The sequence below is a fragment of the Thermobifida sp. genome, assembly GCF_017577275.1.
Classification (GTDB): domain Bacteria; phylum Actinomycetota; class Actinomycetes; order Streptosporangiales; family Streptosporangiaceae; genus Thermobifida; species Thermobifida fusca.
The window spans coordinates 1-57,671 of sequence record NZ_PITY01000034.1 but is presented as its reverse complement, the minus strand read 5'-3'; the positions used below and the strand labels follow the sequence as shown (position 1 = coordinate 57,671).

At 64.2% G+C, this 57,671-nt stretch carries 41 protein-coding genes, 1 pseudogene and 2 CRISPR repeat arrays (1 of these 44 running past the window's edge); of the genes and pseudogenes, 27 read left to right on the top strand and 15 right to left on the bottom strand.

Annotated features, from left to right (window positions below; translation table 11 throughout):
- Nucleotides 1–795, top strand: part of the annotated coding region (locus tag CW348_RS15410; RefSeq protein WP_287464154.1) for a glycoside hydrolase family 3 protein (this coding region is incomplete at its 5' end). 328 nt of the annotated region lie to the left of the window's left edge; 795 of its 1,123 annotated nt are in view.
- A 49-nt stretch (nucleotides 796–844) separates the two neighbouring features.
- Here CW348_RS15410 and CW348_RS15405 read toward each other — a convergent pair.
- Both CW348_RS15405 and CW348_RS15400 read right to left on the bottom strand, forming a co-directional pair.
- Nucleotides 845–1,429, bottom strand: coding sequence for a hypothetical protein (locus tag CW348_RS15405; RefSeq protein WP_011292032.1), 585 nt, complete (start codon nucleotides 1,427–1,429; stop codon nucleotides 845–847).
- Between the two features lie 251 nt (nucleotides 1,430–1,680).
- Nucleotides 1,681–2,934, bottom strand: a complete 1,254-nt coding sequence (locus CW348_RS15400) for an ROK family transcriptional regulator (RefSeq protein ID WP_011292031.1) — start codon at nucleotides 2,932–2,934, stop codon at nucleotides 1,681–1,683.
- Nucleotides 2,935–3,087: 153 nt separating this feature from the next.
- Between CW348_RS15400 and xylB the strand changes: the two genes are divergently transcribed.
- The 17 genes and pseudogenes from xylB to cas2e all read left to right on the top strand — a co-directional run bounded on the left by xylB (nucleotide 3,088) and on the right by cas2e (nucleotide 25,116).
- Nucleotides 3,088–4,482 carry a xylulokinase gene (gene xylB / locus CW348_RS15395; RefSeq protein ID WP_104613067.1) on the top strand — a complete coding sequence of 465 codons (1,395 nt, stop codon included), beginning with the start codon at nucleotides 3,088–3,090 and terminating at the stop codon, nucleotides 4,480–4,482.
- A 28-nt stretch (nucleotides 4,483–4,510) separates the two neighbouring features.
- Nucleotides 4,511–5,668, top strand: a complete 1,158-nt coding sequence (gene xylA, locus CW348_RS15390; protein WP_011292029.1) for a xylose isomerase — start codon at nucleotides 4,511–4,513, stop codon at nucleotides 5,666–5,668.
- 838 nt (nucleotides 5,669–6,506) lie between these two features.
- Nucleotides 6,507–7,076, top strand: a complete 570-nt coding sequence (locus tag CW348_RS15385; protein ID WP_038043725.1) for a DUF4352 domain-containing protein — start codon at nucleotides 6,507–6,509, stop codon at nucleotides 7,074–7,076.
- 177 nt (nucleotides 7,077–7,253) lie between these two features.
- On the top strand, nucleotides 7,254–8,519 hold the full coding sequence (locus CW348_RS15380; protein WP_338114584.1) for a hypothetical protein: 1,266 nt from the start codon (nucleotides 7,254–7,256) through the stop codon (nucleotides 8,517–8,519).
- Nucleotides 8,509–10,176: a type I-E CRISPR-associated protein Cse1/CasA gene (gene casA / locus CW348_RS15375; protein WP_011292026.1), complete on the top strand. Its 1,668-nt coding sequence runs from the start codon at nucleotides 8,509–8,511 to the stop codon at nucleotides 10,174–10,176. Before CW348_RS15380 ends, casA (CW348_RS15375) begins: the two co-directional genes overlap by 11 nt.
- On the top strand, nucleotides 10,173–10,817 hold the full coding sequence (gene casB, locus CW348_RS15370; protein ID WP_011292025.1) for a type I-E CRISPR-associated protein Cse2/CasB: 645 nt from the start codon (nucleotides 10,173–10,175) through the stop codon (nucleotides 10,815–10,817). The genes casA (CW348_RS15375) and casB (CW348_RS15370) overlap by 4 nt, the downstream gene beginning before the upstream one ends.
- Nucleotides 10,814–12,007: a type I-E CRISPR-associated protein Cas7/Cse4/CasC gene (gene cas7e, locus CW348_RS15365; RefSeq protein WP_011292024.1), complete on the top strand. Its 1,194-nt coding sequence runs from the start codon at nucleotides 10,814–10,816 to the stop codon at nucleotides 12,005–12,007. Before casB (CW348_RS15370) ends, cas7e (CW348_RS15365) begins: the two co-directional genes overlap by 4 nt.
- The gene (gene cas5e / locus CW348_RS15360; RefSeq protein ID WP_016188723.1) at nucleotides 12,004–12,741 is read left to right on the top strand and encodes a type I-E CRISPR-associated protein Cas5/CasD; all 738 of its coding nucleotides are present in this window, start codon (nucleotides 12,004–12,006) and stop codon (nucleotides 12,739–12,741) included. The genes cas7e (CW348_RS15365) and cas5e (CW348_RS15360) overlap by 4 nt, the downstream gene beginning before the upstream one ends.
- Nucleotides 12,716–13,411: pseudogene (cas6e, locus tag CW348_RS15355) on the top strand (type I-E CRISPR-associated protein Cas6/Cse3/CasE). The gene cas5e (CW348_RS15360) and the pseudogene cas6e (CW348_RS15355) overlap by 26 nt, the downstream one beginning before the upstream one ends.
- 226 nt (nucleotides 13,412–13,637) lie before the next feature.
- A CRISPR array of direct repeats spans nucleotides 13,638–15,259; the repeat unit is 29 nt; unit sequence CGGTCCATCCCCACGTGCGTGGGGCTCTC.
- 163 nt (nucleotides 15,260–15,422) lie between these two features.
- Nucleotides 15,423–18,257, top strand: a complete 2,835-nt coding sequence (locus tag CW348_RS15345) for a CRISPR-associated helicase/endonuclease Cas3 (protein WP_104613119.1) — start codon at nucleotides 15,423–15,425, stop codon at nucleotides 18,255–18,257.
- Between the two features lie 644 nt (nucleotides 18,258–18,901).
- Nucleotides 18,902–20,491, top strand: coding sequence for a type I-E CRISPR-associated protein Cse1/CasA (gene casA, locus CW348_RS15340; protein ID WP_255266138.1), 1,590 nt, complete (start codon nucleotides 18,902–18,904; stop codon nucleotides 20,489–20,491).
- Nucleotides 20,488–21,222 (top strand): type I-E CRISPR-associated protein Cse2/CasB, encoded by a 735-nt coding sequence (casB, locus tag CW348_RS15335; protein ID WP_061783659.1) that lies wholly within the window; start codon nucleotides 20,488–20,490, stop codon nucleotides 21,220–21,222. Before casA (CW348_RS15340) ends, casB (CW348_RS15335) begins: the two co-directional genes overlap by 4 nt.
- The gene (gene cas7e / locus CW348_RS15330) at nucleotides 21,219–22,340 is read left to right on the top strand and encodes a type I-E CRISPR-associated protein Cas7/Cse4/CasC (protein ID WP_061783658.1); all 1,122 of its coding nucleotides are present in this window, start codon (nucleotides 21,219–21,221) and stop codon (nucleotides 22,338–22,340) included. Before casB (CW348_RS15335) ends, cas7e (CW348_RS15330) begins: the two co-directional genes overlap by 4 nt.
- Nucleotides 22,337–23,101, top strand: a complete 765-nt coding sequence (cas5e, locus tag CW348_RS15325; RefSeq protein WP_104613120.1) for a type I-E CRISPR-associated protein Cas5/CasD — start codon at nucleotides 22,337–22,339, stop codon at nucleotides 23,099–23,101. The genes cas7e (CW348_RS15330) and cas5e (CW348_RS15325) overlap by 4 nt, the downstream gene beginning before the upstream one ends.
- Nucleotides 23,101–23,796: a type I-E CRISPR-associated protein Cas6/Cse3/CasE gene (cas6e, locus tag CW348_RS15320; protein ID WP_258076935.1), complete on the top strand. Its 696-nt coding sequence runs from the start codon at nucleotides 23,101–23,103 to the stop codon at nucleotides 23,794–23,796. The genes cas5e (CW348_RS15325) and cas6e (CW348_RS15320) overlap by 1 nt, the downstream gene beginning before the upstream one ends.
- Complete coding sequence (gene cas1e / locus CW348_RS15315) at nucleotides 23,789–24,787, top strand: type I-E CRISPR-associated endonuclease Cas1e (RefSeq protein WP_061783655.1); 999 nt, start codon at nucleotides 23,789–23,791, stop codon at nucleotides 24,785–24,787. The genes cas6e (CW348_RS15320) and cas1e overlap by 8 nt, the downstream gene beginning before the upstream one ends.
- Complete coding sequence (gene cas2e / locus CW348_RS15310; RefSeq protein ID WP_016188717.1) at nucleotides 24,787–25,116, top strand: type I-E CRISPR-associated endoribonuclease Cas2e; 330 nt, start codon at nucleotides 24,787–24,789, stop codon at nucleotides 25,114–25,116. Before cas1e ends, cas2e begins: the two co-directional genes overlap by 1 nt.
- A gap of 39 nt (nucleotides 25,117–25,155) precedes the next feature.
- Nucleotides 25,156–26,160: a CRISPR direct-repeat array (repeat unit 28 nt; unit sequence GTGAGCCCCACGCACGTGGGGATGGACC).
- A 745-nt stretch (nucleotides 26,161–26,905) separates the two neighbouring features.
- On the opposite strand, the gene cmr1 is transcribed toward cas2e, so the two are convergent.
- The 7 genes from cmr1 to CW348_RS15275 form a co-directional block, all read right to left on the bottom strand.
- Complete coding sequence (cmr1, locus tag CW348_RS15305) at nucleotides 26,906–28,141, bottom strand: type III-B CRISPR module RAMP protein Cmr1 (RefSeq protein ID WP_061783654.1); 1,236 nt, start codon at nucleotides 28,139–28,141, stop codon at nucleotides 26,906–26,908.
- Nucleotides 28,142–28,500: 359 nt separating this feature from the next.
- Nucleotides 28,501–29,388: a type III-B CRISPR module RAMP protein Cmr6 gene (gene cmr6 / locus CW348_RS15300; protein WP_255266137.1), complete on the bottom strand. Its 888-nt coding sequence runs from the start codon at nucleotides 29,386–29,388 to the stop codon at nucleotides 28,501–28,503.
- 110 nt (nucleotides 29,389–29,498) lie between these two features.
- A complete protein-coding gene (locus CW348_RS15295) occupies nucleotides 29,499–29,978 on the bottom strand; it encodes a type III-B CRISPR module-associated protein Cmr5 (protein ID WP_011292012.1) in 480 nt (159 codons plus the stop codon).
- The gene (cmr4, locus tag CW348_RS15290; protein ID WP_011292011.1) at nucleotides 29,971–30,873 is read right to left on the bottom strand and encodes a type III-B CRISPR module RAMP protein Cmr4; all 903 of its coding nucleotides are present in this window, start codon (nucleotides 30,871–30,873) and stop codon (nucleotides 29,971–29,973) included. Before cmr4 ends, CW348_RS15295 begins: the two co-directional genes overlap by 8 nt.
- A complete protein-coding gene (locus CW348_RS15285; RefSeq protein WP_104613127.1) occupies nucleotides 30,870–32,018 on the bottom strand; it encodes a type III-B CRISPR module-associated protein Cmr3 in 1,149 nt (382 codons plus the stop codon). The genes cmr4 and CW348_RS15285 overlap by 4 nt, the downstream gene beginning before the upstream one ends.
- Nucleotides 32,015–33,778 carry a type III-B CRISPR-associated protein Cas10/Cmr2 gene (cas10, locus tag CW348_RS15280; protein ID WP_227481034.1) on the bottom strand — a complete coding sequence of 588 codons (1,764 nt, stop codon included), beginning with the start codon at nucleotides 33,776–33,778 and terminating at the stop codon, nucleotides 32,015–32,017. Before cas10 ends, CW348_RS15285 begins: the two co-directional genes overlap by 4 nt.
- A 1,199-nt stretch (nucleotides 33,779–34,977) precedes the next feature.
- Complete coding sequence (locus tag CW348_RS15275; protein WP_016188714.1) at nucleotides 34,978–36,285, bottom strand: SUKH-4 family immunity protein; 1,308 nt, start codon at nucleotides 36,283–36,285, stop codon at nucleotides 34,978–34,980.
- A gap of 246 nt (nucleotides 36,286–36,531) precedes the next feature.
- Here CW348_RS15275 and CW348_RS15270 point away from each other — a divergent pair, with 246 nt between their 5' ends.
- The 4 genes from CW348_RS15270 to CW348_RS15255 all read left to right on the top strand — a co-directional run bounded on the left by CW348_RS15270 (nucleotide 36,532) and on the right by CW348_RS15255 (nucleotide 41,751).
- Complete coding sequence (locus CW348_RS15270; RefSeq protein ID WP_016188713.1) at nucleotides 36,532–38,868, top strand: lysylphosphatidylglycerol synthase transmembrane domain-containing protein; 2,337 nt, start codon at nucleotides 36,532–36,534, stop codon at nucleotides 38,866–38,868.
- Nucleotides 38,869–38,899: 31 nt separating this feature from the next.
- On the top strand, nucleotides 38,900–40,336 hold the full coding sequence (locus tag CW348_RS15265; RefSeq protein WP_287464140.1) for a xylulokinase: 1,437 nt from the start codon (nucleotides 38,900–38,902) through the stop codon (nucleotides 40,334–40,336).
- Between the two features lie 90 nt (nucleotides 40,337–40,426).
- Nucleotides 40,427–41,170: a hypothetical protein gene (locus CW348_RS15260; RefSeq protein WP_011292005.1), complete on the top strand. Its 744-nt coding sequence runs from the start codon at nucleotides 40,427–40,429 to the stop codon at nucleotides 41,168–41,170.
- 206 nt (nucleotides 41,171–41,376) lie between these two features.
- Nucleotides 41,377–41,751 (top strand): DUF1330 domain-containing protein, encoded by a 375-nt coding sequence (locus CW348_RS15255; RefSeq protein ID WP_011292004.1) that lies wholly within the window; start codon nucleotides 41,377–41,379, stop codon nucleotides 41,749–41,751.
- 152 nt (nucleotides 41,752–41,903) lie between these two features.
- Here CW348_RS15255 and CW348_RS15250 read toward each other — a convergent pair whose 3' ends face one another.
- The 3 genes from CW348_RS15250 to CW348_RS15240 all read right to left on the bottom strand — a co-directional run bounded on the left by CW348_RS15250 (nucleotide 41,904) and on the right by CW348_RS15240 (nucleotide 45,705).
- A complete protein-coding gene (locus CW348_RS15250; RefSeq protein WP_016188711.1) occupies nucleotides 41,904–43,043 on the bottom strand; it encodes an amidase family protein in 1,140 nt (379 codons plus the stop codon).
- A gap of 842 nt (nucleotides 43,044–43,885) precedes the next feature.
- Nucleotides 43,886–44,494, bottom strand: a complete 609-nt coding sequence (locus tag CW348_RS15245) for an isoprenylcysteine carboxylmethyltransferase family protein (RefSeq protein WP_104613116.1) — start codon at nucleotides 44,492–44,494, stop codon at nucleotides 43,886–43,888.
- Nucleotides 44,495–44,733: 239 nt separating this feature from the next.
- The gene (locus tag CW348_RS15240) at nucleotides 44,734–45,705 is read right to left on the bottom strand and encodes an arsenic resistance protein (protein WP_011292000.1); all 972 of its coding nucleotides are present in this window, start codon (nucleotides 45,703–45,705) and stop codon (nucleotides 44,734–44,736) included.
- Between the two features lie 132 nt (nucleotides 45,706–45,837).
- On the opposite strand from CW348_RS15240, the gene CW348_RS15235 reads away from it, so the two are divergent.
- Complete coding sequence (locus tag CW348_RS15235) at nucleotides 45,838–46,221, top strand: helix-turn-helix transcriptional regulator (protein ID WP_016188710.1); 384 nt, start codon at nucleotides 45,838–45,840, stop codon at nucleotides 46,219–46,221.
- Between the two features lie 901 nt (nucleotides 46,222–47,122).
- Here CW348_RS15235 and CW348_RS15230 read toward each other — a convergent pair.
- Nucleotides 47,123–48,214, bottom strand: a complete 1,092-nt coding sequence (locus CW348_RS15230) for an NAD(P)-binding domain-containing protein (protein WP_287464137.1) — start codon at nucleotides 48,212–48,214, stop codon at nucleotides 47,123–47,125.
- Nucleotides 48,215–48,356: 142 nt separating this feature from the next.
- On the opposite strand from CW348_RS15230, the gene CW348_RS15225 reads away from it, so the two are divergent.
- A complete protein-coding gene (locus CW348_RS15225) occupies nucleotides 48,357–49,628 on the top strand; it encodes an FAD-dependent oxidoreductase (protein ID WP_051122466.1) in 1,272 nt (423 codons plus the stop codon).
- A 243-nt stretch (nucleotides 49,629–49,871) separates the two neighbouring features.
- A complete protein-coding gene (locus tag CW348_RS15220) occupies nucleotides 49,872–51,437 on the top strand; it encodes an OmpA family protein (protein WP_011291995.1) in 1,566 nt (521 codons plus the stop codon).
- Nucleotides 51,438–51,500: 63 nt separating this feature from the next.
- Here CW348_RS15220 and CW348_RS15215 read toward each other — a convergent pair whose 3' ends face one another.
- A complete protein-coding gene (locus CW348_RS15215) occupies nucleotides 51,501–52,142 on the bottom strand; it encodes a hypothetical protein (protein WP_016188706.1) in 642 nt (213 codons plus the stop codon).
- A gap of 512 nt (nucleotides 52,143–52,654) precedes the next feature.
- Between CW348_RS15215 and CW348_RS15210 the strand changes: the two genes are divergently transcribed.
- Entirely contained in the window at nucleotides 52,655–53,047 is a 393-nt protein-coding gene (locus CW348_RS15210) for a DUF488 domain-containing protein (RefSeq protein ID WP_038043712.1), read from the top strand.
- A 331-nt stretch (nucleotides 53,048–53,378) separates the two neighbouring features.
- Nucleotides 53,379–55,769: an excinuclease ABC subunit UvrA gene (locus tag CW348_RS15205; protein ID WP_104613115.1), complete on the top strand. Its 2,391-nt coding sequence runs from the start codon at nucleotides 53,379–53,381 to the stop codon at nucleotides 55,767–55,769.
- An 87-nt stretch (nucleotides 55,770–55,856) separates the two neighbouring features.
- Here the strand turns inward: CW348_RS15205 and CW348_RS15200 are convergent, their stop codons facing one another.
- Nucleotides 55,857–56,966, bottom strand: a complete 1,110-nt coding sequence (locus CW348_RS15200) for an alpha/beta hydrolase (RefSeq protein WP_202950639.1) — start codon at nucleotides 56,964–56,966, stop codon at nucleotides 55,857–55,859.
- Nucleotides 56,967–57,671: the final 705 nt, after the last annotated feature.

Sequence of the window (57,671 nt, the reverse complement as noted above, 5' to 3'; positions counted from 1 at the left end):
TACCTGTACTACCTCGGCTCCCCGCTCTACCCCTTCGGGCACGGACTCAGCTACACCACCTTCGACTACACCGACCCTGAAGTCCACGTCACCGACGACCACGTCACCGTCCACGTCACCGTCACCAACACCGGCGACCGCTTCGGTGAAGAAGTCGTCCAGTGCTACACCCACCAGCGGGTCTCCCGCGTCAAACAACCACTCCGCAAACTCCAAGGATTCGCCCGCGTCGCCCTCCACCCCGGCGAATCCCGCCGCGTCCGCATCGACTTCCCCATCCACGCGCTCGCCATCTGGGACGTCACCCGATCCCGGTTCGTCGTCGAAGACGCACCCCGCACCGTCCACCTCGGACGCTCCGCCAAAGACCTGCGGGTCTGCGCCCCCCTCAACGTCCCCGGCGAACCCATCGGCCCCCGCCCCGCCACCCGGCTCCACGCCGCCGACAACGACGAATACCACGGCGTCGTGCTGTGCGCCGCCGCCAAAGACCGCGGAGACGCGGTACGCGCCACCGAACCCGGCGCCTGGATCGCCTTCCTCGACGTGGACTTCACCCCCGCCCCCAAGGAAGCCGTCATCTGCGCCAACACCGACCAGCCAGGCACACTCACCCTGCGCATCGACAACCCGATCAGCGGCCCCACCGTCGCCACCGCCGACATCCCCGCCGCCACCGACCACTTCGACTTCACCGAAGTCCGCATCCCCGTCGACAGCGTCACCCGCCGACACGACCTCTACATCGTGTTCGAAGCCGCAGGTACCGCCCTCTCCTGGATCGACCTGTCCTAAAAACAGGTGGGGCGGCACCCCCACGGGAGTGCCGCCCCACCATCCGAGCTCACGCCATGTTCCACCCCAAACGGGAACCCATCGTGCGCATGAAGCCCAGTTTCTGCTGACCAGCCTTCTGCTGCTCCCCGTGCAACGCGTTGAGCACCACCAACACGCCCGTCAACGCGGGCACCGCCCACTGCGCCACCCGCAGCTTCCGGGACGTGTCCTCCAACTCGGAGTTCGCCGACGGCGCGCCCCCAGGCGTCTCCGACGCTGCCTCTTCAGCACGCCGCCCCAACATCCGGGAATACGCGGTGGCACCCAGCGCCGCCGCCGTCACCGCTGTCTTCGCGATCGTCGAAGCAGCCACCCCCTTCTGGTGCATGACCCGCTCCCGGTTCGCCCCCAACAGGCCAGCCCCGCCGAGCAGATGCGCGCCGATCGCAGCAAGGTTCAGCGGCGCCCACTTGTCCCACCCCGCGCCAGAAATCCGGATCGACTCGTCGAGCCGGTCAGCCTCCTGCTCAGCGGCCTTGTTCAAACCGACCGCCCCCATCAAGGAGCCGCCGAACCACGCGGCCAACCCCAGATCGTGCAGGCCGCGTATCACAGTGTTGCGCTGGGCCATCTGCATCATCTGCATCTGCATTGCAGGCGCCTCCAGGTGAGAAACAGGCTCGAAGTTCGAGCGGCCCCTAGCCCAGGAACACCAAAACAATCACTGAAACACGTATGGAATTCCCCTTCCGCCCCGTCCTGCGGCACCAATCCTGAGGGCACAACACGAGGAGCACGACCGCGAGCCTGCCCCGTACCAGCAGAACACCGCCGCACCCAGTCCAGACGGCCCCACCCCGAAAACCACCAGACCGGGCCCCGCAGCCGCCACCCCCTTACCGGTCAGGCCGCACTACTGCCCGGCGGCAACGGCAACAACCCGGTATCCAACGCATCGATCAACGCCATAGCGCCGCCGCGGGCCGCCGCACTCAACCCCAACGTGGACGGCTCAATCCGGCAGTTCCCACTGTTCGGCGCGAAAGAATACGCAGCCATCGCCTCCCGGCACGACGGCAACAGCCACGGCGACAGCGGCACAAAATACCCGCCGAGAATAATCGCGCTGGGATTCAACAAGTTCACCAGAGTCGCTGCGGCACGCCCCAGCCACTCCCCGGCATCCTCCAACGCCTGCACCGCCGTCGCATCCCCTGACTCCGCGCGGCGCACCGTCTCCGCAACCAAGGACTCCACGACACTGCCCCGCACCGGCCCCTCCGGAACCAGGTCAGGGACCGCGCGGCGCAGGATCGAATCCAACCCCGCCAACGCCTCCAAGCAGCCGTCCTGCCCGCACGCACATGCCGGCCCGTCCTTGAGCAGCGGAATATGCCCGACCTCCCCGGCGAACCCGCTCGCCCCGCGCAACGGTTCACCGTTCATCAGCACACCCGCGCCGATACCGACCTCACCCGTCAAATACACCAAGTCCATGGTGCGCGCCAGATGCCCGCCCCGGTACTCGGCGACCGCACCCAGATTGGCGTCGTTGTCGACCCGCACCGGCGCCCCCGCCAGCGGAGTATCCGCCAGCAGCTCAGTGAGCCGCTGCTGCAACGGGAAATTCCGCCACCCCAAGTTCGGAGCATTCGTGACCGTCCCCGAACTCACATCGACGAGCGCGGGAATCGCCACACTCACCCCCAGCAGGGGACGATCCCGTAGCAAAGGGTCCGCAACCGTCTCCAACAGCAGCGTCTTGAGCTGCTTCGCGCACTCCTCAGGACCGGCAGCCCGAGCGTCGAAAGCCACATGCCGCGTCAGCACCTCGCGCTCCAACAGGTCCAACGCCGCCAACGCGAGATAGTCGACGTTGACCTCAAGCCCGAGAGCCACCAGGGTCGACCCGTTGATCGTCAACATCATGCCGGGACGCCCCACCCGACGCTCGTTGACCAACCCGGTCTCACACACCAGACCCCGGTCGATCAACTCAGCCACCAAGCTGGACACAGTAGCCTTCGTCAACCCTGTCGACGCGGCAACCACCGCCCGGGAACAGGGAGCACTCGTCCGGATCGTGCGCAGCACGATCCCCAAGTTGGTCTCCCTTACCGCCTGGAAACCAGCCGGTCCCTCGGTAGCGCCCACCATGCGATGGCTCCCTCCCGGTTGACGCCCGCCACGGCGTTCCTCCACCACGCTTTCCTACCAGTCTGCTCGTTACCGTCCAGGCAAGGATTGACAATCAATTCGTTCAAACACAAAACTAATAGATGTCCAGCAGTCCCACCAAAGAGAGGCACCATGCCGCTCGTCGCCGGAGTTGACTCCTCAACCCAATCCACCAAGATCGTCGTACGCGACGCAGAAACCGGAGCCCTCATCCGTCAAGGCCGTGCCCCCCACCCTGACGGAACCGAAGTCAACCCCCACGTGTGGTGGCATGCCCTCCTCAAAGCCGCCGAAGGGGGCCTCCTCGACGACGTCGCCGCCATCTCCATCGCCGCCCAGCAACACGGCATGGTCGCCCTCGACGCCGACGGCACCCCCGTCCGCGACGCACTCCTGTGGAACGACACCCGTTCCGCAGACGCCGCCACCGACCTCATCAACGAACTCGGTGGCCCCGCCGCATGGAGCCAAGCCGTCGGCTCAGTCCCCGTCGCCAGCTTCACCGTCACCAAACTCCGCTGGCTCGCCCAACACGAACCCGACAACGCCGCCCGAGCCGAAAGCATCCTCCTGCCCCACGACTGGCTCACCCAACGCCTTACCCAAGCCGCCGAACCCGTCACCGACCGCGGCGACGCCTCCGGCACCGGCTACTACGACCCCGCCACCAACACCTACCGGACCGACCTGCTCACCCTCGCCTTCGGCCGCGAACTCCGCACCCCGCGAGTCGCCGCCCCCGCCGAAGTCGTCGGCAGCGTCACCACCCCCGAACTCCCCGCCATCGACGTCGTCGGCCCCGGCACCGGCGACAACATGGCCGCCGCACTCGCCCTCAACGCCCGACCCGGCGACGTCGTCGTCTCCATCGGCACCTCCGGAACCGCCTTCGCCGTCGCCGAAAAACCCACCGCCGACCCCACCGGCACCATCGCCGGATTCGCCGACGCCACCGGACGCTTCCTCCCCCTCGTCTGCACCCTCAACGCAGCCCGCGTCCTCACCGCCGGAGCCGCTGCGCTCGGCGTCACCCTCGAAGAATTCAACCAACTCGCCCTCACCGCACCCCCCGGCGCCGGCGGCCTCGTCCTCCTGCCCTACCTCGACGGCGAACGCACCCCCGACCTGCCCAACGCCACCGGCCGCCTCGACGGCCTCACCCGAGCCAACCTCACCCCCGCCAACCTGGCCCGCGCCTTCGTCGAAGGCATGCTCTGCGGCCTCGCTGACGCCGTCGACGCCCTCGTCCACCAAGGTGTCCCCGTCAACCGTGTCCTCCTCATCGGCGGCGGCGCCCGCTCCGCCGCAGTCCGCGCCATCGCCCCCCAAATCCTCGGCCGCCCCGTCACCATCCCAGCCGAAGGCGAATACGTCGCCGACGGCGCCGCCCGCCAAGCAGCCTGGGCACTCTCCGGCAAACCCACCCCACCCGAATGGGAAGACGCCGGAACCGTCGTCAGCGAAGCCGACCCCACCCCGCAGGTACGCGAACGCTACGCCGAAGCCCGAAACCGACTCGAACCGTAAAACCAAACCGACAACGAAAGAGGCCCACATGAGCAACTACCAGCCCACACCCGAGGACCGGTTCAGCTTCGGACTGTGGACTGTGGGATGGCGCGGCCACAACACCTTCGGCAAGGCCGTACGCCCGCAACTCGACCCCGTCGACGTCGTCTGGAAACTCCGCGAACTCGGCGCCTACGGCATCACCTTCCACGACGACGACCTCCTCCCGCCGGACAGCACCCCCGCGGAACGCGACGCCATCATCAAACGCTTCACCCGGGCGCTCGAAGAGAGCGGCATGACCGTCCCCATGGTCACTACCGACCTCTTCAGCCACCCCGTCTTCCGCGACGGCGGCTTCACCTCCAACAGCCGCGACGTGCGCCGCTACGCCCTGCGCAAGGTCATGCGCAACATCGACCGCGCCGCGGAACTCGGCGCCCGCACCTACGTGTGCTGGGGCGGCATGGACGGCGCCGAATACGAACCCGCCAAGAACATCTCCGCCGCGCTCGACCGCCTGCGCGAAGCCTTCAACATCCTGTGCGAATACGTCCGCAGCAAGGGCTACAACCTGCGGTTCGCCCTCGAACCCAAACCCAACGAGCCCCGCGGCGACATTCTCCTGCCCACCATCGGCCACGCCATCGCCTTCATCAACGAGCTCGACCACCCCGAAATGGTCGGCCTCAACCCCGAAGTCGGCCACGAACAGATGGCCGGACTCAACTTCACCCACGGCATCGCCCAAGCCCTCTGGCACGGCAAACTGTTCCACATCGACCTCAACGGCCAGCGCGGCATCAAATACGACCAGGACCTGCGCTTCGGCGCCGGCGACGTGCGCGACGCGTTCTTCCTCGTCAACCTGCTGGAAAGCAGTGGCTACGACGGACCGCGCCACTTCGACTTCAAGACCCCGCGCACCGAAGACGTCGACGGCGTGTGGGAAGCGGCACGCAACTGCATGCGCAACTACCTCATCTTCAAGGAGAAGGCTGAAGCGTTCCGCGCCGACCCCGAAGTCCGCGAAGCCATGGAAGCCGCCCGGGTCTTCGAACTGGAGCAGTCCACCCTCGCCGAAGGGGAGACCCTGGACGACCTGCTCGCCGAAGACATCAACCTGGACGAAGTGGCCCAGCGCGGCTACCACTTCGAACGCCTCGACCAGCTCGCCCTCGACTACCTCCTGGGCGTGCGCTAACCACTATTCCGCCCCGTCAACGTGGGCGGCCGCGCAGGCCGCCCACCGCTCTCCGCAGCGGGGGCGCGGAGAGCACACTGGGGCGGATCCTCACCTCCACCCCGCACGGGCCCGCCTGCCACCAGCCCCAGGCCTAGCCCGTGCGGGGTATTCGTCTTCTCTCTAGAAGTTCGCCACCTGCATCACGTAGCGGATCTGCCTACAACGCTGTCCCGAGGAATCACGCCAGCATCAGGGGATTTTTCGACAAGAGTCTTCTCACCACGCTCTTCGGACCGCGCCTCATCTCCCACGGGTCTACCACTACAGCAGCACGTGCTTCTGTCTCCGGCAGGGAGCCGTTCTGTCCACAACCGATACACCCCCACTTGCCCGCTGCAACACGGCACCTCGTTCAGGAGAATCAGAACTTGGTCAGAGCAGAGCGCCCATTCCGTTGCTGTCTGCGCTACTGGGGAAACGGAGCTTAGCTGCCGAAAACTTGCCATTCCGGCGACTAAGCCCTCGGAAGCAGGATGTTCGAATTGGATATCTCCGATAACTTTCCGTGTCCAGGAAGAGTGTGCGGTGGCTGAAAACATGCAGCGCAGTAACTGGCTTCCACCAGGCCCTCATCAAAAATGGGGATATTTAGGCAGTTGGGACAGGAAGAAACAGATCTTAGATAAGTTGAAGCCAGCGCACTCTCTATGAGTAGAGGCGTGTCACAGCAATCATTCCCTTCCTCGAAGGAACTTCTTCCCTAGAGGGCTGGCTTCACCAGTCGCTGACTTTTTATCAGTCGGAGGCAACGATGCATCCCCCATATCAGCCGCCCCAGCCGCCGCCCCAGCAGGGCATGTCCACAGGTGCAAAGATCGCGCTATTCGGATGTGGCGGTTGCGGCGGTGTGCTGTTTCTGTTCATCGTTTCCGTGATACTCCTGGGAATCGTGGCGAGCAGCAGCAGTAGCAACAGCGGCAGTAACAGCAGCGGTAGCGGTGGAACTTCTTCGGCATCGACCCCGACTGAGGAAGAAGAGTCATACACGGTGGGCGACGCTGTGACACACGGCGATTGGGAGATCACTGTGCTGAGCGTCGAGGAGGGGGTTACCGAGATCGCTGAAAGCTACAGAACACACGTTCCGCAGGGCCAGTACGTGGTGGTTGAACTCCGCGTAAAAAACGTTAGCAGCGGCCCAGAGTATTTTGAGGACGGCGATCAGGTGCTCATAGACACTGAGGGAGCCATGTATCGGCGGGACGTGTCAGCCTCGTCTGGAATTGACTGGCTTGAGGTAGTGAATCCTGGAGTGGAAGTCGAAGGAAAACTCGCATTTGACGTGCCAAAGGCTTTCGAGCTGTCGCACCTGCTCGTCAATGGCGAGGGAAGTTTCTCCACAGGGGTCCGCGTGGATGTCAAGTAGCTGAGCGGAGGCTACTGCGGCTGCGGCACCGCAGAAGGCGATGCCTTCCTGTAAACCAGCTTTCTATCGCAGAAAAGTAGACCCTGTTACACCGAGTGACAGGGTCTAACGTTTTCGAAACCTATCCGTGTCTCACAGTACAGGCTTCAGGGGAAAAGACGGTCTATCCCCACGTGCGTGGGGCTCACTATCGTGGCGCCAGCCGCCTCAGGCCGCGGCACCACCGTGTGGCTGGAACGCATAGACGACGACCTGGACACACTCGCGGACCGGTTGGAAGAAGAGCTCGCCGAGGGCGGCTGTGCCCTAGTCGTCCGCAACACGGTCGACCGAGTCCACGAGGCCGCCGCCCACCTGCGCCAGCGTTTCGGGAACGACCAGGTGAGCGTCGCCCACGCGCGTTTCGTGGATGCGGACCGGGTCGAGAACGACACGCGGCTACTGGAAACCTTCGGCTCCCCCGACAAAGTCCCGCAAGCGGGAGGCAGCCGCCCCACAAAACACATTGTGGTCGCCAGCCAGGTAGTGGAACAGTCTTTAGACGTTGACTTCGACCTGCTGGTCAGCGATCTCGCACCAATCGACCTGCTGTTGCAGCGGATGGGCCGCCTGCACCGCCACCAGCGCGGGAAAGAGCAGTGCGAGCGTCCCCCGCGGCTGCGCGCCGCGCGCTGCCTGATCACCGGGGTGGACTGGACAACCAGGGTCCCCCAACCAGTGAAAGGCTCTCGGACCATCTACCGGGACTATCCACTGCTGCGCTCCCTGGCGGTCCTGGAACCCTACCTCGCCGAGACTGCTGGGCAAGGACAAGCGATCCGCCTGCCGGACGCTATCCACCCGCTGGTGCAGGCAGCCTACGGCTCCGAAACGGTCGGCCCCGCCGAATGGCAGGAAACCCTGGAAAAAGCCCGAATCGCCGACGACGCCCACCAAGCCGACCAGTGCGGCCGTGCCAGGGACTTCCTCCTCGGACCAGTGAAGAAACCCGGACAACCCCTGACCGGATGGGTAAACGCCGGGTTGGGAGACGCCGACGACACTCGCCGCGGTGCCGCCCAAGTCCGTGACAGTCAGGAAACCCTGGAAGTCCTCGTCGTGCAGCGGCGCGCCGACGGTACGCTCACCACCCTGCCGTGGCTAGGCAAGAACCGCGGCGGGTTGAAACTGCCCACCGATGCTGCTCCTCCTGTCCGGCTTGCCCGCATCGTCGCTTCTTCAGCGCTGCGCTTGCCCTACCAATTCAGTTCCACAGCCAAAGTTCTTGACCAAGTCATCGCCGAGCTTGAAGCCAACTGCATCCCGGCGTGGCAAACGAAAGAAGCGTATTGGCTGGCAGGCGAACTGATCCTGTTTCTCGACGAGAACTGTCGTAGCCACCTGGCGGGCTACGAACTCCGCTACACCCGTGCCAACGGCCTTGAGGTCCACCGTGACAACTGACGCACCCTCCTTTAACCTGATCACGCAGCCGTGGCTGCCCGTGCAATACCGGGACGGCACCGAAAAAGAACTGTCGCTGCTCGAAGTCTTTAAACAGGCGCCACTTTTGCGCCGACTCGTCGGCGACGTGCCCACCCAAGAGTTCGCCCTCCTACGGCTCCTACTGGCGATCCTGCACGACGCGATTGGCGGCCCAGAAGACTCCGACGAGTGGGCTGAACTGTGGACGCAAGACGAGGCAGAACAACAGCTGCCCTTCGACTGCATTGCCTCATACCTGGAGCAGTACTACCACCGCTTTGACCTGCTGCACCCCACCACTCCGTTCTTCCAGGTCGCTGATTTGCACACCCAGAAGAACGACGTGTTCTCCCTAGATCGGATCGTCGCCGATGTCCCCAACGGGGAGCTGTTCTTCACCATGCGGGCCCGCGGCGTGGACCGCCTCAGCTTCGCTGAAGCCGCCCGCTGGCTAGTCCACGCCCACGCCTACGACACTTCCGGCATCAAATCCGGTGCTGTAGGAGACCCTCGGGCCAAAGGCGGCAAAGGCTACCCACAAGGAGTTAGCTGGGCCGGAAACCTCGGTGGCATTCTGGTCGAAGGCGCCAACCTGTACGAGACACTGCTGCTCAACCTGGTGGCGTTCGACACCGACAACCTCATAGTTACCCCCGAGGACCGCCCGGCCTGGCGGCAGCCACCCACCACCGCCGCCCCCGCAGACGACGAAGAACTCGCCCAACGCCCGTACGGTCTATGCGACCTCTACACCTGGCAAAGCCGCCGTATCCGACTGCACTACGACGCCGACGGTGTTTACGGGGTTCTGCTCGCCTACGGCGATCCGCTCGCCCCGCACAACAAGCACAACCACGAACCGATGACCGCCTGGCGGCGCAGCCCAGCCCAAGAGAAGAAACTGAAAAAGCCACAGGTCTACCTGCCGCGCGAACACGACCCGACACGCAGCGCCTGGCGGGGCCTCGGCGCCCTCGTGGCCGGGGAGGCAAGTGGAGCTGAACAGCGTGGCGAAGCCGCAGCGATCGTGCGCCCCCGCATCCTCGACTGGGTGGCACGTCTCGTCAACGAAGGCTTCCTGCCCGAAGACTACTTCATCCGCACCCGGCTCATCGGCGTCTCCTACGGAACCCAGCAGGCCGTCATCGACGAAATCGTCGACGACCACGTGGCCATGGCCGTGGTCCTGCTCCACGAACGCGACAGCGGCCTGGGGCGCACCGCGATCAAAGCAGTGGAAGACGCCGAAAAAGCAGTCACCGTCCTCGGAGGCCTCGCCGCTGACCTCGCGAAAGCGGCCGGAGCTGACCCCGAAACCCCACGTGCTGCAGCACGTGATCGCGGATTCGGCATGCTCGACGGTCCTTTTCGAACCTGGCTGGCCACCCTCGCCCCCGGCACAGACGCCACCGAAAGACGCCGCGCCTGGCAGCAGAAAGCCCACCGCATCATCAGCGACCTTGGCAGGCAACTCGTTGCAGAAGCAGGGGAAGCTGCATGGAACGGCCGGGTCATCAAGGGCAAAAACACCGATGTCTGGCTCAACGCTTCCCGAGCTGATCTGAAGTTCCGCGCCGAACTGAAAAAGGAGCTTCCCATGGCCACCAGTGAACAGACAGGTGAGGCAGCATCGTGACCACCACCGAAACCCCGAAAACCATCTCCTTGACATGGGTGGGAACATTCGTCGACCAACGGGTCCGAGAAATCCAGGAAGGCTACCGCCTCGACAATCCCCGCGCGGTAGCGACCCTGGCGCGCCTCCGCAGAGGAGCAGGCAAGGAAATCGGGGACACCCCCGACTTGTGGGGGCTCATCCTCGACGACCGTTTCTACGCTGACGCCCCTCCCCTCAAAGAAAAAGACATGGAAGTCGCGGAGAACTCCGCGCACATCGCCCTCACCCTCTACGCCATCCACCAACAGTCACGCCGCGACGACCGCATGCACCAACGTGGCTGGGGACTGGGTGAGGCAGTACGCAGACTCATGCCTTCAAGCGAAATCGACGAACCGCTCCGCAAACGCTTTGTGCAAGTCGGCCACGCCGTCACGTATAAAGCTCTCGCTCAGAGGTTGCGCGAAATCGTCACCCTGCTGCGCCGCGACGCCATCCCCCTCGACTACGGGCTGCTCGCTGACCAGCTCTACCAGTTCCGCACCCCCCAAGGAGCACAACGCGTCCGTACTGCCTGGGGACGCGGATTCCACGCCTACCGGCCCAAGACCACCCAAAACCCTGACTCCACCACGACGACCGAAAAGGACAACTCATGAACCGCACCATTCTCGACCTGCACATCCTGCAGACCGTCCCGCCCAGCAACCTCAACCGGGACGACACCGGCGCCCCCAAGACCGCCAACTACGGCGGGGTGCGCCGCGCCCGCGTGTCCAGCCAGGCGTGGAAACGCGCCACCCGCATGGCCTTCAACACCCTGCTCCCCCCGGAAGACCTCGGTGTGCGCACCAAGCGGGTCGCTGAAGTGCTGGCCGAACGGATCCGCCGCCACGACGATTCCATCGACGAGCAGAACGCCTGGACCCTGGCCGCGGAAACCATTCAGGCCGCCACCGGTAGCAAGATCGAAGTGCCCAAGCGCAAAGCCGACACAGCAAAGAAGGAAGGCAAAGCCGCTCCGGCCCCCGAATCCTCCTACCTGATGTTCCTCAGCAACCGCCAGCTCGACGGCCTGGCTGAACTCGCTCTCGAAGGCCGCGCCGACATCAAGGCGTTTTTCAAGGACAAAGACAACAAAAAGCGGGCTAAAGAGATCGCCGACACCCGCCACTCCGTCGACATCGCCCTGTTCGGACGCATGGTCGCCGACGGCGCTGACATCAACGTCGACGCCGCCGCCCAAGTCGCCCACGCGATCAGCGTGCACGCGGTAGAGAACGAATTCGACTACTACACCGCTGTCGACGACCGCAACCCCGACAGTGAAACTGGCGCGGGCATGATCGGCACCATCGAATTCAACGCCGCCACCCTCTACCGCTACGCTGCCCTCGACGTCGATCTGCTGCGCAAGAACCTCGGCGAAGGGCTTCGGGAAGACGAGCCTCTCACCGAACCGCTACGCCGTGCCGTTGAAGCGTTCATCCGCGGCTTCGTCGAATCCATGCCCACCGGCAAGATCAACACCTTCGGCAACCACACCCTCCCCGACGTGGTGATCGCTAAAATCCGCACCTCCCGCCCGGTGAGCTTCGCTAGCGCTTTCGAAGAACCCGTCACCGCCACAAACGCCGGCGGATACCTGAAACAGGCTTGCGAACGCCTAGCCACCTACATCCCCGAGATCGAACACGCCTACGGAGTCAAAGACGACACCGACACATGGCTGGTCTGCGTGGGACCCAACACCAAGGCACTCACCAGTCTTCCCGGCGCACAGGTGACCCTCTCCGAACTCGTCACCGCCGTCGGTTCAGCAGTCGCACAGCGGATGGCAGACCGGTGAAAGTCCTGACACTACTGTTGGCCGGCCCCTTGCAGGCGTGGGGGGCCGCCTCCCGCTTCACGCGGCGCACCACCGAACACGCCCCTACCAAAAGCGGTGTCCTCGGCCTGCTCGCCGCCGCCCAAGGCCGCGAACGCACCGACGACCTGTCCGACCTGGCTGCCCTGCGCTTCGGCGTACGCGTCGACCAGCGCGGCACCCGCATCCGCGACTTCCAGACCGCTATACACCTCGACACCGGAAAATCCATGCCGGTGTCCGAACGTTTCTACCTGGCGGACGCTGTGTTCGTGGCAGCAGTCGAAGGCGAAGACACCCTCATCGACACCCTGCACCAGGCAGTACAGCACCCCGTGTACCTGCCCTACCTGGGGCGGCGCTCCTGCCCACCCTCCCGCCCGATCAACCTGGGCGTGCACAGCGGAAAACCGCTTGAACAAGTGTTGGCAGAAGAAAAGTGGCATGCCGCCAACTGGTATCAGCGCCAACTACGCGACCTTCCGGAGGTCCCCCTCGACCTTCTCGTCGACGCGCCCCCGGGTGATCCTGGTGCCGACAGCCTGCGTGACCTGCCAATCAGCTTCGACCCGGTGCATCGCCGCTACGCCCTGCGCGGCGTACGCACGTTAACAGTCACCGTGCCTAACCCGCAGGCACGCAAGACCACACCGCCCAACCACGACCCCACCCCACTCCTGGGAGAACCTCATGTACCTCACCCGCTTTCGCCTTAACACCGCGCGTAGCGGGGCACGTAAACTGCTGGCCTCCCCGCAAGCTATGCACGCCGCCGTCATGAGCTCTTTCCCGACCCTGCTGCCCAGCGACACCGACGGCCCGCGTGTGCTGTGGCGAATCGACCGCACCTCCAGGGCTGAAGTGTTCCTCTACATCGTCAGCCCGCCCAAACCTGACCTGACCCACCTCGTGGAGCAGGCCGGGTGGCCAACCCAACCCACGTGGGAAAGCTACGACTACACTCCGTTTCTGTCCCGCCTAGCAAAAGGAGACGTGTGGGCGTTCCGGCTCACTGCCAACCCTGTGCACAGCATCCGCCGCAAAGCCGGGGAACCCACTAAACTCACCGCACACCTCACCCAGCGCTATCAAAAATAGTGGCTGCTGCAGCGCCAAGACGCTGCGGGATTCCGGGTAGTGGAGAAACCTGCGGAAAAGCGTCGCCTTCCCGAAGGCGACGAACACGAACTGATCGTCCACAACCGTCGCGACTGGAACTTCTCTAAAGGAGCTCGAAAAGGCCGTCCGGTCTCTCTTGTCACTGTGACCTTCGACGGTCGGCTCGAAGTCACCGACCCCGACGCCCTACGTCGCGCGCTCATCTCGGGGATAGGTCGCGCCAAAGCCTACGGATGCGGCCTGATGACCCTGGCCCCAGTGGGCTGACCGGGGAGCACTACCGGGAAACGGTGCGCCTCCAGTCTGCGTGAACTCACCCGGGCATCTGGCCGGTGGCCCTTCGCCTACCTAGGACGGGGTACCGTGCGCCGCGACGCCAACGCCATTACCGCGGAGGACGGCGAAGGGACCACCCACATCCCCTCCGCCACCATCGGAGTCTTATCACTGGGGTCCTGCGCCCCCACCGGGGCGGCCGAGGGAGCGTGCGCGGCCGCCCATCCCCACGTGCGTGGGGCTCTCCCGCGCCCCGCCCAACGTCGGCGGGGCGCCCCCATGGTCCATCCCCACGTGCGTGGGGCTCTCGTCTGGATGGAGCTGGTTCGTCGTGGTCATCACCGGTCCATCCCCACGTGCGTGGGGCTCTCGGGCCTAACGCCATGGTGAGCGCGTCCGCGTCCGGTCCATCCCCACGTGCGTGGGGCTCTCCGCCACCACCACGGTGACGATCTCCTCCAACGCGGTCCATCCCCACGTGCGTGGGGCTCTCTACACCCGCATCCACCAGCCCGTCTAAGGCCGCGGTCCATCCCCACGTGCGTGGGGCTCTCACAGCGGGGGCAGGAGATTCCCGGGGACCTCGTCGGTCCATCCCCACGTGCGTGGGGCTCTCGTGCAGCGACAGTAGGTGCCGGTGTGTAATTCCGGTCCATCCCCACGTGCGTGGGGCTCTCGCCGTGGTAGGCGGCGTCTAGACGGATGAGGGCGGTCCATCCCCACGTGCGTGGGGCTCTCGATGCGGGCGATCGTGGTGCCGCGCTGGGTGGCGGTCCATCCCCACGTGCGTGGGGCTCTCCTGAGGGGCTTCCATGCGGTCCGGTACCAGGCCGGTCCATCCCCACGTGCGTGGGGCTCTCAAATCCACGCCCTCCACCCGATAGGTGGCGACCGGTCCATCCCCACGTGCGTGGGGCTCTCCGGTGGCTACGCGGCGCGCCGCCTGGCGGGCCGGTCCATCCCCACGTGCGTGGGGCTCTCGAGTTTTTTTGATGGTGTTGGGGTGCATGCCCGCGGTCCATCCCCACGTGCGTGGGGCTCTCCAATGACTGAGTCCCGTCCCGACACCCCCGGACGGTCCATCCCCACGTGCGTGGGGCTCTCACGACGGCAATCCCCCACTCCATCGCCAGTTTCGGTCCATCCCCACGTGCGTGGGGCTCTCGCCTGCAGCGTGGGAATTCGACTGTGACGGGGCGGTCCATCCCCACGTGCGTGGGGCTCTCTGGCCGAGTCTCTGCCTGATCAGGACGCCAAGCTGGTCCATCCCCACGTGCGTGGGGCTCTCATCGAGGATTACCGGGCGGCGATTAACGACGCGCGGTCCATCCCCACGTGCGTGGGGCTCTCGGATGACCAGGTGCCGAACCTCAACCCCGTGGCGGTCCATCCCCACGTGCGTGGGGCTCTCAACAGTGCGTGTTCCCGCACAAGGTCTCGGTGGCGGTCCATCCCCACGTGCGTGGGGCTCTCGGTAAGTGCCTCATGGCCCTGATCAAGTAGTGCGGTCCATCCCCACGTGCGTGGGGCTCTCCACGTGTGAGGGTTCGGATCGTCATCGTGCTCCGGTCCATCCCCACGTGCGTGGGGCTCTCCGATGGGTGTGAGTGTCATAATGGTGGTGTTCCGGTCCATCCCCACGTGCGTGGGGCTCTCCGGTGATTGAAGATGAGGGCGAGTGGCGGAAGCGGTCCATCCCCACGTGCGTGGGGCTCTCTAGGGTGATTTTGTCCCCATACCAATACGGATCGGTCCATCCCCACGTGCGTGGGGCTCTCGGGGGTGGCGCCGCACTCGTCGACGATCAACGCGGTCCATCCCCACGTGCGTGGGGCTCTCAGTTGTTGACCTGCAGTTTTGTGGGCTGTTATCTTCGCGTTATCTGTCTGGTGGGCGTGCTTCCCTCTGCGGGCACTCTAATCCAATTTTGTGGAATTGCCTCACTCAAGTTGCTTGGAACGCTATGTTCTGCGTGCTAAGGCAGCAGAACTCAGGAGGAAACGTGCCCGAACACGATTCTACAGATGACAAGCACGGTATCCCACCGCTCGACTTGAGGTTCTGGGCGAAAGAACGCGGCCTTCGCGGCAAGACCTACCCCTTGGTGTGCCATTCCCTCGACGCTGCTGCCGCGGCATTGGTGTTGTGGAACGAATATCTCTCTCCCGGGCTGCGAGACACGATCGCTTCGTCTATGGAGACTGACGAAGAGCACGCGGGACACTGCATCGCTTTCTGGGCGGGGTTGCATGACATAGGGAAACTAACCCGAGAGTTCCAACAGCAGATCGCTATCGACCTTTCCGCTTATCCCGGGGAGGAGCTCAGTGGGGAACAAAGGTCCCATGCTGCCGCGACCGGTAAATGGCTGCCGTTCGCGCTTCCTTCACTCGGCTATCCCAACGGAGGACTAGTCACCGGCCTCGTTGCCCAGATGCTTGGGGGCCATCACGGTACGTTCCACCCACACCCCTCTTTTCAAAGCCGCAATCCGCTAGCGGAGTTCGGCTTTTCCTCGCCGCACTGGGAGAAGCAGCGCCACGCCCTGCTGCACGCAGTTTTTGATGCGACGGGGCGTCCCACACCTCCTGACATGCTTGACGGGCCTACAGCATCGGTCGTGTGCGGCCTGGTCATCCTTGCTGACTGGCTGGTCAGCCAGGAGGATTTTCTCCTGGAACGTCTCACCTCCCTGCCCGCAGACGGTTCCGCGTCTGCACTGCGCGCCCACTTTGAAACGTCGCTACGGCGCATCCCCTCACTTCTCGACGCCGCGGGTCTACGGCCGATCACAGTTCCTCCGGCCACGTTCACTGAGTCGTTTCCGCACCTGAGCAAGCCCAACGGCCTTCAAGCATCGTTGGCGAAACACCTTCCTTGCCTGTGCACCGGTCCGGGATTAGTGCTGATCACCGCGCCCATGGGTGAGGGCAAGACCGAAGCCGCCTACCATGTGGCGGATCTGCTGGGGAAGGCAACGGGGCGCCCCGGACGTTTTCTTGCGCTTCCCACCATGGCCACTGCTGACCAGATGCACACCCGGCTCAAGGAGTACGCACGCTACCGGGTGGAGAACACAGACCTTCCGCGCTCCTCCACGCTGGCCCTCCTGCATTCAATGGCGTGGCTGAATCCCGACTACGCCCCCGCCGACCTGCCAGGCGTGTCGAAAGTGCTCTCTAATCTCGGGCACCGCGATCCGTTTGCCGCAACTGACTGGCTGATGGGGCGTAAACGGGGCCTACTCGCCCCCTGGGCAGTCGGCACAATCGACCAAGCACTCATGGCGGTGCTGCGTGCGAAACACAACGCGCTGCGCCTGTTCGGGCTTGCTGGGAAAGTGGTGGTTGTCGACGAGGCGCACGCGGTCGACCCTTACATGCAGGTCCTCTTGGAACAGTTGCTGCGCTGGCTGGGCATGCTTGATGTGCCGGTAGTGCTGCTGTCGGCGACCTTGCATCACAGCATCGCGAACTCACTTGTCAAGGCGTACCTGGAAGGTGCCCGAGGCAGAAGGTGGAACAGGTCTGAACCGCAGCCTGTTTCGGAGGTCTCCTACCCTGGCTGGCTGCACGTTGACGCTCGGATCGGAAAAGTGACTCGCAGCAGCGACGTCGACCCCTTGCCTATCGCTACGACTCCCCGCAAGCCCTTGGAGGTGCGGCTTGTGGACGTGCCGGTCAAGGAGGGAGCCCTAAACCGGTCCACGGTGCTCGCTAAGGAGCTGACTCCACTAGTGAAGCAGGGAGGATGCGCAGCGATCATCTGCACCACGGTTGCTGAAGCCCAGGGAGTCTACGATCTGCTTTCCCAGTGGTTTGCGACGCTCGGTGAGGACGCCCCCGACCTTTACCTGCTGCATTCGCGGTTCCCTAACCGGCAGCGCACGGAGATCACCGCGACCATCGTTGACCTGTTCGGTAAAGAAGGTGCACAGAGCGGACGGAGACCCACTCGCGGCGCTGTCCTGGTAGCCACCCAAGTGGTGGAGCAGTCCCTCGACTTGGACGTGGATTTGATGATCAGCGACCTCGCTCCAGTGTCGCTGTTGCTGCAACGGGCGGGACGCTGCTGGCGGCACGAACACCTGGGCATCATCAACCGTCCCCAATGGGCCAAACAGCCCGAGCTTGTGGTACTCACCCCGGAACAGAACGGCGACGCTGATGGGGCTCCGTGGTTTCCGCGTTCCTGGACATCGGTGTACCCGCTGGCATTGCTCCAGCGCACGTACACACTGCTGCGCCGCAGGAACGGGGCCCCGGTGCAGATTCCTGAAGACGTGCAGCAGCTTGTGGACGACGTGTATGACGACGACTCGCTCGCTGAAGATCTAGAAGCAGACATGGAGCGCATGGGGGAGGAGCTGGCACAACGCGGCTTGGCGCGCAACGCGGTCATCCCCGACCCAGACGATGTGGAAGACAACCTGAACGGGCTCACCGAGTTCAGCTTTGATGTGGACGAGCACGTGCTCGCGACCCGGTTCGGTGCCGGTTCAGTCCGGGTGTTGTGCTACTACGTGGACACGGCGGGGAACCGCTGGCTTGACCCTGAATGCACGGTCGAGTTTCCTGAACAGGGCACGGGGCGAGAGGGCCGGTTCACCATGGCAGACTGCCGCGACCTGGTGGCCCGCACGATCCCGGTGCGTATGGGTCCCTGGGCGAGTCAACTCACCGAGGACAACCATCCTCCTGAGGCATGGCGGGAGTCGTTCTACCTTCGCGACCTGGTTCTTATACCTCAACGTGTGACAGACGAGGGCGCGGTGCTCCCCACTGAAACCGGTGGACGAGAGTGGTTGCTTGATCCCTGTAAGGGGCTGATCTTTTGACCCTAGAAGTGGGTGTGGTGCCGTGGCCTGGTTGGCCGGAGGATTGACCGCGGCACCGTGCCCTACCGCCTTCCGCCCTTTCGGGCTCAGGAGTTGGGCCTCGGACGTCCAGTCGAAGGTGTCCTCCAGTGTGGGTGTCTGGGCGTGTGGGGGGAGACAAGGAAGGGTCCGGGGCAGCCGTCCTGCCTCGCCTGTGGACAGCTGACTTTCTGAGTTCTAGGAATCTCGGACTGCGAGTAGTAGCAGGGAAAATCGCTCCGTAGCTAGCACGTCAAGAACACCCTCGAAAAATAACTCTCCGCAAAAAGAAAATCACATTCAGCGAGAGAATGGGATTCTCAAGATAAGGGATTAGGTCCCGATCTGGAAGAACGGAGCAAACCGTTCCTCGCAGGTCTATCTATCACAACAAATTCCCATTTTTTGCTGTCCGCTTCTGTGGCAGTCTGGCAGTGCAGAGAGACTTCTTAGTCAAGTCAGATGATTTTTTGCTGTTGTCCATGATTTCAGAGAGATTCATGCTATTCTAGTCGCTACTAGAAGCTACGATGCTGGCCTGTCCTTAGTCGGTCTAGCCGACAGTGCTGTCGGTTGCCCTGTGTTTTCTTGTGGGAGGAGCCATTCCTTCACCGCCGTCATTTGATGTGACCATCGCTCCTTGGCTGATTGCGCGCAGCCGCGACGTCCTGGCCGCACCCGAAATGCTGGGACTGCGTGACGTTCTCATCCGCTCCCACGAACTCTCCGACGTGGAGATTCCGCTTCCGCCTGGCGCGGCAGTACTGTGGCGGATACTCGCACTGATCACCGCCCGCATCACCGGCCTCGACCAGCCGCCAAACAAGAATCCGAAGCGGAAATGGCAGGCTCGCCGCAGCCAGATCCTCAGCAAAGGACGACTCGACCCGGAAGCGGTCGACGCCTACTTCGCCGACTACTCGGAGCGCTTCGACCTGTTCCACCCTGAGCGGCCCTGGTTGCAAGATCCTCGCCTGCGTGAAGAGTGTCCGAAAACCTCGGGTGTCAACAAGCTGGCATGGGGGCGCACCGCGGGAGAGAACCAGGTGTGGCTCGGCGGCCACCACCATGACCTCGACCCGCACCCCCTCGACTCCGCTGAGGCTGTCTGGCACCTGCTGGCAACTCTCGGCTACGGGCCTTCAGGGACGTGCACGCCTCGCGTTGTCCGGGGAAGAAGCGAAGGCAACGTCACCGCGGGGCCGCTGCGCGGCACCGTCTCCTACCACCCGTTGGGCCGCACCCTGTTCGAAAGCCTGATCCTCAACATTCCCTACCCCGGCACTGGTGCAGCCGACCTCGCCTTCTGGGAACAGCCAGAGCTCAACGACCCGCTCGGTCTTCCCGAAGAATCCGCGGGACTCGCCGGGATTCTGAGGCTCGACCACTTCCGCCATGCTGTCCTGCTGCACCCCTCGCCAGATGGTTCACACGTCGTGGATGCATGGGTGACCTGGGCGTGGCGGGAACGCAACATTTCGCCAGAACTCGACCCTTACCTCATCTACCAGACAAGCAAGGAAGGCAGTGTCCGTCCGCGGCCAGCCAAAGCGGAACGGGCCATATGGCGGGACCTCGACGCCTTGCTGCACTACGGCGAAGACGGCAACTACCGGCCGACAATTTTGGACAACTGCACGCCTTTGGCGCAGGTTCCCCAAGAAGTCCTGGACTCCCTGCGGCTGCGCGCCTTCGGGTTCGACCAGGACCGTCGTCAGGCCCGTGACAAACAGTGGTTCACCGCCACCACCCCGGCCGTGCTGCGCTGGCTAGCAGACCGGGAAACCGACGACAACGAGAACGCCCGAATCGTGCGTCGTATCACCCTGGCTCGCAAAGCCGCGGAAGCACTCGGCCGCCGCCTAGAAAAAGCGTGCAAAGAAGCGTGGAAGGAAAGTAACAGCCCTAGCTCCACTAGCTCCGGCACCAACGCTAAGACCGAGACCGGTGTCGGACCCTGGGTGCAGCACGGCATGAGCCGCTACTGGGCGAAAGCCGAGCCGGTCTTCTGGAACATCGTCTACGACCGGCCCGCTCAAGGCTACACCCCCGGCATGGCAGGCCCCGGAAACGCCTTCAACCTGGTCGCGTTAGCTGCCTACGACGAGGTGACCGGTCCCTACTGTGAACGGCCCCGCGTGGCCAAAGTCGTGGAGCGGCACCGCAGCACCCTGTTCAGCAACTGGACACCGAAACAGGACAAGGAAGCCGCGTGAACAGCGACTACATACTCCAGCACGCTGATGCCCTCGTGAAACAGGTGAGCAAGCTCATTGTCAACGAACCAGCGGCACGGGCCGCACTGCGGCGCGGTGTGGGACTGGCCCCCGAGGATCCGCGCATGCTGGCCGCTCACCGCGTGGTCGCCCCTTACGTTCCCGTCCCCACCGACTACGACGTCGACCGTCGCCGGGCCGCGTCCCTATGGGACGTCCACGCTGTGGAGCGCGCCTTCTACGCAGTCGCAGCAATCATGGCCGCACAGCCCAGAAGCGCCCGCGACCAGGAAGCGGAAGCTACCGAAGAACAAACCGGAGAACCACAGGACAGCGAGGCACTCACTGAGCCAACCCCTGCCGAAGAAAGCAGCGCCACCAAGGATGGAAAGCCGGACCGGCGGCCCAACCTGGGAGTATCCCTCGCTCAAGCCGTCTTCGACAAAAGGCTCAACGCTGACAGCACCGAGCAGCGCCTGCACCTGATCGCCCGCCAGAACCTCGACGGCGTCCACCGCCACCTGCCGCGCCTGGTCCTATACCTGCGCAGCGACCAAGTCCACATCGACTGGGGGATCCTCATCCGAGACCTGGCCCGCTGGGGCCACACCCCCCGCCACGTCGCCCGCGAATGGGTCCAGGACTACCACCGCACCCTCGAAACCCTGACCCGTCAAGCAGAGCAGAAAAACAAGAACAACACCACCGATGAGGAGGCCGAAGCAGCATGACTTTCGTTGACATTCACGCCATCCAGACCCTGCCCTACTCCAACATCAACCGCGACGACTTGGGCTCCCCCAAGACGGTCGTCTACGGCGGCAAGGAACGCACTCGCGTGTCCAGCCAGAGCTGGAAGCGCGCCGTCCGCCACGAAGTGGAAGCCCGGCTCGGCGACAAGGCGGTCCGCACCCGCCGTATCATCAGCGAGATCGCCAAGCGGCTTCGGGAACGCGGCTGGGACGCTGACCTCGCTGACGCCGGAGCACGCCAAGTCGTGCTGTCTGTCGGTAAGAAGAGCCGCATCAGACTGGAAAAGGAGAAAGACGGCGAGGCCCCTGCCACTTCTGTCCTGTTCTACCTCCCGGTCCCCGCAATCGACGAACTCGCCGCCATCGCCGATGAGCACCGGGACGCCGTCGCCAAAGAAGCAGCCAAGAAGACTCCCAAGGGAATCCTCCCCGCTGACCGCATCACCGAAGTACTGAAGAGCCGCAACGTCTCAGTCAACTTGTTCGGTCGGATGCTCGCTGAACTGCCCTCCACCGAGGTCGACGGCGCAGTGCAGTTCGCGCACGCGTTCACCGTGCACGGCACCACCGTAGAAGTCGACTTCTTCACCGCTGTCGACGACATCCCCAAAGAAAACGACCACGGTAGTGGCCACATGAACGCGGGCCAGTTCAGTGCCGGAACGTTCTACCGCTACGCCAACGTCAACCTCGACCGACTGGTGGAAAACACCGGTGACGCCCAAACCGCCCGCACCGCCGTGGCCGAGTTCCTCCGCGCTTTCCTGAGCACGGTCCCCTCCGGGAAACAGAACGCTACCGCTGCCATGACCCTGCCCGACCTGGTACACATCGCGGTACGCTTCGACCGACCCATCTCTTTCGCTCCCGCGTTCGAAACCGCGCTATACGGCAGCGACGGCTACACCCTCCGCGCCTGCCAGGAACTCAACAACTACGCCGAACGGCTCCGCGAAGTCTGGCCCGACGACGCGATCCGCGGCTACGCGACCGTGGAAAACAAGACCGACCTCGCCGCGTTGGGGGAGCGGTACGACTCCTACCCGGCGCTCATCGACGCCATGGTCGCGGCAGCCTTCGAGGGGGAGCGGGAGTGAGTGGCTTCCTGCTGCGGCTAGCTGGCCCCATGCAAAGCTGGGGCGAACACAGCATGTTCGGGGAACGCGACACCCTGCCTTACCCGAGCCGCTCCGGTCTGATCGGAATGTTCGCTGCCGCCCAGGGGGTGCGCCGCGGCGACCCTCTGGACCGCTACAAGGAACTGAAGTTCACCGTTCGCGTCGACCGGCCAGGGGTGCGGCTCGTCGACTTCCACACGATCGGCGGCGGCCTTCCCAAAGAGCGCACCGTGCCCACCGCTGCAGGTGAACGGCGCGACCTTAAGAAAGCCACCATCGTCACCAGCCGTTCCTACCTGGCCGACGCCGTGTTCACCGTCGCTGTCACCGGACCGGAAGCAGACACTATCGCCGACGCGTTAGCCGCCCCCTACTGGCAGCCCTACCTGGGGCGGCGCGCGTTCGTTCCTGACCCGCTACTGGTCCTGCGCCGCAGGGTCGCTGACCCGGTGCGAGAACTAGTGGAAGCGGTGCCGCTCCCCCATCGCAGGGTGGAAGAAGACGCTGCAACTGTGCTTGTGGACTTGATCTATGAAGAGGGCGAATACCCAGATACGCGCACTCTGACGGTGCTCAACGACGTTCCGCTCTCGTTCGACAGCAAGAGCCGCCGCTACTCCACCCGACAGATCCGAGTAGTTCCCACCGAGGTTCCCGCGACACTCGTGGCCGGTCCCGGCAGGGACTACCAGAACAAGCTTTTCACATACGTCAAGCAGTGCGCCGAGGAGGCAGCCTGATGTGGCTGACCAAGATCGTTCCTGACCTGCGCTACCGCCAGACCCGAGCAGACTTCCGTACCGCTGGAAATCTACATCGTAAACTCATCCGGCTTTCTTCTGACCTCGGTGAGGAGCGGATCGCTAACCCCCGTCAGCAATCCGGCTTACTGTTCCGCATCGAAGAAACCAGAAACGAGCTCTACCTGCTGGTACAGAGTTACTCCCCCCTGCGGGTTGACCGGCTTGGCCCCGGATACCACGGGGTCCAGATGCGTAACCTCGACCCTTTCCTGGCTCGGCTAGACAAAGGCAGCCGTGTCCGCTACCGGATTGTGGCCAGTCCCACCAAACGACTCGGCCGGTCCGAGAACAACACCCAACGCCTTGGCCTGAAAGAGCCGCCGAAAAAACCAAGAGAGTACACCTGGGCTCTGCGCGGGGCCGCAGCCGAGGCGTGGTGGCATTCCCGTGCGGCAGCCAACGGACTGGAACTCCTCAGCACCTACGCGCAGACACTCGATGACGTCCGCGACCCTGGGACCGCTGACCGCAGCCGCAAAATCCGCCACCCAGCCGTGCGCTTCGACGGTGAAGCCGTCATCTCTGACGTCGACGCCGTGCGTCATGCGGTACTTAACGGCATCGGCCGCGGCAAATCCTACGGCTGCGGGCTGCTCAGCCTCGCCCTAATCGAGGAAGGAGAACATGGATAACCCCCGTAAGGCGCTAGCCCGTCCGACACTGGCGATGCTGCCCCGGGTATCGGACGGCCTCTCCTTCCTCTACGTGGATGTCTGCCGAATAGTGCAGACCGACACCGGCGTATGCGCGGAGGTCGAAACCGAAACCGGAAGAATACATCGAGTCCCAATCCCCACCGCTTCACTCGCATGCGTCCTACTGGGACCGGGAACCTCAATCACCAGTCCTGCCATGGCGACTTTCATGCGCCACAACACAACGGTCGTAACCTGCGGGGCGGGAGGCATCCTCAACTACGGAAGCTTTCCCGCCCCTAACCGCACCACGAAATGGACCGACCGGCAGGCACGCGCCTACTCCGACGACAGACGCCGACGAGACGTCGCCGTGCGGATGTACGAGATGCGCTTCGGAGAAGAACCTCCTCCCGGTGCGTCCATCGAAAGGCTGCGCCAGCTTGAAGGGGCACGGATGAAAGCCCTCTACCGAAGCCTGGCGGCTAAGAACAGGGTGAAACCATTCAAACGGAACTACAACCCGCATGACTGGGATGACCAAGACCCTGTCAACAAGGCGCTTTCGGCAAGCAACGCTGCCCTTTACGGGGTGGTGCACTCGGTACTGGCGCACCTGGGCTGCCACCCCGCGCTCGGGTTCATCCACTCCGGAAAACAAGACGCGTTCGTCTACGACATCGCCGATCTCTATAAAGCACGGACCACTATCCCGCTCGCGTTCTCCTTGAGCAGGACAGCCAACCCGGAGCAAGAAGCGCGCCTGCGGCTTCGTCGAGACCTAAAGCTGTACCGGCTGATTCCGCAAATTGTGCGGGATGTGCAGACCCTCCTCTCCTTAGACGACCCTGAGGAGGCCGTTTCGGAAGAGGAGCCGCCGAGCTCGGGAGGGCCGTGGCAAGTCGTTGACTTGTGGGACCCGGTGGTCGGGGCTGTCTCCGGCGGTGTGAACTATGCCAATCACATCGCGGACAGCGAGGAGCCCTGATGGCCAAGCTCGTCATGATTGCAACTACAGCGGTTCCTAATCATGTTCGGGGTGCGTTGTCACGATGGATGATCGAGCCGGTCGCCGGAGTGTATGTAGGAACGATGAGTGCCCGAGTCCGCGACGAGCTGTGGTCCGCGGTGAGTGCTTCAGTGGGGGACGGGGCTGCCCTATGCGTTCACCCCGACGATAACGAGCAGGGTTTCACCGTTCGCACAGCGGGGGAGCGTCGTCGCGCGATTGTGGACTTCGACGGGCTTCAACTTGTTCAACTATCGGCGTTGGAAGGTGCGGAACAAGAGATGCCGCCGATCCCGGAAGGGTGGTAACGAGAAGATAACGCCTTGCAAAGTTGCAGGTAAGTAACTGTGAGCCCCACGCACGTGGGGATGGACCGGACCTGATCATGGGAAAAAACCGTGGCACCTCGTGAGCCCCACGCACGTGGGGATGGACCTGCGCCGCCGCAAGCGCACGGCTCCGCACCAACGTGAGCCCCACGCACGTGGGGATGGACCGGGGCAACACCATCATGGCATCCACGACGGTTCGTGAGCCCCACGCACGTGGGGATGGACCGAACCCCCCTACCCCCCACCGCGCGCTACCGTCGTGAGCCCCACGCACGTGGGGATGGACCGCCCCGTCCCGCTCCCGGCCGCCGGAACACCCCGTGAGCCCCACGCACGTGGGGATGGACCGGCGTGGGACCTGCCAGCACCACCCGAGCACGAGTGAGCCCCACGCACGTGGGGATGGACCCCCCACGTAGCCACGCAGAGCGCGCTGAGATGCGTGAGCCCCACGCACGTGGGGATGGACCGGGGGCGCGGCTGATACCGCGCTCCCCTTCCCGGTGAGCCCCACGCACGTGGGGATGGACCGACCCTCGGCGCCGCCGAGGGGGGTGAGTGACGGTGAGCCCCACGCACGTGGGGATGGACCGAAAAACCCCCTACCCCCCACCGCCACCGCGCGTGAGCCCCACGCACGTGGGGATGGACCGCCCGGTACAGTCCACACAGCAAAGAGAAAGACGTGAGCCCCACGCACGTGGGGATGGACCGGCGAGGTGGAGTTTGTCGCCCCTATCCAGGCAGGTGAGCCCCACGCACGTGGGGATGGACCGTACCAAGGTATCTTCGATACGCGCGTAGGACGGTGAGCCCCACGCACGTGGGGATGGACCGCTAGAGTGGTCTCACGAGGTTAGGGGAACGGCGTGAGCCCCACGCACGTGGGGATGGACCGCAGACCGCGCTAAAGCGCGGGGCTTTGTGGACGTGAGCCCCACGCACGTGGGGATGGACCGTTCCAGATGCCGCCGATCATCCTGCACATCGAGTGAGCCCCACGCACGTGGGGATGGACCGTGGGTGACCAGTCGCTGGGGCGTCCCTAAGTGCTGGTCTAATTTTGCTGTTGGACGAATTGCTAAGAAGGCGAAGGCTGGCATGCAGAAACACGATGAGATATGGATCCGCTATTTCAAGTCCCAAGGCTAACCCAATGCTGTGGGGCTGGCAGTAGGAATGGAGGGCGCCGCCTACGCCCTAAACGACGACTTGGTTGCAAAAGTTTGGAAAAAGCGATCGGGTGAAGAGCTGAGGCGGATTCAACTCTTCTATGAGGATCTCTCTGAAGCGCCACTGAGTTTTCATACACCGCGTATCAACGAGGTGTTGTACGTCAACGCTTGGCTCTCTGGTTGGTCGAATGCCTGCGGGAGAGTACAAGGAGGGAGAGGATACGCTGGCTCCTCTCTTTGATGCGAGGAACTCCCAAAGCTCCCAAGTGTCATAGCACCATGTTCAGGCTGGTGTGGACATGGATCCTGCGATGGTCAGGCTTGGGGGGACCACAGAACAAGGAAGCGTTCGGGGCGTGCAGACCGTGAGTGTGCCCTGTGTGATGGCGAGGTGTGTGACAGCACTCCGTTTCTGGAGAACCGACACCCTTGGATCCCGCAACATCCCTGTTGTTGGGCTTCCACCTTCTGCCGGGGTGAGAGGCCTGCCTGCCCCGAAGCAGCATTCGTTTACGCTAAGCGCTTAGCTAGTAGATCCAGCCAATTCGCCTAGCTCCTGCAGAGCAGGGACACGGATTTTCACGGCACAGTCAGCCTTCTTCTCCAGGGAGACGGTAGGGGGCCGGATCGTGTCGCATGTGCTGAATCCAGTCACTGGTGCGGTTCACAACATCATCGTCCGTGATGATGACACTCTTGCGAATTTTTCCGCTGAGCCGAACTTCTGTCTCCGCCGGGAGGAAAGTGTTGTGGAAGGCGAATGAGAACAGCCGCCATTCTCCATCCTCCATAACGGGATGCATCCACAAGGGGGAGGCACGGCGTTCACCCACGGTCACTTTGTCTTTGCTGTAGACCACAGGCAAGCCTAGGGCGCCTAGGGGGAAGCGGTTGGAGTTTCCGTGGAGGACAGCGTCCCGTTCTGGGGTTTTGACTTTGGGCCAGTAGTTGGTCCTGGAAGCGCTGTTGTCGGCTGTCGCCCGTGACAGCCGGTACTGCCGCCCGACGTGGGCCAGCAGTTCTGCCCATGAAGAAGCGGAATAGGCGCTGAGCCCGGCGCACGTCCACTTACTGCTGAACACTGGATAGGTAGGTATCTCGTCGTCACGCCAAGGGCGAGCCTCATCAGGGGCGCCTATCTGCTTGAGCAGGTCATCGATGGGCTCCAGGCAGTCATCGAGAGGGCCAATGGGCTGCAGTCGTTGCCGATCGTCTAGCTCCTTGTAATGAGTGAGACCTGGAGTTTGAAGTGACGACTCTGTCCAGGGAGTAACCGATTTTTGGTCGTGGAGAGTCGCTCCAATGATGCGTATCTTGCCGAAACCACGCCGGACACGGGACCCCACCCCACCGTAGGCGCACACCATCCACAGTGACGCCAGGGTGAGGGCGTTGATGCGAGAGTCCTCCGACAGAGCCATCTTGAGTTCGAAGTATTTGTGGTCTGGGAATACGTAGGGGCGGGTGATCTGGTACCTGCCTTTGACGATGGTGCCGAGGCCTTGCCCCATCAGATAGCCGATGGCGGGTTCTTTCCGCAGCTGGTCAGGAAACCGTGTCGAGTCAAGGAACGAAAGGCAGGGATTCCTGCGGGTTTGGGGCAGTTTGCCCAGTCGCATCCGTACCGGGGATGGATTGGTGGTGCTGCCGAAAACTTCGTCTTCGAGGCGACGCAGAGTCCGAATACTGGGGCCGACCTTGGTTCCGGCGAGTGCGCGGAACCAGTAGCGCATGGCTCCCCGCAGGGAACTGACTCGGAGAGGTTCGTCGTCATGTCCGTTGAACAGCGGGGTGGTGACACGTAGGCGCAGGGTGATCCAAGACATGAGTGTGCTCCTTAACGAATGTTTGCCGCGCTGATGCGTGTGCCGAGGTACGCGAAGACTCGCTCAGAGGCCGAGACCAAGGCACGGAAAACAGGGCTGCGGAGCAGACACGATCAGCGCGGTGAACAAGGAATGCTCGAGACATCCGACATGCTGGCGCTGGCAGGGTTGGCCAGTTTCGTCGCAACTGGCCAACCCTGCCAGCACAGGTGGACACCTCAGGACGGCGCCAGCGGGTAGGGCTCCGCTACTGTGTCCCACCACACGAGGATCGCTGATGGGAGACCGAAATATGCCCGCGCGGCAAGCGTCCGCCACGTGCTTCAGCGGGATGACCGTGGTGTGGCCCGGAGAGAAGGTCACGGGGAGTCCCATTGATCGGTGATGTTGACGGTGAAGTAGCCGTAGCCTGCCGTGGTGCGTGCACCGATTCCGTACTCTTCACAAGCCTGCTTGAGCCAGTCAGCTGCCTTGGCGGTGAGGTCGGGGTCCTCCCCGATGAGGTGAGTGACGAAAGTACCGCTGAGGGAGAGGAAAGGCAGCGGCACAGGCTGATGGTGTTCCCCGGGGGCGCACGGTTCCGCGGACTGATCGGTGTGGTAGGCGTGCTGGTGCGGGGTGATCACATCACTATGGACGCGCAGACCTTTGCGGTGGTTACGGGGATCGGATAGGGGAAGGGCGTCAAAGAAACGCACTCCGCACCGGGGGTTGTCTCGGTCCTCCTCGTCTTCAGGGGAGGGCAGGGGCCCGAAGACCAATGTGTAGAGTTCAGAGGGAACCTTTTGCCGAGAAGCCCAGGCCGCTGCGGCTCCTTTGAGTGTGGAAGCGGGGATGAGCGGCCAACCGTAGGTGCCGTGCAGGCTGAGCCCGAATTCGTGGTCTCCGGTCTGCTCTCCTAGTCCGGTCACGAAGCGCCAGTCTGCGGTCAGTTCCACCCGGTAGATGTGCCGTTTTCGGGCGTTGAGAATGCTTAGAGCGTGCGCGCGGCGTTGCTCAACTGCCTGTGCCCACTCCTTCTGGTAGCCGAGGCAGTACTCGCTTGCCCAGCCGAGCACGGGATCCTCGGGGCGCGCATCCGCGGTGGGGGGAGAGACGTCGCTGATAGCTAAACGTCGCAGGATGATCAGCGAATTCGCGGAAGCGTCGAGCGTAGAGCGCTGATCGTAGCGGATTTTTTTGACGTATTTCGGCGAGACGCTCTTGCAATGGTGGGCATCCTGCGCACTGTCTGGCTTCTGGGTCACTCTTCCGCAGAGGACTCGGCCTATCGCCCCAGAGTAGGAGACGCACAGGATTTCTTTCGGTTCTTCCTGCGAGGAGGTGTCCTGAGCTCCCCGTCGACCGTGGGGAAAGGTCATTCTCGCTCCTCTCCCGTATCGCTGTCAGCGGACTCGCCGGGGTTTTCCTGGTTGGCGTGCTCCGTAGCAGCGGCCGCCAGTTTGCCGTAGCGGGCTTCTGCGATTCGGCTGAGCCATCCGGCGAGCAGGTCGATTTCGGCGCTGAGTCGACTGTGGGTGGGAAGGTCCGCTTTGGTGAGCACGTCCAGGAATTCGCGGGGGGTGGACTGGGGGGTGAGGCCAGGGAGAAGCTTACGTTTAGCAGCGTGCTCGATGATGGCCTTGCACAGTCGGCTATAGGCCTGCTCGAGGGGGTCGGCGCTTCCGCTTTTGCTTTCAGCGAATGCGAACGCAGCAACCAAACCTGAAGAGCGCAGCCGCATCGGGAATTGGCGCATCCGGGTACGGATGCGCTGGGCGAGTTGCGGGTCGGTCACCAAAGGCCCGATGACTTTCTCCGCTTGGGCGGCCATCTGCTGGTCTACTCGCTCAGCCATTGCGTTCTCCTTCGACGATCCGGGTCCACACCAGCCCTTTGCCGAGGGTTTCGTCTCCGCCCACTTGGAGGAGGGAATGGTTCACCAGGTCCCGCAGCTGCTGGACTTCTTCCGGAGCGTATTTCCCACGCAGGGTCAGCACGGAGGCGAGAATCGTTTCGGCAGGGAGGTATTCGCTGACGAAGGGACCGTTTTGAACCAGCTTCTGTTGACGGTGGAGTTGGACCCGTACCGCGAACTCGGTGCACTCGCGCAGGAGAACAGACATCGGCTCGGAGCCGACAACCAGCAGGTCTTCTGCGAGTTTGCTAGCGAAAGGGCGCAAATGGGGGGCGTCGCCAATAGCGTCGGCAGCCAAGAGCCGTGCCCAGTCAGTGACGGGATCAGGGGCGTCACCGCCTCCACGAGGATTGTGAAGCTTGACGAGGCATGGGCCGAGCACCTCCGGCGTTTCCCCGCCCCAGAACCCTCGACCGCAGGAGCCCTCCCCGTCGGCGGGGTTGGGGACTTCAGGAAGCACGACGTGGGGGCCGTTGATGATGGCGTATTTGCGGGCCAGACGGCTGAGAGCAAGCCGGGAAGTGACCCAGGCAAAGGAGCGGCGCAAGGTGGGGACCGGAAGCGCAACAAGTTGAGCATCGCCCACTGCGAGTTTTCCAGGGGTGGTTTCTTCTCCTTCGCCTGGCTCGGATCCGAACACCTCCTTCAAGGTGTCTTCGCTCCAGCCAGCGTCGCGGGCGGTCTGCCGCAGCGCACCCTTGAGGCTCTGCCCCCAGATGAGCGGATAGTTGGTGCTGCTTTCTCGTTGAATCGGCAGGTCGAGGACGCCGTCGCTGGCTGCGGCGCCGGCATGCAGCGGGGATTCCGCGTACAGGTACAGCAGAAAAGCGGTCATGTCCAGACTCCTGTGAGGACGACTCCGAATCCAGCAGTGTGGAGCGGGGGTGCATCAGTCGGCGGATGATCGCCTTCGTGGGTATGGATCCAGTCAGCGGAAGGGGCAAGGGCCCGGCCATGCCAGGAGGATGCAACGGCGGCAGCGGTCTCCTCATCAGGGAAGTGCAGGAGGTAGACCGAGCCGGGTGGGACCGCCCAGCGCAGGGTACGGGTACGGAAGAACCCTCGTTTGGGTGATGCAGTGGCCACGGGGAGTGGACTGCCTACAGCCGCTGCTACGAGAGTGGCTTCCGGTGGAAGAGGTGGACGCCAGCCGTCGCGCCACAACGCGGGTGTGGCCACATACAGCAGCATTCGCCCGCCGGGGAAGGAAGCAGGCCTTGACGGCCACGCCACAGAGCCGGCCGGGAGTTCGGCGACCTCGGCAAGCCGGGAGATTCCCCCCAGCGTCACTGTGGTGTGCTCCGGTTTCGGCCGTTCCGGGTGCGGAACGACCTCGGCGAGGAAAACCCACCCATCGCGAGGACGCAGGTGGGTGGCGTGGTACAGGTATCCCGAGCGTATCCGCCGGTCCTGAAGAGCGATGCCGATCCGGTGTTCGGGCACGAGCGGTTCCTCGCCGGCCAGCATGGTCTCCAGGTAGTCGGATGCCACAGTGGAGTCCTGGAACAGCGTGCCGTTGAGGTAGGACGACAGGCCTTCGCTGGAGATCCAGCCTTGGAGCGGCTCTGCTTTGGCCGTGACCTGTGGAGGGAGCTCCAGCAAGGACTCGGGGGCGCCAGGGACGTGGGCGAGATCGGTCCCGTCTACGGCGGATCCTTTGACAAGCCGGTAGTAGGCCCTTTCCTGCGCTGTGGTTTCTTTGCCTTCCACCACCACGATGTCTGAGGGGACAGGAAAGTAGGGGCACCACCTCCCGTCAGGGTTCTGCTTACCGAGGATGGGGCCACGCACAGCCGTCAGGTCGCCGCCGTAGGCGCTGGCGGCCGCCCCGGCAATGGTGCTGGGTCGGGGAATGACGGTCTCTGCCAGGGCCGTGTTGCTGTCTCGGGAACTGAACTGTCGACCGTCTCGTACGTGGACGGTGTCATGGGGCTCGAAGGCTATCCATGTGGTGGCGTTGTCTGCTTGGCCTGTGCTCATCGGCACTCCTGACGCAAGAACACTGCGACTCGAGCCGCCGCGATCAGTGATTGTTCGGAAATCTTTTCTGAGTCTTCTAGGGCGCTGGTGGGCCGTCCCAGAAGGCGGAGCTGCTCTGCAGCCTTGAGGGCAAATGCTTTTTGTTGCTCGCTGGTGGGCGCGAGAGTATGCCGGTGGACGAGGCGCTGGAGCTCAGCGGTAAAGAGGTCCAGACTGAGCGTGCATAGGGCGTGACTGTCGCGTTCCAGGTCCCGCAGTAGCCCGGGGGATAGCCGTGCTCCCGTCTCACTCCTGGTGAAGAGGGACAGGCGGTCACACACCAAGGCCTCGGGATCGTTGTGGTCAGGAAGAGCCCATTTCTGGACGTATGTTTCCTGGGTTCCGGAGCGGCGCAGGTAGCTCACGGCGAGAGCGTTCTTTCCAGGAACGTTTTTGGCGGCAGCCAGGGCTTCCCGGCTCGCGGCCAAGGCGAGCCGCAACGGGTATTTGCGGTGGAAGAACAGTAAGGCACTGCTCGCCGTGGGCAGTTCCGGGGATACTTCGGTGACTGCCTGTCTGCAGGCGCGTGCCCCCGCAAGGGCTGTCGCTGCGGGAAGGAACGCCAGCAGGTCGTCTCCGCCGGCATAGACTGCAACGCCCAGCAGCGCCGAGTCGTGCAGCAGTTCTGTCTGCCTTTCAGCGACTCTCCGCAACTGGTCAGAAATTTCGGTGTGCCGCTTGTGCGACAGGTTCTTTTCCTCGGAGAGGTAGGAGCCCATGCCGTCCAGGTCTTGGACAAGAATCGCCAGGTAGGAGGAGGGAGGCGCTACCTGGAACTTGTCCCGCATGATCTTTTGAAGATCAGCGGCAGCAATACGGCCTATCTCTACTGTTCTGGAGAAGTTGTCGAATGCTTCTCCAGAAGTCGGCTTCCTGAATTCGCGGGCCAGCGACTCTGCGGACCATGAGTCTGTGTAAACCCACTGTCCTCCGTGCCGCCACAGCCACTGGGCTAATTCTCCCTGAGGTTTCGGCATGCCTGGCAGTGGCCAGTTGGGGATATGTATGCCCGTATCTTCGTCCTGGACTACTTGATGCAAGTAGTCCACCTGTTCAGTTACATCCGGATCGTTGATATTTTTCAGAACTTCGATGCGGAATGGGGCCGACGCGATCCCGTAGGTCGAGGGGATCCCGTAAGGTGACACGCTCTCCTTATCATTGGGGCGGCCAAGCTTGCGTTTCAGCCAGTTGGCAGCGCTCAGCGTGTCACGCTCAAAAGAGGGAAGACCTTTCGGTGGCTTCGTGGTCGCGGGCCAGTGAGGACTCAGCTGGCAGGGGCCGTTGCGTGCCTCCAGGGCGGTGAAGTTCCGGACCTGTTTGCGTGCGGCTAGGCGACGTTGGGCTTCTTTCCACTGTTCGGGGTAGCCGCCTGGCCGTGGGGGAGCTACGGCCCACGTCACGGCGGGCATACCGGGGGTTTCTTCGATACGGCCAAGAGTCTTTTGCAACCACTCCTTCCACTTCTCATTCACCCGTGCGGTGGCTCGCTGAGCAAGTGTCGTCCCCTGCCCTGCGGGGGCGAGTGCCACCACCCGGTTAGGCATTCCCACGTCTTTCCTTTTCTTGCTCGGGGCGGGGAAGACGAGTTCGGCAGCGGACTCCTGGCACACGGACACGGCTTGTTCGGTGAGCTCAGCGATGATTCGGCTGCCTGCCCGCAGGTCCGAGGTGCTTCTGGATTCTTCGATGAATCGCTGGACTCCGGACAGTGCGATCACCACGAGGTCTTGGCCGTCCACGCAGTCTCCATCTGACGCCTTGTTTTCGCTGGAAACCGGGTATGTCCTCTGGTCTCCAGATCGGTGCTCCCTGTCTTGAGTGCGGCTTCGGGGGAGCAGCCGCTGTGGCAGAAGTCTCTTGAGGGGCAGCGCAGGAGTAACCACAAGCGCAGTGGCCCGAACATTCCTGCAGTTCCGTGCGAGAAACACCAAGTACTCAAGACAGCAGAAGGTGACATTAGCGGCAACTCACCTGATCCGTGGAGAGAATGCAGGTAATTAGTCAAAACTGGGGATAGGTGTCCTTGATGTGAAGTGTCTGAAGTAGGTGTTATTTCACGTCCGAAATTAACTCAGAGGTCAAGAAAAATCTAAACATTGTCAGAGTTTCTGGTGGGGGTAGCCTCAAGGCTTCATCTCTGGGCAGCACAGGACGGTACGTCAGGAAGGCTCAAGATGGAGCGTGTCCGCCTGGAAAGTGACGAAGGAGAACACTGCCACTAAGTGGAACATATGACAGGGCTTCCCTCGCTGAGAGCAGGTTCAACAGCACGTAGTGAATCGGCTTCTTTAGTTCTCTTTCGAGAAAGAAAAGCGCTGCGCATTTTCGTGCTTCTCAGGCTGTCCCAGCGAGACTAAACGGAGTGTGCGCCAGACTCCGCGCACGTAGATCCGAGGTGGAGCACTGTCACGGAGAGCAGCGGCAGGAAGCCGAAGATATCGAGATCGCCTGCAACCGCTTTGCCCCCACGCAAGCAGCATTGATGCCGCCTGTCAGCAGCGTTGTCGAGACCACTCCGGCTATTCCTTGAAGGCTGGGTTGATCGGGGATCCTTCGGACACTGGTGATCCCACTGTTGCGGGGAGTGGCGCGCCCGCGGGACTGTTGAAAAACGCCCGCACCTGGGTGAGAAACACCAGGTGACCGGACGCATTTATGCCCTGCCTGGTGAGGCAGCACAGTTGTCAAGGCGGTTCCCGGATGACACGGAGGTAGAAGAGCCCAGCGTCGCCTCACGACGTGATGGCGGCTCCGACCTGCCAGACAGAGAAAGAACTCACCACAATAGCTATCGGAGGGCTGCTGGCAGGGTCGAGCCGGGAAGTTCATGGGGACAGCGCGGCCGCAAAGCAGGGGAGAAGAACCGCTCAGTCAGCGAACCCCAATGCGAGGCACAGCTTCCGTGGATAGCAGCCGCTCACAGTAGACCGTCCCACATCTGCTCGACAATCACCGCCCACCAGTGCTCGGGGTCGGCAAACACGGAACCGTCGATGCCAGCCAGCGTCTCCTGGAACTTCGCAACTGTTTGGCCTGCGGCATAGGGGTCTTGGCCGCGCATCTTCGGCAAGGTGTACGCTAACACCACGAGGCAGTGGCTGAAGTCCGCCACTGACCGATTGATGTAGCGGGTCGCACCGCTGCGCATGTCGATCGCCCACACCGTGCCGGCATCCGGTTCAGCGCGGCGTACCGCGACCACACTGCCCCCGTCACTGCCGATACGTACATACTCGCCCAGGGTGGCGGCCAGCGTCGGATCGGATGCAGGGGTGCCGCGAGCATGCAGGTGGGTGGCAGCGTCGCAGAACAGCCCGCCAGCAGGAGGCTGGTGCGGGGGATCAGCGACGAAGAAGTGGGGGATAAGACTGGGAAGCCCGAACCGGGTCAACGCGTCGTGCGTGGCCTCAGGAAGTCCGCTTTCAGCCACCGCATCGGCGTCGTACCGCTGCACGGGGAGACGGGTGTCCGCGAGCAGCTGGTCCAGTACGTCGTCGGCGAGGGGGGAGCCGTCGTGGTGTGCCGCAGGGAACGGGATCCGGTTGGGGCGGGGAAGCGGCGGGGTCCCCGAAAGCCGGTGCGCCGCCTCGGCGTGGTCGAGGAGCGCCGCCATGCCTTGGGCACGGACCACTCGCGTGGGCCCGTAGTCGTGGGAACAGGACAGGTCAGCGTCAGCGAAGGTGGTGCGTAGGAACTGGCCGCGGTAGCCGCCGGGCAGGTCAGCAGGGTACAGGTCGGAGTGGATGGCAATGACGTCTTCGGGTCGCACCCCCATCCACCGCAGTTCTGTCCACACTTGGATTTCCGGCGGGGGAAGGCCGGGACCGGAGGAGCGGCTGAGGGACATTTCGTCTCCGCCCGCGTCGCGGTAGGTGAAGACCACGGTGTTGCCGGGGCCGACGATCGGGGGGAGTGAAGGGTCGTAGGGGTGGGGGAAGTGGGTGCCGGAATGCTTGTCGCGGTACATCCGCACCACTTCCTCCAGCGACGTCGACGGCCAGGTGCTCAATTCACCGGTGTGCCGGTCTACTACCCCGTAAGGGCTGCCGACGTCGTCGGGGGGAGACGAGCCGGGCAGCGGGTCATGGGTGACAGCGGCGGGAACGGCCCAAACGACCCAGCCCAGGTCGAATTCGTGGGTCCGCACCTCCCGGCGCTGCCCCGGAGGGGCGGAACCGTTGAGCCACGCGTCCGCGATCGCGAGCGCCTGCTCATAGGTGACCATGTCTCTCCTTGCCGGGAAAGCGACGTAAAGCGTGCTTTCGGTGAGATTACCGCTTGTGCGCCTAGGGTGATTCTGCCGTTCCGCTATGGCACGTCGATACCAAGTTTTCCGGACTGTGGATAACGCGCGGAGCACGTACTCCCACCAGCAGGGTTGGTCTTTTCCCACCCGCGCAACGCGACAACAGACTGCTGTCAGGGCAGGGTAGAGAGCGTGAAAGCGGCAGAGAGCACCAGCAGAACCAGGATGGATGCCACGGGGGGCATCGCCCGGCGGCCGGTCGATTTGATGGTCGCGGTGATCGGGGGCGCGCTACTGGTCATGGTTCTCTTGGCGATCGCACTCGCCGCTGAACCGTCAGCCGTGGGCGATCCCGCAGAACTGCGTTCCCTGCTGCCGCCGTCACTGTTCGGGCTTGCTGCTGGGCTCGCGAACCTCGCCGTGCTGCTGCTGGGCGGCGTCATCGTGGCGGAACGCTTGATCCGCCGCGACATACGCCACGTGGTGCGGGTGTTGACTGCGGCCGGGGCCGGCTACGGGACGACCGTGGCACTCAACCTGGGGTTTGCTGCCCTGCTCGGCGCGGAGACACCGACGATCCTCAACGCGTCTGCGGGGGGCCCGGCCAGCAACCCGTTGCACGCCTATCTCGCCGCGGCATTCGCCTACCTGCACGCCACCCGCCCGGTCCACTTGCCTCGGGTCACCGGTCCTATGGCAGTGAGTGTCGCTGTGACAGCCGCCTCAGTGCTGCTGTCCGGTTACACCACCGCGCTCGCGTTGCTCCTGACTCTGCTGGTGGGGGCGGTGTGTGCGTCGTTGACGAATTACGCCATAGGGGTGAGTATTCCGCGGCTCGCGGTGGGGCGGCTGCTGTACGAGCTGGAGCGTCTCGGCTGGGAGCCGTCGCGCCTGGCGTTTGCGGGAACTGACTCGGAAGGCAACCGGTGTTTTATGGCGGAGACCGCTACTCGCCGCCTGCAGGTGACGGTTCTTGACTCTGATCCGACGAGCGGAGTGGTACGGCGGTTGTTCTCCCGGATCGTGCTGCGGAACGCCGCAGCCCCGCCTTTGCTGTGGAGCCTGCGGGACCGGGTGGAGCACACGGCTTTGCTGGAGTATGCCGCCGCGGCGGCCGGTGCGGCGACGCCGCGTCTGCTGGCTGTGGGAGAGCTCGGTCCTTCCGCAGCCTTTCTCGTCCGGGAGCATGTCGCAGTGCGGCCACTCACGGAATTGGGGGACAGCGAGCTCACCGACGAGTTCGTGGACAAGGTGTGGGCGCAGTTGCGACTGCTGCACCGCCACCGGGTCGCCCACCGGGGCATCAGCCCCGGAACTGTCGTGCAACGCGCCGACGGGCATGCCGCGTTCACAGCCTTGTCCACGGGGAGCATCGCCGCCGGACCGTGGGCACTCTCGTTGGACCAGGCAGCTCTTCTCGTGACGTTGGCGCTGCACGTGGGCCCGTACCGCGCGGTAGAGTCCGCGGTCCGGAATCTGGGTGCGGATGCGGTCGCCGCCATCCTGCCGTTCCTGCAGAGCGTCGGCCTGCCCCCGCCCTTGCGGCAAGCAGTACGGGGCCACCGCGACCTGTTGCGGGAAGTGCGCCAGGAGATTGTGCGTGTCGTCCCGCACGCCCCCGCTCAACCAGTGCAGTTGGAGCGGATGCCGCCGCGGACCGTGGTCACGGTCGCGGTGGCGACCGTCGTGGGGCTCGCCCTGGTCTACCAGCTCACCGGGGTGGCCTGGAATACGCTCAGCGACCCTGATCCGGGGTGGACGAGCGCGGCCGCGGTGTTGTCGCTGCTGTGTGTGCTGGCTCCCGCGGTAGCGCTGCTCGGGTTTTCGCCGGTGCGACTGCGGCTATGGCGTACCGTGCTCGTGCAGTACGCTTCGTGTTTCGTGCGTATCGCCACTCCAGCAGGCGTGGGATCGTTGGCGTTGAATACCCGCTATCTGATCCGGGCAGGGGCCAGCACCGCCCAGGCAGTGTCCGCGGTGGGTGTGTCCCAGGTGGCAGGGCTGGTGACACTAGTGCCGCTGCTGGTGGTGTGCGCCTACCTGTCGAACATGGACTATCCCGGCGATTTTTCTCCGTCGTTCACGCTACTGCTGGTCGTGGGGGTGCTTTCTGTGTTGGCCGCGGCCGTGCTCGCGGTGCCGCGGCTGCGCCGCGCCGCAGTGGGGCGGCTTCGCCCCCACCTGCACGGGGTGCTGCCGCACCTGCTTGATCTCGTCCAGCATCCGAGCCGTCTCGTGCTGGGGATGGGCGGCACTGTGCTGCTCACGGTGAGCCTGGTGTTGTGCCTGTACACCAGCATCCTGGCGTTTGATGCGACCCCATCGCTGGCCGCGGTCGGGATGGTCTACCTAGCGGGGAATGCGCTCGGCTCGGCAGCGCCGTCTCCTGGCGGCCTGGGCGCTGTTGAGGCGGCGCTCATCGGCGGGTTGACCGCAATCGCTGGGGTTCCCGCGGCCGCCGCTTTGCCCGGAGTGTTGTTGTTCCGATTGCTGACATTCTGGCTTCCGGTGCTGCCAGGGTGGCTGGCGTTCACCCGGCTGCAGCGCCGCAGGGCGATCTGATCGACTCGTCTGCACAAGGGAAGGCGTCGGAATGGCACGGGACGCATGGCTCGGCGTGGACTTGGGCACCAGCGGGGTCAAGGTCGTGGTGGTGGACTCAGAGTCCGCCGTGGTGGGGGAGGGCGAAGCCTCCTACCCGGTGCGTTCACCCCGTCCGGGGTGGGCGGAGAGCGATCCGGGTGACTGGTGGGAGGCAACGGTGGCCGCGGTGCGGCAGGCGCTCGCTGCTGCCGGGCAGCCTCGGATCAGGGCGGTCGGGGTGGACGGGCAGATGCACGGCCTGGTTCTCGCCCGCGAGGACGCGACGCCGCTGCGTTCCGCTCTCTTGTGGGCGGACCGGCGTGCCGCGGCTGAGCTCGCCGCGTGGCGTGGGCTTGCCGACACCGAGCGGGAGGCGCTCGCTAACCCGCTGGTGCCGGGGATGACCGGTCCCCTGCTGGCGTGGATAGCACGCCATGAACCACGGCTGTTGGCTGAGGCACGGTGGGCGTTGCTGCCCAAGGACTGGCTGCGGCTGCGGTTGACGGGGAAAGCTGCGACCGATCCGTCTGACGCGTCAGCGACCCTGCTGTGGGATGTGCCCGCGGACACGTGGTCGCTGCCGGCACTTCGTGCCGCGCAGCTCCCCGCGGACCTGCTGCCGCCGCTGGCGGCTTCCGACGACGTCGCAGGGGTCCTGACCGGGGACGCTGCCGCAGAACTGGGGATGGATCTGGGGACTCCCGTGGCTGTCGGTGCGGGCGACACCCCGGCAGCGCTCTTAGCTACCGCGGCGGGCGAGGAGCAGGCGCAGCTCACCGTGGGCAGCGGCGCGCAGATTGTTGCGGCCACTACTGATCCCAGCCCGGTGCCGGGCGTTCACGTCTACCGCACCGCGGAACGTGCCGGCTGGTATCGGATGGCTGCCGTGCAGAATGTCGGGGTTGTTGTGGAGTGGGTGCGCACCCTGCTGGGCGCAACGTGGGAGGAGGTGTATGCCGCGGCAGGGGAGGAGCCGGATCGTGGGGGAGTGGTGTTCCTGCCGCATTTGACGGGGGAACGCACCCCCGTGCTGGGGATGACCGGAGTGCTGGCAGGGCTGCGGTTGGACACTGACCGCACAGCGGTTCTGCGCGCCGCAGTGGAAGGAGTGGCTTTCACGATCCGGCATGCCGCCATGATGCTTCCCGGTGGCTTGCCGCCGGTGGTGCGTCTTGCCGGGGGAGGGAGCCGAGACCCGCGTTTCCGTGCACTGCTCGCCAACGTGTTAGGGGTGGAGTTACGTCCGGTGCGGCTGCGGAGCGCGTCGGCGGTGGGGGCGGCGCATCTTGCCGCCCGGGCGGTGGGGGCGGGGGTCGCGCGCCCAGAGCTTCACTACGAGCCGGTGGTATCCCCCACCCACCATAAGGAAATCTACGATGTAAAGTTCGAGGTTTATCTTCATCATCTCCGCAGGAACAACCACCCCACCCCCGAAAACAAACACTAAGGACACCTCATGACCACAATGACAATCACCGTGCGTGCCATACCACAGGGGAGATGACAGGGGGAATGGATTTTGTGAGATGCTTAAGGGGTGTCCTCCTCCCTGAACACGGTGCTGCGCCGCCACACAAGAAGCATCATCGTCCTGCTGTTCTCCACCGCCTTGATAGCGATCGTTGTCGGACACGTTCGAGCGGCGATCCTCGACGGCAACAGGGAGCTCCACGCCTATGAAGCGGCACAACCCTGCTCTGCTGCCCCCGAGTCTCCTGCGGACTGCATCTGGCAGCAGGAGTTCACTGTCACCGACATCTACCTGACGAACGCCAGAAACAAGGACAACAGTGCGGTCCTCATCGCCGAGGACGGCACGGAACGGGAGACGTACTTCTCCTCCAAAGGACCAGTGCTCCTCAAAGTAGACGAAGGCGGACAGGTCACCGGAACCCTGTGGCGGGGCCGCATCACCGAGATCTCAGCCCACGGCACCACCCAGGAGACCACCGACGCCCCCACCGACGTGATCGGAGGCAGTCTCGCTTTCGCGCTGGTGACGGGGCCGCCCGCCTTGCTCGTCATGGTGACGTGCGTGTGGCGGCTGATCCGCCACGCGGAACCAAAACCCACCCGGGGCATGGCCGCCACCCTCGGCCTGGCTGGTGGACTGTTCCTCGCTGGCCTTTTCGCCGCGCTCATGGTCGACGCTAGCTTCGAACGCTTCGGGGTGCTTCTCGCTGTCTGGGCTGGCCTCGCCGCTCTCGCCGCTGTCACCGTGTACATTACGGCGACCTACAAAGAAGCCGCTCCTGGCGCTGGGACGGATGAGAACAACTGAGGGAAACGACGCAGATCTCCCCTGCGGGCTTTCCGTCATGCATGGGATCCCTCCGCTGGCAGGGGTGGCTGCTCCTTACTGCCGGAAAGGACCCAACCGCCCCAGCACCCATACATACCGACCATGCGGTATGTCATAGTGGTGGGGCTACTGCCTTCTCCAGAAGGCCACCCGCCCTTCATCCTGACGGCAAAGGAGCCCTCCCCATGGCAGTTGACCCCACGCGCGCGGACCTTGCCCGCTTCCTCGACGAGGATCCCGGCGGCCCTATTGTCATGCTCAACCTGCTGCGCTTCGCCCCAGAAGGCCGAGCCTCCTACGCGGAGTACACTCGGCGGGCACGCCAGATCCTCCACAAGTACGGGGCTGAACTGGTCTACGCCGGCGACGGCGCTACTCCCCTGGTCGCTGAGGAAGGACAAGCGTGGGACGCGGTGCTGCTCGTCCGCTACCCCAGCCGGGAAGCATTCATCCGTATGGTTGAGGACCCCGAATATCAGCAGATCACAGAGTTCCGCACTCAGGCTCTGAGCGAAGCCGTGCTCCAACCCACCACTCCGTGGCCGACCCGCAGCGCCTGACCCCGTATCCGCCACCGGAACTGGTCGTCCGCACGCCACCCGTGGAACAGGCCTTCCAGCCGCACACCAGAAAACCCACCGGATGAGCCTTTCCCACGGGTGGCAGCATCGCGGCCGCGAGATCCGCGTGCTTCTCCTGCGCGCCTCGGCGACTATTCAAGTTCGGCGACGAGAGCGCTGAGAGCACGGTCGCTTCCGGCAGCCGCGAGCAGACTCAGCCCGATCGGGCCAGCCGACGTGCGCACCCCGGGAAGAGTGAGTACGGGCAAGCCCGCCATGCTCGCCGCGCACACGAACATCACGGTCGTTGTGAGCAGGTCGAGGTCGCTCATGGCCTGCTCAGGTGGGGGAGGTGTGGTCGGTGCTGCTGGCTGCACCAGCGCGGTGCCGGGCGGAACCAGTTCAGCGAGGAGACGCCGCCCGCGGCAGGCCGTCTCCTGCGCCCACTCCAGGTAGTCTTCGGGAATAGCTTCCCCAGCGGCGATGGCGTCGGCGACAAGGGAAGACACCGCGCCGGCGTGCTCCCGCAGCCAGCGGCCGTGAGTCTGCCACATCTCCACGGCTTGGATGATGCCCACCGCTTCCGCCCACTCTTCCAGGTGCGCAGCACAGGTGGAGTCCACAGGGTGCAAGGGGAGACCGGTCTGCTGCGCCCACTCGTGGGCTTCGTCCACCAGCATGTCCCGCACCGCAGGTTCAACCAGATCAAACAGGTCGACCGCCAAGAGGAGTCGGCGGATCGGTGGCGCGGAGCGCTGCGGTAGAAGCACGTCAGAGACTCGGTTGAGCAGCCGTGGTGTCCGGGTGATCCACCCGACAGTGTCGAGAGAGGGAGCCAACCCGATGCTTCCGGCAGTGGGGACCATGCCGTGGGTGGGGCGCAGACTGCACAGCCCACAGTAGGAGGCTGGTATGCGGATCGAGCCTGCCGTGTCGCTTCCCAAGCCGATATCGGCCAGCCCGAGGGCGACGGCGCTGGCTGACCCGCTCGATGATCCTCCAGGAACCCGACCAGGGGAGGCGGGATTCGGCGGTGTCCCATAGTGCTGGTTGATGCCGGTCAGACCGTAGGCGAACTCAGCGGTCTGCACGATTCCCACAATGTCGGCCCCTGCGTGCAGGAGGGCCCGGACAGCCGGGGCGTGGTCTGTTTCCACCGGGGCTTCATGGAGCCAGGTCGGGTTTCCCGCTCCGATCGCGTATCCGGCGACCGCGAAGAGATCCTTCACTGCAACCCGAAACCCGGAGAGCGCACCCTCGCGGATGGCGGGGATAAGCGGATCACCTGCCACCCGCCACAGCGATGGGTGGTCACCACGAGGGTCCGAAATACCACCGGAAGAGCTCGGCGGCAGGGCAGATATGGAAGACCTCGACATGAAGGCAGTCAACCATGGATGACCACCACTGCCGCAGCGGCTGGGCGCGGTTGCCCCTCTCACGCACACGATGGGGCCGTCTGGCGCTCGGCTCGTGAGCTGATGCGGCGACCGCCACGTAGTGGGGGAGTTGTGGGGAGGAGAAAAGGGGCGCAGCTCAAGGAAGTGGGCTCAGCGCTGCCTCCTTGCGCGAGTTTGATGGGAGAAGGAGGAGAAGCGGTGAGTCCGCCCAGCAAGAAACAGGGAGAGAAAGAGAAGGAGAAGGCGTTCCCTGCTTTCACTTGTTTTGATCTACATTGTAAAGGTGATGCTTAAATGAATATAAAACCCACTATCGAAAAACCAACCAAAACCCACCAAAATCAATAAACACAAATCAGCTAACTATGTAACCGTTTCTCATAGCCGGCTTGGTATCCGGGATTCTGAAACGAAAGAGCGTAGTCCTCTAGCGTGATGCATGATGATGGTGCTGGTGGCGAGCGGTTTCATGTCCAAAGGGTTGGCGCAATGGTGAGACGCTCCCCTGGCTTCTGCGGAGACTGTCCTGGCGATCATGGCTCAGTACGCCGCTCCGCAGAACGGGGATCCCTCGGCCCCTGACATTCTCGAGTTTTCTTACGGTGCGGGTCAGGACTGCCGAGTAGTTGCGTCGATCGATGGGTGTTTCTTTTTCATGGAGATGGGGTCTTTTGCTGGGCGCGTGCTGGGGATGTATGCGAACCGGGGGCGGCCGAGCTCGGCTTCGTCGTGTGTCACTTGTCGGTGGGGCGCCATCGGCCGATGAGCGGGAGGAAGCGTCCGGTGCGGGCTGCGTAGGAGCGGTAGGCCTCTCCGTGAGTGCGGAGGAGGTAGGGCTCTTCGATAGCGCGGACTTGAATTTGGACTGCTGCGGTGAAAGCTGCGAGGGCGGCTGCGACGGTGAGTGAGGGGACGGCGAGGAGCTGGCCGACGAGTACTACGCCCATTCCCGTGAAGATGGGGTTGCGGATGAGCGCGAAGACACCGTGGGTGACGAGGGCGGTGTGCTCGGTTTCGTCTACGCCGATACGCCAGGATTCGCCCATTGCTGCTTGGGAGATGAGGACGAGGATGAGTCCGAGGAGCATGGTGGCGAGTCCGGCGATTCCTATTGCTGTGGGCGGTCTTACCGCTGCGAGTTCGAGCATTCCGGTTACGGGAGCGAGCAGGCCGAGGACGAGTGCGCTGGTGAACAGGACGGTTCCCCACCATGGGGCGGTGAAGGGGGCGGTGTTGGGTTTGCGGAATCCGGTGTCGCCGGTGCGCTGCCATATGGTAAGGGTGCGTATGCCGAATGCGGTGATGAGGCCGATGAGGTAGAGGATGAGTGCGGCTGTGGCCATGGTGGGCCCCTCCCCCAGGGTTCGTTGCTAGCTCTCTCAATGATTCTTTTTGGTGAATGTCATCGCTTTATGGCGATTGATAGCACGGTGGGTGGGGGTGGGCAATGGGTGCGCGGAGACACTTGCGTGGTTTTCGGGTTGGGGTGCGGCTGGACGTCGAGTGGCTTCTTGCTTGGCGGGGTGGCGTTCACGCTCTCCACGGTGATCTGGCAGGGGTGTGGTGGCGGGCTGCTCCAGCTTTAGCGGGGCGAGGAGGTGGTGTGGGGAGGGCGTATCCGCACGAGTTGGGTGAGGAGGGTGAGAACGGGGATTTCCAGGAGCGGGCCGATGACGAGGGCGACGGCGATGAGGGGGCGGTCGGGGAACGCGGCGACTGCGATGGCGAGGGCGGTGGGTGAATTGCGGGCCGTGGTGGTCATGACCAGGGTGACGCGTTGGTCGGGGGGAAGTCGCAGGATTCGGGCGGTGGCGGTGGCGGTGGCGGGGAGGGCGGTGAAGAAGATTGCCAAGGGTGGTAGCAGAGCGATGAGGTCGGGGGCGTGGGTCACGACGGTGCGGGCCTGTCCGGCGAACATGGCGAATACTGCGGCATACAGCAGAGGGAGGACGAGGCGGCTGGCGGGGGTGGTGAGGAAGCGGTGTCTCCAGTGGGCTCCTTTGAGGCGGGTTGCGATCCAGCGCAGTCCTAGGGCGGTGGTGAGGGGGAGGGCGAGGACGAGGAGTACTGATTCGGTGAGGGTGGTGGCGTCGACCATGGCTGCGTTGCCGCCGAGCAGGAGGACATAGCCGGGGAGTAAGGCGAGTTGCAGGAGGAGGTTGACGGGGAGGAGGGCGGTGGCGAGGCCGGTGTGGCCGTGGGCAAGGGCGGTGAAGACGAGGTACCAGTCGGTGCAGGGGGTGACGAGCAGGAGGAGGAGTCCGATGCGTAGGTCGGGGTGTGTGGTGAGGAGTCCGGCACCTAGAGTCCAGGCAAGGGCGGGTGTGACGGCGAAGTTGAGGATCAGGCTGGTGGTGACCAGGCGGGTGGCGTGGCGTGCCTCGCCTAGGCGGGCGAAGTTCATTTGGAGGAAGACGGCGGTGAGCATGAGGATGAGGGCGGGCAGTACTGCGTGGGCGGCTGTTGGTCCGATGGGGAGTAGGAGGCCGGTTGCGAGTCCTGTGAGGGCGGCGAGGGCGACGAAGAGGCTTTGAAGGCGTTCGGCTAGCGGCATGTCGGTTCTTTGGAGCGGGTGGCAGTCGGGTGTGGTGGTATCGGTGTCACGTTAGCTGTGGTGGTGGGGTGGGGTTAGGACGGGGTGTTTTCGCTCTTCTTAGTGATTCGATTTCGGCGATATTATCGCCTTATGGCGATGGTTAATGGGCGGAGTGGTGATTCTCCCGCGGATTCGGATCTGAGAGCGGCTCAGGCACTGTTCCACAGTCTTTCCGATGTCACCCGGCTGGCGATCGTGCGTCGGCTGGCGCAGGGGGAGGCGCGGGTGGCTGATCTGGTGGCCCAGTTGGGACTGGCCCAGTCCACGGTGTCGAAGCATGTGGCGTGCCTGCGGGATTGCGGGCTGGTGAAGGGTCGGCCGGAGGGGCGGCAGGTGTTTTATTCCCTGGCGCATCGGGAGCTGTTCGATCTGCTCGCTGCGGCCGAGGTGGTGCTGGCTGCCACGGGTAATGCGGTCGCGTTGTGCCCTAATTACGGGGGCGAGGATGCCGTGGCGGAAGCGTGCGGTGAGTGAGGCGTGCGGGTGCGAGGAGATGGGCGAGCGTGAACCCTGGAGAAGCTGTGGTAGGCCCGGGGAGCTGCGTTTCGCCGCGGGGTATGGCGGCGGCTGGGTGAGTGTTCCCGAGGTGGTGCCGCCGGTGTTGTGTACTGCAGTACTGGTAGTGGGGTGTGGGCGTTTGTTCTGAGCACGCCGTGTTGCTCGGTGCGGGGCAGCGTGGGCGTGGGCACCCTGATGACGATCGCCGCGGTGAGGGCTTGAGGAGTTCTTGGTTGCGCGTACGCGGCGGGGGTTGCTGCGCTGCTGGGTTTGGCGCCTGTCCGTGCCAGGGTGGTCCGGGAGGGGATGGAGCGGGCCTTGGTGGTGTTGGTTGCGGCTCCGCCGTGCGCGTTGGGGTTCTCGGTTCCGGTGGTTGCGGTGGGTGGGCTTCCCGGCACGGCATTGTGATCGGGGGCGGGCGGCGTTGGAGGTTTTGGGTCGGGTGGCGACGGTGGCCGTGGACAAGACTGGAACGCTCACCGATAACCGTCTGGCGGTGATTGGGGTGGCGACTGGTGTCGGGGTGGCGCGCGGAGCGGGTGTTGGGGGTTGCGGCCGCGTGGAGGAGCGTGGTGGGCATTCGCTGGCCCGTGCCTGCGTCCCGAGGGTGTGTAGGCGGTTGCTGCGTTGCGGGGCTCGGGGTGTCGCGTGGTGATGGTGACGGGTCATCGGCGTGCTGCTGCTGTTGTGCCTGAGCAGGCCGGTGTGGAGGGGTCCGTTGTCGAGGTGCGTCAGCTTTAGTGGTGGTTGGGGGTGGGGAGGACGTATCCCGTCTCGGTGGATCTCACCTTAGGTTGAGGTTTCATTCTCGACTTAAGTCGAGGTCAGGGGCGGGGGTGGTGGTGCTCAGCTTCGTGGAGTTGAAGTTTGGTTGAGGTTAGGTCGTTGGTTGGGGGCGGCTGGCGGCTAGGACGCGGGCGGCGGTGGCGGCGGCGCGGTGGACGCTGATCATGCTGGCGGAGGGGCCGTAGCCGACGAGGTGGATGCGGGGGTCGATGGCGGCGTGGGTGTCGGCGAGGGGGATACGGCCGTGGGGGGAGCGGAGGCGGAGGGGTGCTAGGTGGGCGAGGACGGGGCGGAAGCCGGTGGCCCACAGGATGGTGTCGGCGTGTTCGGTGGTGCCGTCGTTCCAGGCCACCCCGTGGGGGGTGATGCGGTGGAACATGGGTCGGGGGTTGAGGGCGCCGCGTTCGCGGGCTGCGGCTACTTCAGGGGTTTCGATGAGTTTGGTGTAGCTGACGACGCTGCGCAGTGGGCGGCCGCTGGCGGCGTGGGCGGCGACGGCTCGGGTGATTCCGACGAGTTCTGCTTCGGTGAGTGGGGTGGTGCGGAATTCGGGTGGGCGGCGGGTGACCCAGAGGGTGTCGGCGACGGTGGAGAGTTCCGCGAGGATTTGGAGCGCGGAGTGGCCGCCGCCGACGACGATGACGCGGTGGCCGGCGAACTCGTGGGGGGTGTCGTAGTGGGCGGCGTGGAGTTGGCGGCCGCGGAAGTCGCCGATTCCGGGGACGGCGGGGATGAAGGGGGCGTCCCAGGTTCCGGTGGCGTTGATGATGGCCCGTGCCCGCCACGTGCCCTGGTCGGTGGTGATGAGGAGCGGGGTGGTGCGGGTGATGGTGGGATCGGGGCCGTCGTTGGTGACTTGGTGGACGGTGGCGGGCCGGAGCACGGGAAGTTGGAAGTGCTGTTCGTAGTGGGCGAGGTAGTCGGCGACTTCGTCTCCGCTGGGTGGCCCGTGGAAGGGGCGTTCCCACGGTAGTCCGGGTAGGCGGGTGTAGTGGGGTGGGGAGATGAGGCGGACGGAGCGCCACACGTGTTGCCAGGCTCCGCCGGGGCGTGGGGAGCGGTCGAAGATGACGAAGTCGCGGTGGGGGCGGTAGCCGCGTTTGGTGAGGAAGTAGCCGGAGGCGAGGCCTGCTTGTCCGCCGCCGATGACGGCGACGTCGACCTCGTGGATCGTCTCAGTCATGGAGGCCCCCTTTCGTGATGCGTTGCGGTGGGGTGCGGGTCTTATCAAGGGCAAGGGTGGGAGGGGGTGGGGTATTCCCTGAGAAAGGGGAATGGTCCCTTTCGGGGGTGGATGCGTTAGGTGTGCCGGTAAGGGGAGGGAAATGGCGGGTAGTGGCGGGGATGCTGGCCGTGGTGTGACGCTACGCACCACGTGTGCTGTCGTGGGCGGTGGGCCGGCCGGGCTGGTGTTGGGGCTGTTGTTGGCCCGTGCCGGGATTGACGTGGTGGTGCTGGAAAAGCACGCGGATTTCCTGCGGGATTTCCGGGGTGACACGGTCCACCCTTCCACCATGGCGCTTTTGGATGACCTGGGGTTGTTTGAGCGTTTTGACGCGTTGCCGCAGTCGCGGTTGCGGCGCGCGGTTTTTTCTACCCCGGAGGGCCGTGAGGTGACGTTCGCTAGTTTCGAGCGGTTGCCTTTGCGGCACCCCTACATCGCGATGGTCCCCCAGTGGGACTTGTTGACCTTGCTTGCGGAGGAGGCGAGCAGGGAGCCGACGTTTCGGCTGTGTATGGAGCATGAGGTGACCGGCGTGGTGTGGGAGGGGGACCGAGTGGCGGGGGTGGACTTCCGGTCTCCTTCAGGGTCGGGTCGGCTGCGGGCTGACCTCGTGGTCGCCTGTGATGGGCGCTGGTCGGTGGTGCGGCGCGCAGTGGGTTTGCCGGTCAAAGAGTTTCCGGTGGGGATCGATGTGTGGTGGTATCGCATTCCCACGCAGCGGCGGCTGGAGTCGCTGCTGCCGCGCATGAGCCGCGGGAAGATCATCATTGCTATTCCGCGGGAGGGCTATGCGCAGGTGGCGTATGTGGGGCGGAAAGGGGCGGATGCGCAGTTGCGGGCGCGGGGGATTGCGGCGTTGCGGGCGGACACGGCTGAGCTGCTTCCTGAGCTTGCCGACGGGGCTGCCCGGCTTGAGTCTATGGATGATGTGAAGCATTTGAATGTGCGGGTGGACCGGTTGCGGCGCTGGTATGCCCCGGGGGTGCTGTGTATTGGGGATGCTGCCCATGCGATGTCGCCGATCGGTGGGGTGGGGATCAATCTTGCCGTGCAGGATGCGGTGGCGGCGGCGCGGATTCTTGCCCGTCCGCTGCGTGAGGGAAGGCTGGCTTCCCCGGGTGGGGAACGGTGGTTGGCTCGGGTGCAGCGGCGCCGCATGCTGCCGACGGTGGTGATTCAAGCGTTGCAGCGGGTCATGCATCAGCGGGTGATTATGCCCGTGCTTGAGGGTAGAGCCCGTGGACTTCCGGGCGGGGTGCTGGGGTTGATGGGGCGGATGCCGGTGATGACCGCGGTGCCGGCCGCAGTCTTGGGTGTGGGGCCGCGGCCGGAGAAAGCCCCAGTGTGGGCGCGCCGCACTCCTGCCAGGTAGGGGCGGCGGGTTTGTGACGGTGGCGGTGTCAACGGTCCACACAGCCGTGCTCGTTTGTGGCGGCCGGTGAGACGGCGTTGACTCTTATCCCCCCGGGGGTGCGTGGGCTGGTTCTGGTCATGCCTCTCCCCCGTGCGCCGGTGGTCGAGTAGTTGCGGTGTGACGTGCGCGTTTCGCACTTGTCCGGGGATTCGAGCAGGATGTTGCCCGAACAGATTCCCCCAATGATCGGAGATGTCCCCCATGGCGCGGAACAGGCGCGTCTTGTCGTTTGTGGCATTAGCGGCCAGCGGCTGCTTGTTTGCGAGTGGCTGCAGCGTGGTGATGTCGTGGGTGTCCGGGGATGGCCCGCCGGTCGTCCGCGAAGAGTTCCCGTACGTCAAGGAAGGCGTGATCTTCCAGGACACGGGGCAGGATGCGACGATGCGGTTCGCTATCACCGGCCTGGAGCGCACCGACGACTACACCGTGCTCCACTATGAGATCACCTATCCGGACGAGTTTGAGGGTGCGAACCGCAACCTGAGCATGACCTACACCCTGGTCGATCCCATGACGGGGCGGGTGTATCGGCCGTATGTGGACGACGAGGGGATGAAGTACGGGTCGGTGAGTCCCACCGGTAACGGCATGTACCCGGTGTTTCCTGGGGTGACTAACGAGTACCGGCGCTATTTTCCGCCGCTTCCCCCGCACGTGCGGCAGGTGACGTTCGTGGGCAGTGGTTTGGGTGCGATGACGGGGATTCCCGTCCAGGACGTGGACGAGGAGCGGCCCGAGCCGGAGAACCCCAACGGCGGCCAGCACCTGTCGGTGGACCAGCCGCCTGCGGCTGGGGAGAAACTCACCTTCGACAACCGGCGGCCTGATGAGGACGCGGTGGCGGTCGAAGGCTGGGTGGAAAGCTTTGTGGACTCGGAGATCGCGTCGGTGACCAGGGACGGGACCACGGAGACGATCTCGCTGCACTCTGACGTGATGTTCGAGTTTGACCGGGCTGATTTGACGCCGGAAGCCGAAGCCGTGGTGCGGCGGGCCGCGGAAACCCTGGAACGCAACGTCGACCCTGATCATCCGGAGATCATCATCATCGGCCACACCGACGGTATCGGCACTGACGCCTACAACGACGATTTGTCGGTGCGGCGGGCTGAGACGGTGCGTAACCTGCTGGTGGAGGAGATGGGCACCGGCTACACCTATGTGGTGGAAGGCCGCGGTAGCCGGGAGCCGATTGCGCGGGAAGGCGGCCCGGATGACGAGCAGGCGCGGGCCCGTAACCGGCGTGTGGAGTTCTCCTACACCATCCGGATGCCCGGGGGTGGCGAGGAAGAGACCGATGACGGGCTGGGGGTGGCCGGGCAGCACGTGTCGTGGCCGGCGCCGTTCACCGACGACCCGGGTGAAGTGGTGGCCAGTGTGGAGCGGGACGGGGTGCGGTTGGACGTCTATCCGCTCCGCCGCGATGGTGCTTTTGTGGTGGGAACGGTGACGTTCACCAACCTCACGGATACGCCCGTGGATCCCGGGTTGACGGGTTTTGCGGTGGCTGGCGGGCCGGAACGGTTCAGTAAGGGAACCTTGGGCGGTTTCCAAGTGGTGGAGCCGGAAAGCGGCCTGGTGCGGTATGTGGCCCAGATGAACTTCGGGGACGGGGTCTACAGCGCGTTCGCTGAGGAGGTGCACCGGTTGCAGCCGGACCGCACCTACGAGCTGGTGGCGGTGTTTTCTGCGCCTAGTTCGGAGGTGGAGTCGGTGACTTTGCGTGCTGGACCGTTCGGGGAGATCCCTGACGTTCCCATCGAATAACCGCCTGAGCATGCGTGTGTGGGGGGCAGGAGTTCCTGCCCCCCACACACGCGTTAGAGAAGGCTAGTTTTGAAGCTGTTGGGCGGCGGTGATGAGGATGCGCTCCATGTCCTCTTGGCTGATGTCCATAGAGGAGGCGATGAGGGAGACGTGGACGTCTCCCGGCAGTTGCAGGGACAACTGCTGCAGGGAGCCGTCAACTGTGGTGAGGGTTTTCAGTTCGCCGCCCAGTTCATCGGTGTGGGTGTTTTGGTAGCTGTCGGTGGTGACGTCCACGTCGACTTCCCACCCCATTTCCCGGGTCTGCTGTTCCGCGTCGTTGAGGGAAACGACGGACACTCGGTCGCTGGGGTCGACGTTGACGGCGAAGACCAGGGTGAGGGACTGGCTGTCGGTGCTCCAGGTGCACGACAGTTGGCGGGCGTCGGCCTCGTCGATGGTCTCCACGTTTTCCACGAGGGTGGCGCCGGGCGGGGCAAGGTCGCCCACCAGTTCGGGGGCGTGAGCCTCAGCACAGGTGCCTGGCAGGGTGAAAGTGGCGTCCACCGGACTGGGGGTGGGCGCGGGAGAGGTGAGCGCGGTGACGGGAAGGGTGAACTCGTCGTCGGAAAAGTACTGGTAGCCGACGTAGCCCAGGCCACCGACCACCACGACTCCGACGGCGGCGGCAAGACATCCGGCGGGTGTGGAGGGGATCAGTCGCATAGAAAACTTTCCACGAGTGTGGTTAGGGGATCCTGTACGCCCCACGGAGGGCATTGGGCGCAGACGCCAGAACGTTAGCAAGAAAAAGTCTGGTTCGGTGGCGCGGCCGCCCCACCCCCTTCCCCGCCTGCGTGGGGGACGATCATCCGATTGCTTCTCGTCCCGCGGGTGGGCCGGTGGTGTTTTCTGAAACCCTCAGCGAGAGTGTGCGGCACAAAGGGGAAAAGATCGCCGTGGCCGTGCACGTCGGTGGGAGCAGGGCGATGCTGGTCTGGCTGGGGCAGCGATGTTTCGGTGGCTAACGCTGCGTGAGCGGGTCCGGTCGAGGAGCTGACGAACGTCCGGGGCGTCGCTGTTGAGAAACCGGGAGGTGTATGGCTCACCGTGGTCTGTTCCGTGGCAGCAGCCGCTGCGGTGGCGTGTGCGGTGCTTTAGGTGCCCTGTTCGGCTGATCCCGCGCAGGAGAGGGAGGGTGGGGTGAACGGGGCGGGGAAGTGGGCAGTAGGCATCCCATGGATGCCACACAGGTTGACATTGAGGTGCGTCGCGTTTACGACGCGGAGGTTCGGGACGGTTCAGCCACCCGTGGGCGGCGGGTGTTTCTCGTGGACCGGATGTGGCCGAGAGGGATTCGGAAAAACGAGGTGCACGTGGACGGGTGGCTCAGGCAGGTGGCGCCGAGCAGTGAGCTGCGTCGCTGGTTCGGTCACCTTCCCGAGCGGTGGGAGGAGTTTCAGGACCGCTACCGGGATGAGCTGGCGCGCGACCCTGAAGGGATTGATGTGCTGGTGGATGCTGCACGGCACGCCCCGGTCACGCTGCTGTATTCCGCTGCTGACACGGAGCGGAACAATGCCGTGGTGCTCCGCTCCTATGTGATAGAGCAGCTTGGAGCCCGCGACTAAACCACCAGGGCTTGAAAGGGTGCGGCAGCAGGGCCGTGACGGGAAGAGTTTTCTGGCCCACTTGTGGCAGAAGCTGTGCTGTGCACAGTGCCTGAAGAGGCCGTGAAGGGTGGTCGACTAGGCCGCGTGCTCGCAAAACCCTAGGAACAGCACAGTCTTTTCCCCTCCCCCGCGGGTGTGGCCATGCCCCGCAGTCCTGGCCGGGGTCATCCTGCGTGACTTTCCTGGGAGGCGGCTTAGGGGCGTGGAGAGAAAAGCATTTTTGTCACTGGGGGTTGTTTGGCTTGACTACACCGTATACGTCCCTGTTGCAGAACCAGGTGGAGATCGTATGGGCAAGAGTGCCGGAGCGGATCCGCGGCAGTCCGCGGGTCACGCTGCTGACAGCCATACCCTCATCCGGGTGCGGGGCGCCCGCGAGAACAACCTCAAAAACATCAACGTGGACATCCCGAAGCGCCGGCTCACCGTTTTCACCGGAGTGTCCGGTTCGGGAAAGAGTTCGCTGGTGTTCGACACGATCGCCGCAGAATCGCAGCGGTTGATCAACGAAACCTACAGCGCCTTCATTCAAGGGTTCATGCCGTCTCTGGCGCGCCCCGACGTTGACCTGCTGGAAGGGTTGACGACCGCGATCATCGTCGACCAGGAGCGTATCGGCGCCAACGCCCGCTCCACCGTGGGCACGGTCACCGACGCCAACGCGCTGCTGCGGATTCTGTTCAGCCGGCTCGGACAACCCTATGTGGGTCCGCCTAACGCGTTTTCGTTCAACATTGCCTCCGTGCACGGCGGTGGCGCGCTCACCGTGGACCGGGGCCCGGAGCAGAAAACCGTGCGGCGGACTTTTTCGCTCGCGGGAGGCATGTGTCCCCGGTGCGAAGGCAGGGGGCAGGTGACGGACATTGACGTGACCCAGTTGTATGACCCTGATAAGTCGGTCAACGAAGGTGCGATCACTGTTCCCGGCTACAAGCCCACCAGTTGGCCGGTGCAGATCATCGTTGCGTCAGGGTTGATCGACCCGGACAAGCCGATCCGTGACTACACCGACACCGAGCTGCACAATTTCTTGTACCGGGAGGCCACCAAGGTCCGGATCAGCAACACGAATCAGACTTATGAGGGCCTGGTGGTGCGGGTGCGCCGGTCGTTTCTGTCGAAGGACCGTGACGCGTTGCAGCCGCACATTCGGGCTTTTGTGGACCGGGCAGTAACGTTCCGCACCTGTCCTGACTGTGACGGCACCCGGTTGAATGAGGCGGCTCGGTCGTCGAAAATCCGCGGGATCAGTATCGCGGACGCGTGCGCGATGCAGATCAGCGATCTTGCGGAATGGGTGCGCAGCCTGGATGAGCCGTCGGTGGCGCCGTTGGTGGCGACGTTGCAGCACACGTTGGACTCGTTCGTGGAGATCGGACTGGGCTATCTGTCGTTGGATCGGCCCTCAGGAACCCTGTCCGGTGGTGAGGCGCAGCGGGTGCGGATGGTCCGCCATCTCGGCTCCAGTCTGACGGATGTCACCTATGTTTTCGATGAGCCGACGATCGGGCTGCACCCGCATGACATTCAGCGGATGAACGAATTGCTGCTGCGGCTGCGCGACAAAGGCAACACGGTGCTGGTGGTGGAGCACAAGCCTGAGGTGATCGCCATTGCCGACCATGTCATCGACTTGGGTCCGGGAGCTGGCGCGCAGGGCGGCACGGTTTGTTTTGCCGGCACGGTGGACGGGTTGCGAGCCAGTTCCACGTTGACGGGTCGGCATTTGGGGGACCGGGTCGCGTTGAAAGACACGGTGCGCACCCCTGTGGGCAAGTTGGAGATCCGGGGCGCTACCACCCACAACTTGAAGAACGTGGACGTGGACATTCCCCTCGGGGTGCTGGTGGTGGTCACCGGGGTGGCTGGTTCGGGCAAGAGTTCGCTGGTGCACGGGTCGATTCCGGCTGAGGCGGGCGTGGTCTCGATCGACCAGAGCGCGATCCGGGGATCGCGGCGCAGCAACCCCGCCACCTACACGGGCTTGTTGGATCCGATCCGTAAAGCGTTTGCGAAAGCCAACGGGGTGAAGCCTTCGCTGTTCAGCGCGAATTCGGAGGGGGCGTGCCCTGCGTGTAACGGGGCAGGCGTGATCTACACCGATTTAGCGATGATGGCGGGGGTGGCCACGGTGTGTGAGACGTGTGAGGGCAAACGGTTCCAGGCTTCCGTGCTGAAGTACACGTTGGGTGGCCGCACGATCAGTGACGTGTTGGAGATGTCGGTGCGGGAGGCTGAAGAGTTCTTCCGCGCAGGTGAGGCCCGTCTTCCTGCGGCGCACGCGATCCTCACCCGGCTCGCTGATGTGGGGTTGGGGTATCTCAGCTTGGGACAGCCGTTGACGACCTTGTCGGGTGGGGAGCGGCAGCGGCTCAAGCTCGCCACCCACATGGGGGACAAGGGCGGCATTTATGTGCTGGATGAGCCGACCACCGGTTTGCATTTGGCGGATGTGGCCCAACTGTTGGCGTTGTTGGACCGGATTGTTGATTCGGGGAAGTCGGTGATCGTCATCGAACACCACCAGGCGGTGATGGCGCACGCCGACTGGATCATCGACCTAGGCCCCGGGGCAGGGCATGAGGGCGGCCGGGTTGTTTTCGAGGGCACTCCCGCGGAGCTGGTCGCCGCGCGTTCCACGCTGACCGGGCAGCATCTTGCCGACTACGTCGGCGCCTAGGCCTTTCTTCTTCTGTGTGGGGCGGGCCGCGGCCCGCCCCACACATGGTCGAGAGTGGGGGCTGTGTGGTGGTGGGAGGGCTGCCGGTCAGGAGGCTGCAGGGGTGATTCCGCCTTCCGCAGCGGGTTTGTCGTCGCCTGCCGGGCGGGTGGAGAGTCCGTGCTGGTCCAGCCAGGACCCCAGAACCTGGTAGGCATGCTCCCGGGGCTGCGGGAGGGACAGGAACACGTCGTGGCGCGCCCCCGGAATGGGTACTACGGTGGTTTCTCCGCCCAGGCAGCCGGCCCACCGGGCAATGTGGGTGACGTCCAGGACCGTGTCGGTGCGGTCGCTCAGCTCAGAGTAGACACCGGACAGGTCGGAGCGGTCTGAGCGCAGCACCAGCGACGGCACTCCGACGTCCAGGCCGCGGTGGAGGCGAGCATGTCCGCGGCGTACCGCGTTCAACCAGCCCACGGTCACGGGGAATCCGGTCAACGGTTTGAGGGTGAGGTCGAAGTCCCACTCGCCGGTGCCGCTGGTGTGGATGGTTTGCCCGTAGACGCCGGGCAGGGTGGAAAGCTGGCGGAACGGCGCTATTTTGGCGAGCACGCGCAGCAGTTGGGTGAGGATCCCGCGGTGGGACGGTTTGCCTTGCAGGTCAAACCAGGGGCTGTTGAGGACGAGGCCGGCTACTGGGGGCACGCGTCCGGCAGCGCGGCGGCGGTCCAGCCACAGTGAGGTGATCAGCCCGCCGGTGGAGTGGGCGAGCACGACGACGGGCAGGCCGGGGTGGGCGGCGCTGATGATGCCGAGGGCACGGTCGAGCTCGGTGTCGTAGAGCGCAAGGTCGGACACGTAGTGGGCGGTGTGCCCTTCGCGGCGTGCGCGGCCTGATTTTCTCAGGTCAAGGGCGTAGAAGACGAGGCCGTGGGCGGCGAGGAAGTCTGCGAGCGGGGTTTGGAAGAAGTAGTCGGAAAACCCGTGGACGTACAGGACGGCGCCGTGCACGGTTTCTCCGGGTTGGATGTCGCGGCGGACGAGGACGGCCACGATGCGGCCTTCACCGTCCGGGTCGGCGCCAAGGTCGAGAACATGCTGGCGGTAGCCGTCACCGAGGATGTCGGGTTGCCAGTGCGGGCTGCTCATGAACACCTCCATTGCGGTGAGGGTGCGGGGTGCCGGGCGGGGGGAGGGCAGGTCCTGGGTGGTGCGCAACGTGGGGGATGTGGGCGGGCTTGTGACCGTTGCTGGGGTGGTGGTCCGGAGAGGATACGCCGGATCGGGGTGTGAAGACGGTGACATGCCTGCCGTCCATCCAGGTGATGCGTGTGCGGTGTGCTGTCTGACCTGCTTTCCCCCATTGTGTCACCAAAAGTAACGATGGTGGTGCGGTGCGAAAAGCAGGGGCGTGGCGGGCCAGGGGCTGTCGTGTTGTGTGTTGTCTGGGGTGTGCCACCATCCCCTTTAATTTCGTAGCGTTGCAAACGTTATTAAATAACGTAAACAAACGCAGCCAACAGAACCCAAGGAAGCCGACAAAACGGACATGGCGCCTGGATGGGCTTCTGGTTTTCTATAAGCTTCCCTTATCGAAAACCAGAAAACGGGACAAAACGGACACTCTCGGGGTTCTGCCAACCGGGGCCGTGGAACGAACGGGACCACACAGCGCCACCGGGCCCGGGGTGCTCTGGTTGTCGCGGCCCGGGGTTGCTCGGCGTCGCGCTCGCGCGCGCGTAGCGGGTTTCCGTATCGAAGATACCTTGGTACTTCCCGTTGATCAGTCTTGATTTGTCAGTGACGGAATGGTGCGCTCGTGGCGAGGCGGAGAGCACAGCGGTCCCACGGGGACGGGCTGGGTAGGGAGACTGAGCGGACGGTGCGGGCGCTGGTGTCCCGGACGTGTGAGTGGTGTGGGCG

Coding starts and splice junctions, on each gene's coding strand:
- cas7e (WP_061783658.1), top strand. CDS start 21,219: ATGACTTTCGTTGACATTCACGCCATCCAGACCCTGCCCTACTCCAAC.
- cas1e (WP_061783655.1), top strand. CDS start 23,789: ATGGATAACCCCCGTAAGGCGCTAGCCCGTCCGACACTGGCGATGCTG.
- CW348_RS15240 (WP_011292000.1), bottom strand. CDS start 45,705: ATGCCGCTAGCCGAACGCCTTCAAAGCCTCTTCGTCGCCCTCGCCGCC.
- cas6e (WP_258076935.1), top strand. CDS start 23,101: ATGTGGCTGACCAAGATCGTTCCTGACCTGCGCTACCGCCAGACCCGA.
- CW348_RS15295 (WP_011292012.1), bottom strand. CDS start 29,978: ATGGCTGAGCGAGTAGACCAGCAGATGGCCGCCCAAGCGGAGAAAGTC.
- CW348_RS15275 (WP_016188714.1), bottom strand. CDS start 36,285: ATGGTCACCTATGAGCAGGCGCTCGCGATCGCGGACGCGTGGCTCAAC.
- CW348_RS15285 (WP_104613127.1), bottom strand. CDS start 32,018: ATGAGCACAGGCCAAGCAGACAACGCCACCACATGGATAGCCTTCGAG.
- CW348_RS15235 (WP_016188710.1), top strand. CDS start 45,838: ATGGCGATGGTTAATGGGCGGAGTGGTGATTCTCCCGCGGATTCGGAT.
- CW348_RS15225 (WP_051122466.1), top strand. CDS start 48,357: ATGGCGGGTAGTGGCGGGGATGCTGGCCGTGGTGTGACGCTACGCACC.
- cas7e (WP_011292024.1), top strand. CDS start 10,814: ATGAACCGCACCATTCTCGACCTGCACATCCTGCAGACCGTCCCGCCC.
- CW348_RS15255 (WP_011292004.1), top strand. CDS start 41,377: ATGGCAGTTGACCCCACGCGCGCGGACCTTGCCCGCTTCCTCGACGAG.
- CW348_RS15265 (WP_287464140.1), top strand. CDS start 38,900: ATGGCACGGGACGCATGGCTCGGCGTGGACTTGGGCACCAGCGGGGTC.
- xylB (WP_104613067.1), top strand. CDS start 3,088: ATGCCGCTCGTCGCCGGAGTTGACTCCTCAACCCAATCCACCAAGATC.
- CW348_RS15230 (WP_287464137.1), bottom strand. CDS start 48,214: ATGACTGAGACGATCCACGAGGTCGACGTCGCCGTCATCGGCGGCGGA.
- cmr1 (WP_061783654.1), bottom strand. CDS start 28,141: ATGTCTTGGATCACCCTGCGCCTACGTGTCACCACCCCGCTGTTCAAC.
- CW348_RS15270 (WP_016188713.1), top strand. CDS start 36,532: ATGGATGCCACGGGGGGCATCGCCCGGCGGCCGGTCGATTTGATGGTC.
- cas2e (WP_016188717.1), top strand. CDS start 24,787: ATGGCCAAGCTCGTCATGATTGCAACTACAGCGGTTCCTAATCATGTT.
- CW348_RS15400 (WP_011292031.1), bottom strand. CDS start 2,934: ATGGTGGGCGCTACCGAGGGACCGGCTGGTTTCCAGGCGGTAAGGGAG.
- CW348_RS15385 (WP_038043725.1), top strand. CDS start 6,507: ATGTCCACAGGTGCAAAGATCGCGCTATTCGGATGTGGCGGTTGCGGC.
- CW348_RS15205 (WP_104613115.1), top strand. CDS start 53,379: ATGGGCAAGAGTGCCGGAGCGGATCCGCGGCAGTCCGCGGGTCACGCT.
- CW348_RS15210 (WP_038043712.1), top strand. CDS start 52,655: ATGGATGCCACACAGGTTGACATTGAGGTGCGTCGCGTTTACGACGCG.
- cmr4 (WP_011292011.1), bottom strand. CDS start 30,873: ATGACCGCTTTTCTGCTGTACCTGTACGCGGAATCCCCGCTGCATGCC.
- CW348_RS15220 (WP_011291995.1), top strand. CDS start 49,872: ATGGCGCGGAACAGGCGCGTCTTGTCGTTTGTGGCATTAGCGGCCAGC.
- CW348_RS15245 (WP_104613116.1), bottom strand. CDS start 44,494: ATGGCCACAGCCGCACTCATCCTCTACCTCATCGGCCTCATCACCGCA.
- CW348_RS15405 (WP_011292032.1), bottom strand. CDS start 1,429: ATGCAGATGCAGATGATGCAGATGGCCCAGCGCAACACTGTGATACGC.
- CW348_RS15215 (WP_016188706.1), bottom strand. CDS start 52,142: ATGCGACTGATCCCCTCCACACCCGCCGGATGTCTTGCCGCCGCCGTC.
- xylA (WP_011292029.1), top strand. CDS start 4,511: ATGAGCAACTACCAGCCCACACCCGAGGACCGGTTCAGCTTCGGACTG.